The sequence below is a fragment of the Pseudomonas sp. W3I7 genome, from assembly GCF_030816095.1.
Classification (GTDB): domain Bacteria; phylum Pseudomonadota; class Gammaproteobacteria; order Pseudomonadales; family Pseudomonadaceae; genus Aquipseudomonas; species Aquipseudomonas salomonii.
In genome coordinates this window covers 3,084,465-3,141,031 of record NZ_JAUSXP010000001.1, presented here as the reverse complement: position 1 = coordinate 3,141,031, position 56,567 = coordinate 3,084,465, and the positions used below count along the sequence as shown (strand labels likewise).

The 56,567-nt window shown below is 56.6% G+C and carries 51 protein-coding genes and 4 pseudogenes (1 of these 55 only partly in view); 35 read left to right on the top strand and 20 right to left on the bottom strand.

Annotation, left to right across the window (positions count from 1 at the left end):
- From QF043_RS14695 to QF043_RS14675, 5 genes are all read left to right on the top strand, one after another.
- Positions 1 to 1,770: the 3' portion of a DUF262 domain-containing HNH endonuclease family protein gene (locus QF043_RS14695; protein ID WP_307419080.1), read on the top strand. 195 nt of this gene lie to the left of the window's left edge; 1,770 of the gene's 1,965 nt are visible here — the last part of the coding sequence; the start codon falls outside the window, past its left edge; the stop codon is at positions 1,768 to 1,770.
- Between the two features lie 102 nt (positions 1,771 to 1,872).
- A complete protein-coding gene (locus QF043_RS14690; RefSeq protein WP_307419079.1) occupies positions 1,873 to 2,796 on the top strand; it encodes a hypothetical protein in 924 nt (307 codons plus the stop codon).
- A gap of 189 nt (positions 2,797 to 2,985) precedes the next feature.
- Positions 2,986 to 3,882, top strand: a complete 897-nt coding sequence (gene gcvA, locus QF043_RS14685) for a transcriptional regulator GcvA (RefSeq protein ID WP_307419078.1) — start codon at positions 2,986 to 2,988, stop codon at positions 3,880 to 3,882.
- Between the two features lie 82 nt (positions 3,883 to 3,964).
- Positions 3,965 to 4,792 (top strand): DMT family transporter, encoded by an 828-nt coding sequence (locus tag QF043_RS14680; protein WP_307419077.1) that lies wholly within the window; start codon positions 3,965 to 3,967, stop codon positions 4,790 to 4,792.
- A gap of 29 nt (positions 4,793 to 4,821) precedes the next feature.
- Complete coding sequence (locus tag QF043_RS14675) at positions 4,822 to 5,583, top strand: SDR family oxidoreductase (RefSeq protein ID WP_307419076.1); 762 nt, start codon at positions 4,822 to 4,824, stop codon at positions 5,581 to 5,583.
- Between the two features lie 36 nt (positions 5,584 to 5,619).
- Here QF043_RS14675 and QF043_RS14670 read toward each other — a convergent pair whose 3' ends face one another.
- On the bottom strand, positions 5,620 to 6,588 hold the full coding sequence (locus QF043_RS14670) for an AraC family transcriptional regulator (RefSeq protein ID WP_307419075.1): 969 nt from the start codon (positions 6,586 to 6,588) through the stop codon (positions 5,620 to 5,622).
- Between the two features lie 102 nt (positions 6,589 to 6,690).
- Between QF043_RS14670 and QF043_RS14665 the strand changes: the two genes are divergently transcribed.
- From QF043_RS14665 to QF043_RS14655, 3 genes are read left to right on the top strand one after another with little or no spacing between them, the layout of a single operon-like run.
- The gene (locus QF043_RS14665; RefSeq protein WP_307419073.1) at positions 6,691 to 7,941 is read left to right on the top strand and encodes an MFS transporter; all 1,251 of its coding nucleotides are present in this window, start codon (positions 6,691 to 6,693) and stop codon (positions 7,939 to 7,941) included.
- Positions 7,942 to 7,990: 49 nt separating this feature from the next.
- On the top strand, positions 7,991 to 9,337 hold the full coding sequence (locus QF043_RS14660) for an MFS transporter (protein WP_307419072.1): 1,347 nt from the start codon (positions 7,991 to 7,993) through the stop codon (positions 9,335 to 9,337).
- Complete coding sequence (locus QF043_RS14655) at positions 9,334 to 10,986, top strand: N,N-dimethylformamidase beta subunit family domain-containing protein (RefSeq protein WP_307419071.1); 1,653 nt, start codon at positions 9,334 to 9,336, stop codon at positions 10,984 to 10,986. The genes QF043_RS14660 and QF043_RS14655 overlap by 4 nt, the downstream gene beginning before the upstream one ends.
- Before the next feature lie 64 nt (positions 10,987 to 11,050).
- Here QF043_RS14655 and QF043_RS14650 read toward each other — a convergent pair whose 3' ends face one another.
- The 3 genes from QF043_RS14650 to QF043_RS14640 are packed head-to-tail and all read right to left on the bottom strand — an operon-like array spanning position 11,051 to position 13,836.
- On the bottom strand, positions 11,051 to 12,052 hold the full coding sequence (locus tag QF043_RS14650) for an NAD(P)H-quinone oxidoreductase (RefSeq protein ID WP_307419070.1): 1,002 nt from the start codon (positions 12,050 to 12,052) through the stop codon (positions 11,051 to 11,053).
- 2 nt (positions 12,053 to 12,054) lie between these two features.
- The gene (locus QF043_RS14645) at positions 12,055 to 12,387 is read right to left on the bottom strand and encodes a carboxymuconolactone decarboxylase family protein (protein ID WP_307419068.1); all 333 of its coding nucleotides are present in this window, start codon (positions 12,385 to 12,387) and stop codon (positions 12,055 to 12,057) included.
- A 12-nt stretch (positions 12,388 to 12,399) separates the two neighbouring features.
- On the bottom strand, positions 12,400 to 13,836 hold the full coding sequence (locus QF043_RS14640; RefSeq protein WP_307419065.1) for an NAD-dependent succinate-semialdehyde dehydrogenase: 1,437 nt from the start codon (positions 13,834 to 13,836) through the stop codon (positions 12,400 to 12,402).
- Positions 13,837 to 14,089: 253 nt separating this feature from the next.
- Between QF043_RS14640 and QF043_RS14635 the strand changes: the two genes are divergently transcribed.
- Positions 14,090 to 15,016, top strand: a complete 927-nt coding sequence (locus tag QF043_RS14635) for a LysR family transcriptional regulator (protein ID WP_307419064.1) — start codon at positions 14,090 to 14,092, stop codon at positions 15,014 to 15,016.
- Positions 15,017 to 15,184: 168 nt separating this feature from the next.
- Here the strand turns inward: QF043_RS14635 and QF043_RS14630 are convergent, their stop codons facing one another.
- Complete coding sequence (locus tag QF043_RS14630) at positions 15,185 to 15,451, bottom strand: DUF2790 domain-containing protein (protein WP_307419063.1); 267 nt, start codon at positions 15,449 to 15,451, stop codon at positions 15,185 to 15,187.
- A gap of 460 nt (positions 15,452 to 15,911) precedes the next feature.
- Positions 15,912 to 16,175 (bottom strand): hypothetical protein, encoded by a 264-nt coding sequence (locus QF043_RS14625; protein WP_307419062.1) that lies wholly within the window; start codon positions 16,173 to 16,175, stop codon positions 15,912 to 15,914.
- 381 nt (positions 16,176 to 16,556) lie between these two features.
- Between QF043_RS14625 and QF043_RS14620 the strand changes: the two genes are divergently transcribed.
- The 3 genes from QF043_RS14620 to QF043_RS14610 all read left to right on the top strand — a co-directional run bounded on the left by QF043_RS14620 (position 16,557) and on the right by QF043_RS14610 (position 19,028).
- Positions 16,557 to 17,999 (top strand): ATPase domain-containing protein, encoded by a 1,443-nt coding sequence (locus QF043_RS14620; protein ID WP_307421397.1) that lies wholly within the window; start codon positions 16,557 to 16,559, stop codon positions 17,997 to 17,999.
- Positions 18,000 to 18,022: 23 nt separating this feature from the next.
- Positions 18,023 to 18,388: a response regulator gene (locus QF043_RS14615; RefSeq protein ID WP_138817604.1), complete on the top strand. Its 366-nt coding sequence runs from the start codon at positions 18,023 to 18,025 to the stop codon at positions 18,386 to 18,388.
- 181 nt (positions 18,389 to 18,569) lie between these two features.
- Positions 18,570 to 19,028, top strand: coding sequence for an Hsp20 family protein (locus QF043_RS14610; protein WP_236374232.1), 459 nt, complete (start codon positions 18,570 to 18,572; stop codon positions 19,026 to 19,028).
- Positions 19,029 to 19,144: 116 nt separating this feature from the next.
- Here the strand turns inward: QF043_RS14610 and QF043_RS14605 are convergent, their stop codons facing one another.
- Both QF043_RS14605 and QF043_RS14600 read right to left on the bottom strand, forming a co-directional pair.
- Entirely contained in the window at positions 19,145 to 20,551 is a 1,407-nt protein-coding gene (locus QF043_RS14605) for an amino acid permease (RefSeq protein ID WP_307419061.1), read from the bottom strand.
- 252 nt (positions 20,552 to 20,803) lie between these two features.
- A complete protein-coding gene (locus QF043_RS14600; RefSeq protein WP_307419060.1) occupies positions 20,804 to 21,838 on the bottom strand; it encodes a histone deacetylase family protein in 1,035 nt (344 codons plus the stop codon).
- A 119-nt stretch (positions 21,839 to 21,957) separates the two neighbouring features.
- Here QF043_RS14600 and QF043_RS14595 point away from each other — a divergent pair, with 119 nt between their 5' ends.
- The 3 genes and pseudogenes from QF043_RS14595 to benD all read left to right on the top strand — a co-directional run.
- A complete protein-coding gene (locus tag QF043_RS14595) occupies positions 21,958 to 22,458 on the top strand; it encodes an Lrp/AsnC family transcriptional regulator (protein ID WP_056859928.1) in 501 nt (166 codons plus the stop codon).
- 115 nt (positions 22,459 to 22,573) lie between these two features.
- Complete coding sequence (locus QF043_RS14590; RefSeq protein ID WP_307421396.1) at positions 22,574 to 24,382, top strand: ABC transporter ATP-binding protein; 1,809 nt, start codon at positions 22,574 to 22,576, stop codon at positions 24,380 to 24,382.
- A gap of 89 nt (positions 24,383 to 24,471) precedes the next feature.
- Positions 24,472 to 24,707 (top strand): annotated as a pseudogene (gene benD, locus QF043_RS14585) (1,6-dihydroxycyclohexa-2,4-diene-1-carboxylate dehydrogenase); the annotation flags it as partial.
- Positions 24,708 to 25,379: 672 nt separating this feature from the next.
- Here benD and QF043_RS14580 read toward each other — a convergent pair.
- From QF043_RS14580 to QF043_RS14570, 3 genes and pseudogenes are all read right to left on the bottom strand, one after another.
- Positions 25,380 to 25,723 (bottom strand): annotated as a pseudogene (locus QF043_RS14580) (type II toxin-antitoxin system RelE/ParE family toxin).
- Between the two features lie 2 nt (positions 25,724 to 25,725).
- Positions 25,726 to 25,854, bottom strand: a pseudogene (locus QF043_RS14575) (type II toxin-antitoxin system ParD family antitoxin); the annotation flags it as partial.
- A gap of 1,985 nt (positions 25,855 to 27,839) precedes the next feature.
- Positions 27,840 to 29,042 (bottom strand): zinc-dependent alcohol dehydrogenase, encoded by a 1,203-nt coding sequence (locus QF043_RS14570; RefSeq protein ID WP_307419059.1) that lies wholly within the window; start codon positions 29,040 to 29,042, stop codon positions 27,840 to 27,842.
- A gap of 484 nt (positions 29,043 to 29,526) precedes the next feature.
- Here QF043_RS14570 and QF043_RS14565 point away from each other — a divergent pair, with 484 nt between their 5' ends.
- The 7 genes from QF043_RS14565 to QF043_RS14535 all read left to right on the top strand — a co-directional run bounded on the left by QF043_RS14565 (position 29,527) and on the right by QF043_RS14535 (position 36,960).
- Entirely contained in the window at positions 29,527 to 29,766 is a 240-nt protein-coding gene (locus tag QF043_RS14565; RefSeq protein WP_307419057.1) for a hypothetical protein, read from the top strand.
- 111 nt (positions 29,767 to 29,877) lie between these two features.
- Positions 29,878 to 30,414, top strand: a complete 537-nt coding sequence (locus QF043_RS14560; RefSeq protein WP_307419056.1) for a hypothetical protein — start codon at positions 29,878 to 29,880, stop codon at positions 30,412 to 30,414.
- Between the two features lie 588 nt (positions 30,415 to 31,002).
- On the top strand, positions 31,003 to 31,890 hold the full coding sequence (locus tag QF043_RS14555; protein WP_307419055.1) for a manganese catalase family protein: 888 nt from the start codon (positions 31,003 to 31,005) through the stop codon (positions 31,888 to 31,890).
- Positions 31,891 to 32,106: 216 nt separating this feature from the next.
- Positions 32,107 to 33,036 (top strand): ZIP family metal transporter, encoded by a 930-nt coding sequence (locus tag QF043_RS14550; RefSeq protein ID WP_307419054.1) that lies wholly within the window; start codon positions 32,107 to 32,109, stop codon positions 33,034 to 33,036.
- Positions 33,037 to 33,184: 148 nt separating this feature from the next.
- Positions 33,185 to 33,688 (top strand): ferritin-like domain-containing protein, encoded by a 504-nt coding sequence (locus QF043_RS14545; protein ID WP_307421394.1) that lies wholly within the window; start codon positions 33,185 to 33,187, stop codon positions 33,686 to 33,688.
- An 88-nt stretch (positions 33,689 to 33,776) separates the two neighbouring features.
- The gene (locus QF043_RS14540) at positions 33,777 to 34,862 is read left to right on the top strand and encodes a M42 family peptidase (protein ID WP_307419053.1); all 1,086 of its coding nucleotides are present in this window, start codon (positions 33,777 to 33,779) and stop codon (positions 34,860 to 34,862) included.
- Between the two features lie 43 nt (positions 34,863 to 34,905).
- Positions 34,906 to 36,960 carry a PAS domain-containing sensor histidine kinase gene (locus QF043_RS14535; protein ID WP_307419052.1) on the top strand — a complete coding sequence of 685 codons (2,055 nt, stop codon included), beginning with the start codon at positions 34,906 to 34,908 and terminating at the stop codon, positions 36,958 to 36,960.
- 129 nt (positions 36,961 to 37,089) lie between these two features.
- On the opposite strand, the gene QF043_RS14530 is transcribed toward QF043_RS14535, so the two are convergent.
- Positions 37,090 to 37,467 (bottom strand): low affinity iron permease family protein, encoded by a 378-nt coding sequence (locus QF043_RS14530; protein WP_307419051.1) that lies wholly within the window; start codon positions 37,465 to 37,467, stop codon positions 37,090 to 37,092.
- A gap of 211 nt (positions 37,468 to 37,678) precedes the next feature.
- Here QF043_RS14530 and QF043_RS14525 point away from each other — a divergent pair, with 211 nt between their 5' ends.
- Positions 37,679 to 38,179: a CinA family protein gene (locus QF043_RS14525; RefSeq protein ID WP_307419050.1), complete on the top strand. Its 501-nt coding sequence runs from the start codon at positions 37,679 to 37,681 to the stop codon at positions 38,177 to 38,179.
- A gap of 421 nt (positions 38,180 to 38,600) precedes the next feature.
- Positions 38,601 to 38,831 (top strand): YgjV family protein, encoded by a 231-nt coding sequence (locus tag QF043_RS14520; RefSeq protein WP_153004025.1) that lies wholly within the window; start codon positions 38,601 to 38,603, stop codon positions 38,829 to 38,831.
- Positions 38,832 to 39,083: 252 nt separating this feature from the next.
- On the opposite strand, the gene QF043_RS14515 is transcribed toward QF043_RS14520, so the two are convergent.
- The 5 genes from QF043_RS14515 to QF043_RS14495 form a co-directional block, all read right to left on the bottom strand.
- Positions 39,084 to 39,308: a DUF2188 domain-containing protein gene (locus QF043_RS14515; RefSeq protein ID WP_307419048.1), complete on the bottom strand. Its 225-nt coding sequence runs from the start codon at positions 39,306 to 39,308 to the stop codon at positions 39,084 to 39,086.
- A gap of 22 nt (positions 39,309 to 39,330) precedes the next feature.
- Entirely contained in the window at positions 39,331 to 42,759 is a 3,429-nt protein-coding gene (gene ligD / locus QF043_RS14510) for a DNA ligase D (protein ID WP_307419047.1), read from the bottom strand.
- Positions 42,760 to 42,956: 197 nt separating this feature from the next.
- Positions 42,957 to 43,187 (bottom strand): hypothetical protein, encoded by a 231-nt coding sequence (locus QF043_RS14505; RefSeq protein ID WP_307419046.1) that lies wholly within the window; start codon positions 43,185 to 43,187, stop codon positions 42,957 to 42,959.
- On the bottom strand, positions 43,187 to 43,486 hold the full coding sequence (locus tag QF043_RS14500) for a hypothetical protein (protein ID WP_307419045.1): 300 nt from the start codon (positions 43,484 to 43,486) through the stop codon (positions 43,187 to 43,189). Before QF043_RS14500 ends, QF043_RS14505 begins: the two co-directional genes overlap by 1 nt.
- 578 nt (positions 43,487 to 44,064) lie before the next feature.
- Complete coding sequence (locus tag QF043_RS14495; RefSeq protein WP_307419044.1) at positions 44,065 to 44,616, bottom strand: ATP-dependent Clp protease proteolytic subunit; 552 nt, start codon at positions 44,614 to 44,616, stop codon at positions 44,065 to 44,067.
- 652 nt (positions 44,617 to 45,268) lie between these two features.
- Between QF043_RS14495 and QF043_RS14490 the strand changes: the two genes are divergently transcribed.
- The 10 genes and pseudogenes from QF043_RS14490 (at position 45,269) to QF043_RS14445 (ending at position 53,893) form a co-directional block, all read left to right on the top strand.
- The gene (locus tag QF043_RS14490) at positions 45,269 to 45,490 is read left to right on the top strand and encodes a PLD nuclease N-terminal domain-containing protein (protein WP_073510269.1); all 222 of its coding nucleotides are present in this window, start codon (positions 45,269 to 45,271) and stop codon (positions 45,488 to 45,490) included.
- Positions 45,491 to 45,502: 12 nt separating this feature from the next.
- The gene (locus tag QF043_RS14485) at positions 45,503 to 46,018 is read left to right on the top strand and encodes a hypothetical protein (RefSeq protein WP_073510268.1); all 516 of its coding nucleotides are present in this window, start codon (positions 45,503 to 45,505) and stop codon (positions 46,016 to 46,018) included.
- Between the two features lie 8 nt (positions 46,019 to 46,026).
- Positions 46,027 to 46,671: a DUF421 domain-containing protein gene (locus QF043_RS14480; RefSeq protein WP_290439344.1), complete on the top strand. Its 645-nt coding sequence runs from the start codon at positions 46,027 to 46,029 to the stop codon at positions 46,669 to 46,671.
- A gap of 288 nt (positions 46,672 to 46,959) precedes the next feature.
- The gene (locus QF043_RS14475) at positions 46,960 to 48,339 is read left to right on the top strand and encodes an iron-containing redox enzyme family protein (RefSeq protein WP_073510267.1); all 1,380 of its coding nucleotides are present in this window, start codon (positions 46,960 to 46,962) and stop codon (positions 48,337 to 48,339) included.
- An 18-nt stretch (positions 48,340 to 48,357) separates the two neighbouring features.
- Positions 48,358 to 49,338, top strand: coding sequence for a class I SAM-dependent methyltransferase (locus QF043_RS14470; protein WP_083602177.1), 981 nt, complete (start codon positions 48,358 to 48,360; stop codon positions 49,336 to 49,338).
- Positions 49,339 to 49,344: 6 nt separating this feature from the next.
- On the top strand, positions 49,345 to 50,457 hold the full coding sequence (locus QF043_RS14465; protein WP_073510266.1) for a carboxylate-amine ligase: 1,113 nt from the start codon (positions 49,345 to 49,347) through the stop codon (positions 50,455 to 50,457).
- A 100-nt stretch (positions 50,458 to 50,557) separates the two neighbouring features.
- A pseudogene (locus QF043_RS14460) lies at positions 50,558 to 51,327 on the top strand (gamma-glutamyl-gamma-aminobutyrate hydrolase family protein).
- Between the two features lie 124 nt (positions 51,328 to 51,451).
- The gene (locus tag QF043_RS14455) at positions 51,452 to 51,682 is read left to right on the top strand and encodes a hypothetical protein (protein WP_307419042.1); all 231 of its coding nucleotides are present in this window, start codon (positions 51,452 to 51,454) and stop codon (positions 51,680 to 51,682) included.
- 76 nt (positions 51,683 to 51,758) lie between these two features.
- A complete protein-coding gene (locus QF043_RS14450; protein ID WP_307419041.1) occupies positions 51,759 to 53,090 on the top strand; it encodes an APC family permease in 1,332 nt (443 codons plus the stop codon).
- A 293-nt stretch (positions 53,091 to 53,383) separates the two neighbouring features.
- Positions 53,384 to 53,893 (top strand): ferritin-like domain-containing protein, encoded by a 510-nt coding sequence (locus tag QF043_RS14445; RefSeq protein WP_307421392.1) that lies wholly within the window; start codon positions 53,384 to 53,386, stop codon positions 53,891 to 53,893.
- 945 nt (positions 53,894 to 54,838) lie between these two features.
- On the opposite strand, the gene QF043_RS14440 is transcribed toward QF043_RS14445, so the two are convergent.
- The 3 genes from QF043_RS14440 to QF043_RS14430 all read right to left on the bottom strand — a co-directional run bounded on the left by QF043_RS14440 (position 54,839) and on the right by QF043_RS14430 (position 56,122).
- Positions 54,839 to 55,183, bottom strand: coding sequence for a general stress protein (locus QF043_RS14440; protein ID WP_307419040.1), 345 nt, complete (start codon positions 55,181 to 55,183; stop codon positions 54,839 to 54,841).
- 280 nt (positions 55,184 to 55,463) lie between these two features.
- A complete protein-coding gene (locus tag QF043_RS14435) occupies positions 55,464 to 55,646 on the bottom strand; it encodes a general stress protein (protein WP_058821849.1) in 183 nt (60 codons plus the stop codon).
- Between the two features lie 251 nt (positions 55,647 to 55,897).
- Positions 55,898 to 56,122 carry a hypothetical protein gene (locus QF043_RS14430; RefSeq protein ID WP_307419039.1) on the bottom strand — a complete coding sequence of 75 codons (225 nt, stop codon included), beginning with the start codon at positions 56,120 to 56,122 and terminating at the stop codon, positions 55,898 to 55,900.
- A 200-nt stretch (positions 56,123 to 56,322) separates the two neighbouring features.
- On the opposite strand from QF043_RS14430, the gene QF043_RS14425 reads away from it, so the two are divergent.
- Positions 56,323 to 56,562, top strand: a complete 240-nt coding sequence (locus QF043_RS14425) for a hypothetical protein (protein WP_307419038.1) — start codon at positions 56,323 to 56,325, stop codon at positions 56,560 to 56,562.
- The last annotated feature ends 5 nt before the right edge of the window (positions 56,563 to 56,567 follow it).

Here is a 56,567-nt window from a genome sequence, read left to right as displayed (position 1 = left end):
ACGGTGCTGACCAGCGAAGTCACTTCGCCGACCTCTGATGCATTCATGACCTATGAAATTATCGACGGCCAGCAACGCATGACGACATTGATGGTGTTGGCGCTAGCGTTCTGTGCGCTGATGCCCTCATCGCTACTCCGATCGCTTGTGGTCTTGGGCAATGCGCCGAGACTCACTTTCAATATTCGTGAAGAGGTTCAGTCACGGTTGAGCGCGTGGGCAGGATTGACGGCGGACACACATTCGGACGAAAAGGAGGCTTCGAATCCCTATCTCAAACACTTGATTGCTGCCCGAAAGGTCGCATGCGACAGGTTGAAGAGATTGCAGGCAAAAGGGGGTGAGCGAGCCCTTGAACGGGTTGCAGATTATTTGTTCAACCAGGTTACCTGGGTCAACAATGTCATGCCCACGGGCATGGACCTGAACAAACTGTTTGCGACGCTGAACACCAGTGGCGTGCAGCTTGAACAGACCGATATTCTCAAAGCCCGCCTGATGAAATGTATCAAGCAGAACCGTGCCACGTATGAAGGCATTTGGCAGGCATGCGAAGATATGGGGAATTACTTCGAGAAGAACCTGCGTGATGTCTTCGCGGGTGCTCATTGGGGTGGCTTGAAATTCAACGACCTCACAGATCACTCCTTCGAGCACTTTTCCCTGGATCGCCCCGCAGCCGGTTACGCGAAAGGCCGCACGATCAGCGAAATAATGTCAATGAAAGTGACTGACGACGCCACGATTGAGGCGCTTGGGGAGAAAGATGAGGCGCGTTATCAGTCGATCGCAAGCTTCGGTTTGCTGCTCATGCATGCTTTTCGAATCTACCGATACGCTCAGAACTGGCGTGACATCGGCTCGCGGCTCAACGACAGCAACCTCAATGACTGTTTCTTCCAGTTCGCCGAAAACGCTACTGCAGCGCAAGCCAAAGGGTTTATGGAATGCCTCTGGAACGTAAGGTTTCAGTTCGACCGCTGGGTCGTCAAGTGGGTGCGCCTGGGCGAGGAGGATGAACGAACCCTGCGCTTGAGTTCCATCAACAATCGAAGCAAAGGCAATGGCCCTGATTGGCGCTCCATCACTCAGGAGACTGGCGATCTTAGCCAGCTACAGAGCATGCGCTACCTTACTGGCGAGCGCAGTGCCCAGTATTGGTTAACGCCCTTCCTTGGCAGGCTGGTCAATTCGCCAGGCATGGCGGAGCATGAGGTGCTGGCGCTGCTCGAACATATCGATAACCAACTCTCGCTCACGGCAATGACTCAGAAGGAGGCGAGTTATCGGCTCTTGTACAGTGACAACGCTGAACCTGAACCCATCGCCACGAAAATGGCTTACCTCAAGGAAGCTCACGGCACCAGCTTTGAACACTACTGGTTCCAGAAACTGGAATACATTCTTTGGCGTGAACGTCGCACGTCCAACTGGTTAGATCCTGACAAGCTGCAGCTATACAGGATTACTTCGAAGAATTCAGTCGAACATGTGCACCCTCAAAATGAAGAGTTCGGCAGGACATTATCAGACGATCTACTCCACGGATTTGGTAATTTGGTATTGCTCAGCCCGGGTGAGAACTCCTCCTACAGCAACTTGGCGGTCATCAAAAAACAAGCAGCATTTCGCACCAAACCCAAGTACGACTCGTTGAAACTGGCTCATATGTTCCATGTGCTGGGCAAAGGCGACGACTGGGGGCAGCATCAGATTAATGAACATGCGCAAGTGATGCTCTCACTCCTTGAGACGCACTACGACGCCTAAGCAGTTGCCTGTCAGGGGCGGGCTATAAAAACCAGACGGGCCGCGATAAAGATTCAGTGACGCTCGTAGCGATCCACTTCAAGTCAAAGGAAGGAACATAGTATGGCCGGTGCTTCGCATTTTGCACGTGCTGTTGAAGCGTATTACACGTGCGACCAGAATATTATTGAATTCTATTCAAATCTTTATAATGAAATGCATGAAAATAAACTGCTGGATGAAAACTTTATCTCGCAAATGAGTGACGCGGACAAGACCATGCAGCGGCTGTCGGAGCTGGTTGTTCTTAAATATTGCACCCGGCGCATCAAGGGTATTTCCAGCGAGAAAAAAGGTCCTGATATTACGTTCAGCTTTGAAAGTAAAAGAATAAATATTGAAGTGATAACACCTATTCAGGTGGTACAGAAAAAAACTCAGTACGCCCAATACTTCTTTCCTCACCGACCGGAAGACCCCGCGCCAGGAAGCTCAGTAGACGCCTACACCCCCGAAATGGACAGCTTGCATGCAAGAATAACGTCGGCACTTAAAGAAAAAGCAGGAAAGTATGAGGCTTACCTCAACAATAAAACCACCCAGTCCGACGATATAAATATCATCTGTATTAATGTTGGATTTATTCAGGGAAATGAACTTATTGACTATGCCTATTTAAAAAATCTTTTCACCCGGCAGGCGACGATCTATATAGATATTGACGAGCAGAAAAAAATCTCACCAAAAATCGTGGATGTCGACTTTCAGGTCACCAAGGAAAACGACACAATCCTCACCACAAGCTATTTTGATAACTCAGCGTACGCGCACATTGACGGTGCTTGGATTATCAGTTGCAACGAGAAAAACTTCGATAGCCTGGCGCAAGTATCTCACCCCGCTAACATGGACAGGAACGTGATGCATCAAAATATGAACTCTAGAATCCCGTCTTCTCTGCTGTCAGCTTTACACATAAATAGCCCGCAGCAAGAGGAGAGTTTTGTTCAGCATATCAGGGCGCATGGTCAACTCCCAAACGCCTAGCAGCGAGCCCCCGATGGTGAGGGTTGGGGTCGGAGTAGGGCAAGCGAACGAATACCCTGGATGCTATGGTTTTCAACCGCTACTGAGCTACTGTCCCGCCAGCGAGGCGACGTTTACAGTGAACTTCGCTACGGCATGAGCTAACGTTCATACACGTGCTTTTGCGATAACTCGCTGGATACCGCCCCTATGAGAGATTTGCCGCCCACTGCGACCTTGCGTGCTTTTGAAGTTGCGACCCGCCACCCGACGTTTACAGCCGCCGCACAGGAGTTGCACGTGACTCAAAGCGCGGTCAGTCACCAGCTCAAGCACCTGGAGGCGCTTTGGGGCGTGCAGTTGTTTGAGCGTGGCAAGGCGTTACGCCTCACGCCGGCGGGGGCTACGCTGGCGCCCATCGTGCGGGAGTTTTTCATCAGCCTGGAGGCGACGCTGGGTGACTTGCGCGAGCAAAAGGGCAGGGTGCGACTCAGCGTCAGCACCACCTATTCCTTCGCGCTCAAATGGTTGCTGCCACGCTTGCCACGTCTGGCTCGCCAGCACCCCGAGCTGTTGGTCTCGCTGGACACCACGGATAAAATTATCCACTTCTCGCACGGCCAGGCGGATGTTGCGATCAGGCTCGGCAAGGGCAATTACCCAGGTCTGCATTCGGAGTTTCTGTTTGGGGAGCAGGTATTTCCTGTGGCCAGCCCCGAGCTGTTGCGACGCGTGGGGACGCCGCAGAGCCCCGCAGACTTGTTGCACTTCCCGCTGCTGACGCGCGATGGCGCCGAGTTGGTGCCAAAGTGGGAGGTGTGGTTTCAAACCGTCGGCCTGGCCTATTTGCCGCTCAAGGAGAGCGTCAGGTTTAGCGATACCAACATGACGGTCGAGGCGGCCTTGCTCGGCCAGGGCGTTGCATTGGTGCGCAGCGGGCATGTCGAGAATGAAATCAGCGATGGCCGTTTGGTAAGGCTGTTCGACATACCGCTGCCATCACCTCTGGCTTACTACTTCGTCTGCCCCAAGGGCATCGAATCGCAGCCGCACATCGCCAGCTTTCGCCAATGGCTGGTCAGCGAGGCGCTGAAAGTACAGGCGTAGACCCGTGAGTTATGAGTATCTGCTCATGGCCCAATGAGGAGACTTCGCTTTAGCCCCGGCGGCGCATTGCCTAAAGTGGCGCATGCCTATTCATCTCGTATTCCTCGTGCTGTTTGCCGCGCTCCTGCATGCCAGTTGGAACGCGCTGCTGCGTAGCGGCGCCGATCGGCTGTGGTCGATGACGGTGATGTGCGTCGCCATCGCCATCACCAGTGTGGTTGCTGCGACATTCATGGCGCCCCCGGCGATTGAAAGCTGGGGTTACGCGGTGGTGTCGGGGTTGCTGCATGTGGGCTACAACCTGTTTCTGGTGCGCAGTTACCGGGTCGGCGACCTGGGGCAGGTCTATCCGATTTCACGTGGTTCGTCGCCGGTGCTGATCACCTTCGGTGCCGCCGTGTTTGCCGGAGAAACCATCACCCCTGGCGAGCTCGTCGGTATTGCGCTGGTGTCGGGCGGGATTATTTCGCTGGCCTTCAGAGGGCGCAGTCTGTCGGTTCCCAGCTTGCCCTATGCGCTGGGAACGGGCGGCTTTATCGCGGCCTACAGTGTGGTCGACGGCATCGGTGCGAGGCTCTCCGGTGCGCCGCTGGCCTACACGGTGTGGATGTGCGCCCTGTGGGGCGTGCTGATGCCGGTGGTCTACATCGGCCTGCGCGACAGCCGCAGCTTGTTCTGTATCCGGCCCGGAACAGTGACCGCGTTGGTCGGCGGGCTGGTCTCATTGCTCGCTTATGGAATGATCATTTACGCCATGAACGAAGCGCCCCTGGGCGCGGTATCGGCACTGCGCGAAACCAGCGTGCTGTTCGCGGCGTTGATCGGCTATGCGTTTCTCGGCGAGACGCTCACTGCACGCCGGATACTGGCGTGCGTGGTGATCGCCGGCGGTACTCTCATCATCGGCTGATACAGCCAACAGCTCAGGAGCTATGTTCAATGGTCAATGTCTCGCAGGCACCGCTGATTCTAATCACGGGTGGAAGTCGTGGCGTGGGGGCCGCCACCGCCCGGCTCGCCGCCGAAAGGGGTTATGACGTGGCTATCAGTTACGTTGCCAACGAATCCGCAGCGCTGGCCGTGGCTGCGGATGTAGAAGCATTAGGGCGCCGGGCGTTGGCGATGCGGGCCGACAGTGCGGACCCGCAACAGGTGGCCGATTTGTTTGCGGCCATCGACCGCAGGTTCGGACGTATCGACGTGCTGGTCAATAATGCCGGGATGCTGGCGCCTCAGTCTCGCCTGGAAGACCTCGGCTTCGAGCGGATGCAGCGCATCTTTGCGGTCAATGCCATTGGGCCAATACTCTGTGCTCAACAGGCGGTCAAGCGTATGGCTTACCGCCACAACGGCCCGGGCGGAGTGGTGATCAATGTTTCTTCGGCCTCGGCGCGCCTCGGCAGCCCCAATGAGTACGTCGACTATGCGGCGTCAAAGGGCGCGTTGGAGACGTTCACCATTGGGTTTGCCAAGGAGGTGGCGCGCGAAGGCATACGCGTCAACTGTATCCGCCCCGGGCATATCTATACCGACATGCACGCCAGTGGCGGTGAGCCGGGCCGGGTCGATCGGGTCAAGGATTCGATTCCCATGGGGCGCGGTGGTCAGCCCGAGGAGGTGGCGCGCGCGATTCTATGGCTGGCGAGCGCGGAGGCATCCTTCGTTACCGGTACATTCCTCGACGTGACGGGCGGTAAATGAGCCGGCGCCACGGATCATCGGTTGCTTGCGCTCGGTTCAAGTCAGCGCGGGCTGCCTGACCTTGCGACTCAATCCCGGTGTCTGCCCCGTAATGCGCTTGAATGCACGACTGAAGGCGGCCTGGGAGGTATAGCCCAAGCGCTGCGCCACCTCTTCAATCGGCAGCCTTTCGAGGGTCAGCCACTGGCTTGCAAGCCGCATTCGCAGTTCGGTGACGTAGCGCAGCGGGGTCATGCCGATAGTCACTTGAAAGCGGTCCGCGAACACCGAGCGCGAGGTATTGCAGTGCTCTGCCAGCTGCGCAACGGTCCACTCGCGACCCGGTTGTTGGTGGAGCGCAAGCAGCGCACCGGCCAGGCGTGGATCGCGCAAGGCGGCGACCAGCCCAGAGGCATTGCCGCAGGCGCACTCCACCCAGCCGCGAACGACCATGGCCGCCACCACGTCGGCCAGCCGCGCGAGGATACCGGCGAAGCCCACACGGGCGGCGCTGACCTCGCGTTCCATGGTGGTCAGGATCGGTACCAGTCCGGGGTAACGCTGGCCACCGGCATCAATCAGCATCAGGCCCGGCATCAGCCGACCAAGCCCATGGATGCTGCCCAGTTCAAACTCCATGCAACCACTGAACACAATAGTGCTAGGCGTGGGGCTGCCGTCCGTTCCGGTGTCCACCGCGCTGACGGTGTCGCCGAGAGGGGCGCCGTCTAAACGGTCGATGTCTTGAACCGGCACGTCCGTATGGGAATACAGTTGATGGGCCGCGCCATGGGAAATAAACACGGCGTTGCCGGCTGACAGCGCGTAGGTGGTTCCGTCCTCCATTTTCAACACCGCAGTGCCGACGGCCATGAAGTGGAACCAGGCGTGCCCGGGTTTTTCCGCGAAGCCCAAACCAAAGGTCGGGCCCGTTTGGATACGCCGGTATTCGACCCCACGCAGGCGCATGCCGCGTAACAGCTCGTTGATGAGATCCGAGGAAAGCGCAAACTGATCTGTAGGCATCGTTCAGGTGTTTTAGTCAAAAAGTAGAGACTTTAGATCATAGATCATCCGGATTCCCGCGCCTAGACTGCGGCTCGCAATGAAGATTGGGAGATCCGTGCAATGACTAACTGTGTGTGTAATGCCGTTTCCGACCGCCATGTTGGCGCCGACTCGGACGTAGAACCTGCAACCCCCGCGTGGATGGCAGTATTTTCCTTGGCCATGGGGGTGTTCGGATTACTGACCGCTGAGTACCTTCCGGCCAGTTTGTTGACGCTGATGGCGACTGACCTGGGCGTGTCCGAAGCGCTGGCTGGCCAGGCAGTCACCGTGACGGCGGTGGTGGCGCTGTTTGCCGGCTTGTTGGTGCCAGGCCTGACCCGTGGCATCGACCGACGTTGGGTGTTGCTGGGTTTTTCCACGTTGATGGTCGCCTCCAATCTGTTGGTCGCCGTTTCCGCAAGCTTCACGGTGCTGTTGTTGATGCGTATCTTGCTGGGCATTGCCCTTGGCGGGTTCTGGAGCATGGCGGCGGCGGTAGCGATGCGCCTGGTGCCGAATGCCTTGTTGCCCAGGGCGCTGTCGATCATTTTCAGCGGCATCGCCATCGGCACGGTCGTTGCGGTACCGCTGGGCAGCTATCTGGGTGGGCTGTATGGCTGGCGCAGCGCGTTTTTTGCGGCGGCGGCGGTAGGCATGGTCACTCTGGCTTTCCAGTCGTTCACTCTGCCGCGCCTTGCGCCGCGCCGGCCGGCACGCCTGCGCACCGTTCTTGAAGTGTTGCTGCGCCCAGGCATCGCCATGGGGATGTTCGGTTGTGTGCTGGTGCACAGCGGGCACTTCGCGATGTTCACCTATGTTCGGCCATTCCTCGAGGGGACTACGGGTATCGGCGCCCAAGGGCTGTCACTGATGCTGCTGGGGTTCGGTGTCGCAAACTTCGTCGGCACGCTGTTGGCCGGGAGGCTGCTGGAGCGCCACCCGCTGGCCACGCTGGTGTTGATGCCCGCACTGGTCGGCGTCGCCGCGCTGGCGTTGGTGCTGTTGCCGCCCTCGGTGCCGGGGCAGGCGGTTCTGCTGGCGATCTGGGGCCTGGCCTTTGGTGGCGTGCCGGTGGCGTGGTCGAACTGGGTCGCCAGCTCGGTCCCCGACCAGGCGGAAAGCGCCGGGGGCATGGTGGTGGCCTCGGTGCAGTCCGCCATCGCAACGGGCGCCGCCGCTGGCGGTGCGGTGTTCAGCCTCGGCGGCAGCGCAGGTGTATTCGTCGCCGCGGCCGTGCTGATGCTGCTGGCCGCGTTGCTGATAGCGCTGCGTGTGCGCGTCCCTTCCGCCCATGACCTCCGCCAGTCCAAGCCCGCGTTGCACCTTTGATCCGGTTTGCCAAACCGTTTCGAACCCGTCCGTAACCAGGAGATACACCATGAACAATACGACGTCTCACCAAGGACGCCTCAAATCGTTGCGCGCGGCAGGTATCGGCAATGCGCTCGAATGGTTCGACTGGACCCTGTACGCAACCTTTTCGGTGTACCTGGCAAGCAACCTGTTCGACAAGACCGATGCGCGCTCGGCGATGCTCGCGACCCTTGCCGTGTTTGCGGTTGGCTTTGTCGCTCGCCCTGTCGGTGGATGGTTGTTTGGCCGGCTGAGCGACCGACTGGGGCGCCGGACCATCATGGTGATGACCATGCTGCTGCTTGCGATCAGCAGTCTTGGCATCGCGGTTATCCCTGACTACCAAAGCATTGGCCTGTATGCCTCGGTCGCGCTGTTGTTTTTTCGCCTGATGCAGGGGCTCGCCCATGGCGGCGAGACAGGGGTTTCCTATACCTATGTCGCCGAGATCGCCCCCAGCAAGCACCGTGGCTTATGGTCGAGTTCGGTTTATGTGGGCGTGACGCTCGGGGTGATGGCGGCGACGGCCGTGGCGGCGGCGCTGACCTGGCTGCTGGGCGCCCAGGCCATGGGTGACTACGGCTGGCGGATCGGTTTTGCCATTGGTGGAGTACTCGGTATTTACGCGCTGTTTTTGCGCCGTGGTGCGCAGGAGTCTCATGTGTTCGTAGCGCAGCAGGGGGTGGCGCGGCCGCGCAAGCTGTCGACGGGGGAGATGCTGCGAGTCGCGCGTAACATCGTCATGCTTGCAGCGGCCGCCAATGTCACTTACTACGCGTGGGTCACGTTCGGCGCGTCGACGGCGATCGCCCAAGGCATGGACGCCACGGGGGCCTATGTGGCCAGTCTCCTCGCGCAGATCCTCTGTGTGTGCTGGTTGCCGGTCTGCGGGATGTTGTCCGATCGGGTAGGGCGCCGGCCCATGGTCATCGCCTGGGGCCTGGGTGTGATTGTGCTGACCTACCCCCTCTCGATAATGGTGACAACCGAGCCCTATACGCTGTTCCTGGCCCAGGTGCTGGGGCTTGGCGCCTGGTCGCTGATCGCGGCGATTTTCCCTGCCGTGCTCTCCGAGCAGGTGCCGACCCAGGCGCGGGCTCAGGGTGTGGGCCTGGTGTCTTCCGTTTCGGTGGCGATCTTTGGCGGCACCGCCCCCTATCTGCACAACTATCTGGGCGGCGCCGACCTTGGCTACCTGTACGTCAGCTATGTCATCGGCTTGGGCGTCGTCACCGTCCTGGCCGGGTTTCTTATCGACGAAACGGCGGGCATCGACCTTGCGCACATCGAGGCGCCTGGCGTTCGAGCCAGCGTCAATCAACCGCCTTTGCGATCCGCAGACTCAGCCGATCAAAGGAGTACGACGCTATGAATGCCCCACACCTCAAAACCGCCGCTGCACGAGGCGAACGGCCGGGCACCAACGTGACCGTCAGCCACGCTTCGGGGCCGCGTCAGGGCGCCCGCGAGACCTGGGTCGAAGTCCCTTCCGAGTCGGGCCCGGCGGCCGCCTGGTGCTATTCGGATCGCCGCGCCTATCGCCCGGGTGATTCGGTTTGCCTGTATCTGTCGTCGAACCGCCCGCAGGTGAAAATCCGCATCTACCGTGATGGCGCCATCGCCCGCACGCTGCATACCACCGACAACCTTGATGCTCGCTTCCATCCGATACCCGAACGCGCCTACGAGCATGGCTGCCAATGGCCCGCCTTCATGTACTGGTCAATCCCGGCGGATGCCGAGCCGGGTGGCTATATCGTGGAGGTACGGGACGGCGACGACAGCGTCCTGGGGCATCATCTGTTTATCGTCAAGGCGCTGAGCAAGCGTGCCGATGCCTTGGTGCTCGTCGCGGCCACCTCAACGTGGGCGGCTTATAACGACTGGGGCGGTGCCAATCATTACTTTGGCCTTCACCCCGGCACGCCGCGTGGTCGTTCGCCGTTGCTGTCGACACAGCGCCCCTGGGCGCGAGGGCAGGTGTGGCTGCCGGAGGATGCACCCCGTTGCGTCAACGCGACCCGGCCGCGCAAGCCAGGGCCGGCGCGCTATGAGTTCATCGAATGGGCCAGCCTTAACGGCTACGCCAAGTACTACGCGCTGGCGGGCTGGGCCTCCTATGAAAGACCTTTCGTGGTCTGGGCCGAACAACAGGGTTACACAGTGCATATGCTGACCCAGGATGATTTGCATCACGACCCGCACGCGCTTGAGGGCTACGCTTGCGCCGTCTTCGTCGGGCACGACGAGTACTGGACGCGGGAAATGCGTGACCATGTCGACGCGTTTGTCGAGGAGGGCGGCAAGGTCGCGCGTTTCGCCGGCAATTTCATGTGGCAGATCCGCCTGGAGGATGAGGGGCGGCGGCAGGTGGCCTACAAGTACGATGCCGCTGCGCTCGATCCTGTGGCCGCTACCGCGCCTCATCGGCTAACGGGGGCCTGGGAAGATCCGCGGGTCAATCACCCAGGGGCAAAGACGTTCGGGGTCAACGCTTTGCGCGGGATATACGCAAGCTTCGGGGGAATGGCGCCGCGCAGCCCTCGCGGGTACACCGTCTTCAGGCCTGAGCACTGGGCGTTCATGGGGACGGGCCTGGGTTACGCGGACATGTTCGCAGACGAAGCCAACATCTTTGGCTATGAGGTCGATGGCCTGGACTACACGTTCGTCGATGGCCTCCCGGAACCGCTCTACACCGACGGTGCGCCCGGCGGACTGCAAATCCTCGCAATGGGCTGGGCGACCAATGCCGAGCATGGCCGGTCCGAGGATGCCTATTCATTCATGCTCGGCGATGGCGATGCGCGGTTTCGTGCCTCCATCCTGGCGCCCGATCCTGGTGACGCCAGTGTCGATGTGCATAGCCGCGGGGCCGGTATGGTGGTGCACTTCCACAAAGGTCGAGGCGAGGTCTTTACTGCGGCCACGTGCGAATGGGTGCATGGGCTCATGCAAGCAGACATTTACACCGTGATGATCACCCAAAATGTGCTTGAGCGTTTCTTGCGCAATACGTAGGTGGATGGCGCCAAGGTGCACACGAAGAGCACCTTGTCCGCGTAGTAGCAATCTACAGCCGAACTTAAACAATATCCTCCGGCTGCATCGTTAAAATGATTTTCCCAACGTTTTCGGACGATTCCATTCGGCGATGGGCATCGGCAGCTCGTGAAAGCGGGAACGTGCTGTCAACCACCGGCTCCAGGCGTGCGGCGCCCTCAAACCGATCAAGCCAATGCTCGCGGAAGCGCTTGATCATGCTGTGCTTCTCTGGTTGTGTGCGTGACTTCATGACAGTACCGATGATCTGCAAGTGACGGTAAAGGATATGCTCCAGCTCTACGTTCACCTTACCGCCTCCGCCCAAGATGCCGACCTGAATAAGCCGGCCTCCCTTGGCCAGGCAGGCGATATTGCGGGCAAAGTAGGGTTCGCCAACGAAATCAATGACGATATCCACACCTGTACCCTTGGTTTTGTCTGCGATTACTTCGGCAAAATCCTGCGTCTTGTAGTCAATGGCGATATCCGCGCCTAAATGCTCGACACGCGCCAGCTTGCTGGCGTCGGTGGTCGCGTACACCGTGGCACCGCTGGCGTAAGCCAACTGGACTGCAGCAGAACCCACACCACCCGCAGCGGCATGGATTAATACCGAGTCGCCGGACTTGAGCCGAGCCAGATGCATCATTGCTTCATGGGCGGTGACGAAGACTTCAGGAATCGCTGCTGCGCGCACATAGTCCAACTGCGCGGGGATAGGCATGGCCATGCGGTAGTCGATGCGTGCCAATTCGGCATAGGCCCCGCCTCCGACAACGCCCATTACTCGATCTCCGACCTCGAAACCCTCTACCCAATCACCTTTGCCAATGACCTCGCCGGCGATCTCCAGCCCGATGATGAGGGAATCGCCAAAATTAGGCTGACCATAACCGCCGGTTCGGTGAGTCAGATCTGCACGGTTCACACCCGCGGCATAAACCCGTACCAGCAGGTCAGTCGGGCGCACTTCGGGATCGGGAACATCTGCCAGCTCGAGTACGTGCGCCGCGCCGAATTCCCTAATATTGATGGCTTTCATGATCAGTGTTTCTCCGGTTCGGTAAAGGTGGCATTGGCGATAGCGGATGCGGTAATGGCGCCTGGAAAGCCTACGTAGAAAGCCAAGTGAGTGATCGCGGCGGCGATTTCGTCATGGGTCACCCCATTGCTGACCGCCCGCCGCAGATGCGCAGGCAGCTCTTCAGAGTGTCCGCCGGCAATCAACGCGGCCAGTGTGATCAGGCTACGGTCGCGTGGGGACAATGTTGGATCGCTCCAGATTTGCGGGTACAGCGTCGAATCAACGAACTGCGACAGTTTTGGGGTAAAAGCCCGGGCCGCTTCACGAGGGCTGCTGAAATTGAGCGTGGACATGATGATGTTTCCTTAAACCTGGCTGATGAATTTATGGGTGAGGTAATGCTCGATGCCTTCAATGCCACCTTCCGAACCATGGCCACTTTCTTTCATGCCGCCGAAAGGAAGTTCTGTGGCGACGATGCGGTATTGGTTGATACCGATCATCCCGGCCTCTAACCCGTCAGCGACGTCAATGGCAGTTCGAGCGCTAGCAGTGAATGCATAGGCTGACAGCCCGTAGGGCAGGCGATTAGCCTCCTTCAAACCATCCACCAAGTGATCGAATGGCATCAGCACGGCGATAGGTCCGAAGGGTTCTTCATGCATGACTCGGGCGTTCATCGGCACATCTGCCAACACCGTCGGCTCAAAAAAGTAGCCGCTGCATTCCAGGCGCTTACCACCGGCCAAAACCCTTGCACCTTTGGCGACGGCATCAGCCACCAGCTCTTGCATCTTGGCGAGCTGCCTTGGATTGGCTAGCGGCCCGACCTGGGTGCCAGGCGTGCGGCCATCGCCTATTTTCAGCGCAAGGGTGGCCGCCACGAAGTGATCGACAAACCGGTCATAGACGCCACGCTGAATCAGAAACCGCGTTGACGAGATGCAGACCTGGCCCGTCCCGCGAAACCGATTGGCAACGCCTTCGACGGCTGCTTTTTCGATGTCTGCGTCATCGAATACCAGCACCGGCCCGTGTCCTCCTAGTTCAAGGGTGATGGGTTTGACGCCCTCGGCAGCGCGGGCTGAAAGCAGCCGACCGATAGGTACCGAACCCGTAAAGGTCACCTTGCGAATGATGGAGGAAGCGATCAGGTGCCTGGACACTTGATCCGGTACGCCAAAAACCACCTGCAACACGCCTTTGGGCAACCCCGCATCGTCGAGCGCTCGCGCCAGGGCCAGCGCTGTGGAGGGGCTTTCTTCCCCGGGTTTGAGAATGACACTGCAACCGGCGGCCAGTGCCGCCGAGAGTTTGCGAGCTGGGGTAATGGCCGGGAAATTCCAGGGCGTGAACGCAGCCACTGGGCCGATGGCTTGGCGTTTGACCATTTGCAGCACACCGGGGCGGTTGGCCGGGACTACACGGCCATCGATACGGCGTGCGCTTTCGGCAAACCACTCGAAGTATTCAGCTGCACGCGTTACTTCATCCAGGCTTTCTCCAAGCGGTTTGCCTTCTTCAAGCGTCATTTGCTCGGCAATGTGTGGCGCCCGTTCGAGGATGAGATCGGCAGCTCGTTTGAGAATTTTTGCGCGCTGGTCAGGGACAGTCTGGCGCCATTGTTCAAAGCTCACTTGAGCCACTTCGAGTGCGTGATCAAGGTCGCCTGCGGTGGCGAGTGGCACGCGGCCTATCTCTAGCGCGGTTGCGGGGTTGACGACAGCGGCGGTTGCGCGACCGTCGGCACTGATCCATTCACCACCGATAAAAAGATAAAGCGGGTCGTAAGACGTGTTCATGGGTTGCCCTTCGGTTGGTTTATCAAAAGTTCGTACAAAGCTCGGCGCCTGCAGTGCCTGTGTAAGTGCCTGGGGAACTGCTTGGGGAACTGCTTGGGTAGTTCAGGCGCCCTGTGCAACCGAGTCTATGGAGTACAAGCTGTTTGATTTAGCCGGCCAGGAGGGAATCATTGTTGTGCTGGGAGGTAATATCGAGGACAGGCAGGAGCGTGTAGCATCGAACGCTTGGAATCAGATCGACAGGTAGCGTTGGATGGATAAACTTACGAACATGTCCGTGTACGTCAAAGTTGTCGAGATGGGCAGTTTTACTGCGGTGGCGAACCATCTGGACTCAACGGTCGGCAATGTTTCGCGTGCGGTTTCCGCGCTTGAAAACGTGCTCGATGCCCGCCTGTTGCAGCGCTCCACCCGGCGCCTTTCAGTGACAGACGCTGGCCGGCGTTTTTATGAGCGCTGTACCAAAATTCTGGCAGACCTTGAAAATGCCGAAGCCGAAGCGAGCAATGCGGCGTTGAGACCCAGAGGGACATTGCGGGTGCATTGTGTGCCGGGGCTGGCGCGGCAGTTGGTCACCTCAGCCGTGCTGGAGTACCGCAGGGAATTCCCCGATGTTACCGTGGATTTAATGCTTTCTCAGCGAATGCCCAACCTCCTGGAAGACCAATTGGATGTCTCGATTCTGATTGCCCGAACGCTGCCGGATTCAGCGTATGTCAGCCAAAAGATCGGCGTTAGCCATTGTGTGCTGGTTGCTTCTCCTGAGTATCTGGAGCTGCACGCGGCCCCGGTGACGCCAGAAGATCTCCATGATCATCAGTGTTTGCTGTTGGGCACTGTCGATTATGTGCGGGATGAATGGCAATTGAAGAGCAAGACTGGGGATGCCACGTTTGCCCCGAAAGGCCCGAGTTTCAGCGTCAATGATATGGAAGCAATGGCGGTCGCCGTTCGAGAGGGAGCAGGCATAGGTTTGCTGGCCGGTTTTTCAGCCATAGAGGACTTACGATCAGGCAAGCTCGTCCGAGTTCTGCCCGAGTATCATACCTACGAGCGCAACGTTTACGCGGTCTACACATCGCGCCAGTTTATCGATGCAAAAATTACTCGCTTCATCGATACGCTGAAAAATCGGGTAGGTACTGAGCTTATGATGACCGCTGAGGAACTCATCGCTTGAAGGACGCCGAGTAACGCTTTGCCGGGGGATAGACGCAGGCTCGGTAGAAGTTGAAGGATGCCAGGAATGAATCGTTTCGCCGGAGCCGGCGCAAACGTTACAAGTATCTCATGTAATTAGCGCCTCAGTTTAACCCGCTGAGGCGCAATTATTTTTAGGGACCATTACTCAACCATTGCTGCAACCGGTGCCCATCACTTCGTATGCCAGGATATGCCGCTTGCCTTGGGAGTCTTCATAAGTCATGCGCATCGCTACAACACCGCACACATCGGCGACTTCAGTTTGAGAAATCATCTTGGCAACATCAAGATGCGTGGAGTAGGTGTATTGCTCAACAGGCACATGTTGATCTTGAACTGGAGCAGTGCCTTCCTGCGCCATTGCCACTGTACTAAAGCCGAAGAGTGCGAGTAGTGCGATTGGCGTTTTCATGGGGGCTATCCTTTAATTGAATTTCAATTTTTTCAAATCAATAGTTTGGTTTGCCAGGCGCACAGAATCACCGATCGCTATAAGCAAAGTGCGTTGCTTACTGAAGATTTCGAGCGACTTGCCTGCTATCTGAATAGCCGCTGGCTATAGGTGGTTTGCTGCGCTGACAGGACAAACTTTATGCCCGTCGCCCCCAGGGAAATAGGCGCGAATCTGGTAAAGACTGTTTTGCATTCAGGCGATAATCGCGGGATGCGCCAATACAGGCTATGAAATGGCGGTCGCCCGCAGAGGCCCTGACTTTCTCTGGGGCGATGGCATCAGTACGTCAGACTCGCTGCCTGGGGGTAGCAACAAGGGATTGGCTGCGCGCAATCGTTCAGCCGCAGGCTGCCGGGATTTTTGCTCTCGCGGGTTCTATTGAGCTCAAGACGTGATGCCCAGACGGATATTCGGCTGGTTACTTACCCAGGTTTTGATTCATCAAGTTATCAAGAACAGGTGATTTGTTGGCAGCCTGCCATTCGTGTAAATGCTTGCAGCCTGCCTCATTAAATTCGGCGAGATTGCTACGTAAGTCGCATGCCGTGAACCAGTGCTGTCGAAGAGAAGGGTATTTTGAAAAGTCTTCGCGTGTAGGCGGTTGGAGGGTGGATAAGCGCGATGCTGCCAGCACTAAAAGAACAGATGCCCCAATGCCAATAGAGTAGTCTTTATAATTCATTTGGATTTCCATGAATGAGGATTTATAACACTTTGGCTGAGTGAATAGACCCTGGTGCTGCCCAGGATAGGGGCTTACGATAGTTGATAAATGGTTCGATAAAAGATCCACTTTCGAGGTGTTTCATAGTGCCATTGAGTACGATGTGCCCTAACTGGCGCACCTCGGTAAACTCGGGAGGCTGTAGGGCCGTGCTTTTCGCGACTCCAGCCGCCTTTCTGCATAAGGTGCTGGCTAAGGTCGCGCACGGGAGACACGATCCGGGACTCCATCGCCGCTGATTAACCCACCGGGCTCCAGGTCTGAATGGCTCTAAAGCGTAAATGGCGTTAGCATTCCCATCATTGGGCTTAAACAGCCTGTTTTTCAGATCAGGGTCGCATTGTGGAAAAGCTAAAACGCCTCCAAAGTGGAATCGAAGGGCTCGACGCTCTGCTCAAGGGAGGGCTGGTCGCGGGCGCCTCCTACATAATCCAGGGGCGGCCAGGGTCTGGCAAAACCATCCTGGCCAACCAACTTGGGTTCCATCATGCGAACAATGGAGGCCGGGTTCTGGTCGCCACACTGCTGGCCGAGTCACACGACCGTCTGTTTCAGTTTCTTTCTACTCTGAGCTTTTTCGACGCGTCCAAAGTGGGCGCCGACATTCAGTTTGTCAGCGCGTTTGACACGTTGGAAAACGAAGGGCTGGACGAGGTGGTGAAACTGCTTCGGCGCGAGATAAGTCGCCAAAAAGCTACGGTGATGGTGGTGGATGGCTTGCTCAATGCTCGCTCAAAAGCCGACTCGCACATCGACACCAAGAAATTCATTTCCGAGTTGCAAGGGCACGCTGCTTTCGCCGGTTGCACGGTGCTATTTCTGACCAGTTCCCGTCTCGACGACGGCAGCCCTGAGCACACCATGGTTGATGGCGTCATTGAAATGGGCGAAGAGCTATTTGGCACGCGCTCGGTACGTCGTATTCAACTGCGTAAAACTCGCGGCAGTGGAGCCATGACAGGCCTTCATGAATGTGAGATTACCGACAATGGATTGGTGGTTTACCCTCGTCTAGAAAGCCTTTATAGCCACCCGTCCGCCCCCGACAGCGCCGACATGACGCGTATTCCCAGTGGCATTGGTTCGTTGGACGGCGTATTGGGTGGCGGCCTTTACAGTTCCAGCGTGTCTCTGGTCATGGGCCCCTCCGGCATTGGTAAAACGACGCTGGGTCTGAAGTTCCTGGCCGAGTCGACGGTGGCGGCTCCAGGACTGCATTTTGGCTTTTATGAAAGCCCGCAACGGTTACGACTCAAAGGCCAATCACTGGGTATCGATATCAAAGGCATGGAGGACAGCGGCGCCCTGAGCATTGCCTGGCAGCCGACGACTGAGGGGTTACTGGATGGGTTGGGCGCACGCCTGTTGAGCCTTGTAGAAGAAAAGGGCATCAAGCGCCTGTTCATCGATAGCCTCAGTGGTATGACCCGAGTCTCTACAAACCCGGCGCGAACTACTGACTTCTTCAGTGCGCTGATGAATGAGCTTCGATCCAGGGGCGTAACCGTATTCGCATCCTGGGAAATGCGTGATCTATTTGGCTCGGAGGTCAGCGCGCCAAACTCTGACCTGTCCAGCATCGTCGATAACTTGATGCTGATGCGTTTCTCTGAGAATCACTCTGAACTTAGCAGGACGCTTTCCATTCTTAAGGTACGAGATAGCGCTTATGACCCCTCCAGATTTGAGGTTGTCATTCAAGATCGCGATGTTTTCCTGAAAAAGGCTTCGAGACATGAACCTTCAGCCCCCACTGAGACATCGCCCGGTTCACTTTCTTAAGCTTTTGAGTGGGTTGAATTAACATGACCACCATCCTGGTCGTCGACGACGAGTATTTGATCGCTGACATTCTCAGCTTCGCACTGGAGGATGAGGGGTTCATGGTGGTGACTGCCAGCAATGGTCGAAAAGGACTGGAAGTGCTGGATAGAGAAAGGCCTGCCTTGATCATCACCGATTTTATGATGCCCGTGATGGACGGCCTGGAATTCGCCACGGCCGTTCGAGCCCTCCCGTGCGCTAATCAATTGCCGATCATCTTGATGAGCGGTGCTCAGGCACACATCGGCATGCAGAGATCGGATCTGTTTGATGCGGTAGTGGCGAAACCATTCAACATCGACTTGATCATTGCCGAAGTTAAAAAGCTGCTCGCCTCTGATCAGTGAGTACTGCATCTACCTACCCGGAGCCATGGGGGATCGGGCTCCGCCTGCCCGAACAATCGAGTTGAAAAAATTTTTTCGAGAGGCTCTTGAAAACGTTTGGGTAGCACCTATTTTCGGTTCTACGCGATGCCGCAATCGGGTCGCGTCTTAAATCACTTGGAGAACACTCAGGAGATTTACTATGGCTACTACTCTTTCTCTGGCCCCTCTGTTTCGTCAGTCTGTGGGTTTTGATCGCTTCAACGACCTGTTTGAATCAGCGCTTCGTAGTGAGGCTGGTAATACCTATCCACCGCATAACGTGGAGAAGCATGGTGAGGATCAATACCGCATTGTGATTGCAGTGGCAGGTCTTACTGAGGAGGACATAGACATTCAGGTTGAAAATGGCGTATTGAGCGTTTCTGGTGGAAAACGTGAAAACGACGAGAAGGTGACTTACCTGCACCAAGGGATAGCGCAACGCGCGTTCCGCTTGTCCTTCCGGCTGGCTGACCATATCGAAGTGCAAGGTGCATCGCTCACCCATGGTCTGTTAGCCATCGAGCTGCTTCGGGTCATACCCGAAGAAGCCAAGCCAAAGCGTATCGAGATCGGTACTGCCGGCAAGCCAGACCAGCGTCAAGTAAGCCTGCAATAAGTGTGTTCAAGGCGCTCTGCGGAGCGCCTTTCTTTATTCTGTTTTAATCAACTTCTGAGGCGTGCACGCGTGGCGTTTGCGCCGTGGTCATTGCCGGTTGAAACACGCCTTTTGACTCAACCGAATTGGCCTGCCGATTCAACGGCGGTTTTTGGTTTCCTGCTACGTGTCAGCTGATAGGCAATTGCCAGCCATATGAACCACCCCGGCATGACCATCAACGCAACGCGTGTGTCCGGTCTCAATGCCAGCAGGCAGAGCACGAAGCCCATAAAAGCCAGTGACAACCACGCCATTGGCACGCCGCCTGGCATCTTGTAAGCAGATTTGGCGTGAAGCTCAGGACGTTTTTTGCGATAGGCAATGTAAGACGCGAGGATGGTCGACCACGTGAAGATCACCAGAATCGCCGACACGGTGGACACGATGGTGAATGCCGTCATGACTTCCGGAACGATGAACAGCACGAGCACACCTGACAGCATCAACAGTGTGGTGAAGGCCAGGCTCAACAGAGGCACGCTGTTGCCCGATAGACGCCGAAAGATACCCGGAGCGTTGTCTTGATTGGCCAGCCCGAACAGCATGCGGCTGGAGGAGAATACGCCACTGTTGGCCGATGACGCGGCGGATGTCAGGACCACGAAGTTAACGATGCCGGCTGCTGCGGGAAAACCTGCGACGAGGAAAAGTTCGACAAAAGGGCTTTTTACCGGTGAAACCTGTTGCCAGGACGTCACGGCGATAATGCAGGCCAATGCCAACACGTAGAACAGGATGATTCGCAGCGGAATCGAGTTGATTGCCTTGGGTAACGTCTTCTCCGGAGCACGGGTTTCTGCTGCAGCGGTGCCGATCAACTCGGTTCCGGCAAATGAGAATATCGCCATCTGAAAACCGGCAAAAAAACCAAGCAAGCCATGAGGGAATGCAGCCTGCTTATCCACCAGATGGCCCAGGGATGCGGTGACGCCATTGGGGGAAACGAACGCGCTGGCAATCAGCACGATGCTGACCCCGATAAGCGTCACGACGGCGATGATCTTAATGATCGCGAACCAGAATTCGACTTCACCGAAAAGCCTGACCGTCAGCACGTTCAAGGCAAACAGTGTCGCCAGCATCCCGATAGCCGGTATCCAGGCCGGCAGATGGGGGAACCAGTACTGGAAAAAGCCGCCGACAACGACGGCATCGCCAATCACTGCAACGCTCCAGCTCAGCCAATAGGACCAGCCGAGAAAAAACGCAGCGCGAGGCCCCAGGTAGGCGCCGGCAAAATCCGCAAAGGTCTTGAAATTCAAATTGGACAGCAGCATTTCGCCCATGGCACGCATGACGAAGTAAACGAACAGGCCAATGATCATGTAGATAAGGATGATCGAGGTGCCGGAGAGGGCGATGATCTTGCCGGAGCCCATGAACAAACCTGTACCAATGGCTCCGCCCATTGACATTAACTGGATGTGACGATTGCTGAGCGTGCGCTGCAGTGCAGGCTGCTCTGATACATTCGATTTCATTTCAAAACCTCTTGATCTTATGTTTTTGAGTTTTGGCAGAAAAGTGCATAGCCAGCGCCATCGTCAGGATGCAATGGCGGTTGACGGTGTTGGTTCAGGGTGGACAGCGCCGGCCCCTTGCACATGGCTGGGGGCGGCACTCGCAGGTCAACGGGCCGTGCGCAGAGGGGCGGCTTTGGTCGGCTGCTGATCAAGCCTCTGGAACAGGTTTTTTATATTTTCAGGTCAAACACACCGTCTTCGGGCGGATGCTCAAGCGCGCTTGCTCTCGAAGCCATGCAGTACGTTCACCGCATTGATTCCGATTTCATCGACCATATAGCCGCCCTCCATCACAAAGAGGGTGGGGCAACCCACACTCGCTATCAGCTCGCCGATCCCGATGAAATCCTCGCTTTCCAGCAGGAAGTGACTGATCGGGTCGTCCTTGAAGGTGTCGACCCCCAGTGAGATCACCAATACCTGCGGCGAGAATTGCTGGAGTTTTCTGCAGGCGTGCAGCAGGGCGTCGCGGTAGGTGTCCCAGGCGGTGTTTTTCGGCAGCGGGTAGTTGAGGTTGAACCCTTCGCCAACACCTGCGCCGACTTCATCGCTGAACCCCGAATAGTAGGGATAGGACACGGCCGGCTCGCCGTGCAGCGATATGAACATCACGTCATTGCGCGGGTAGAAAATGTTCTGGGTGCCGTTACCGTGATGAAAATCGACGTCGAGTACCGCGACGCGTTTGGCGCCCTGGGTGATTGCCTGCTGTGCAGCAATGGCCGCGTTGTTGAGATAGCAGTAACCGCCCATGTATTCACGCGCCGCGTGATGGCCCGGCGGACGACAAAGGGCAAAGGCACTGTCATGGCCCTCATCGATAAGCGCCAGCCCTGTCAGGGCGATATCGGCACTGGTCTTGACCGCCTGCCAGGTGGTGGCAGTGATCGGCGAGCCGGCATCCATCGCATAGAAGCCGAGTTTGCCGTCAATGAACGTTGGCACCTGATCGTTGGCCAAGTCACGTACAGGCCATACCAGTGGCAGCGCGTCATGGGTGCGCCCTGTGGCGCACCATTGCGACCAGGCGCTTTCCAGGAAGCTCACGTAGCGCTCGCTGTGCGCGTTGACGTAACACGAGCGGTCGAACACGCGCGGTTCGACTATCTGGCCAAGGCCTACTTGCTTGACGCGGTTGTGAACGGTGTCGGCCCGACTGGGCTGCTCGAACGACGGCTTGAGCACGCCATCCTTCAACTCGGTGCCATGGTGCAGACGGTGGGAATCACTGAAAACTGTAAACATTCTGCGCATCCGTTAATGTGGTCCAGTGCAAATATTCTGTTCTGGTCAGGAGGCGATTTCTTTGCTTTGTTTCTGTGCTTCTCTATATTTATCGGGCGATTTAACTCAGGAATGGCGTAATGAAGAAAAATATATCCAGACGCATCAGCCTCGATGAGACCGATCTGGCCATTCTTGAGCTATTGCAGGAGGACGCGAGCATTTCCAATGCCGAACTCAGTGAGCGGCTTTCATTGAGCCTCACGCCTTGCTGGCGACGGCGCAAGAGAATGGAGGAGGCGGGGGTGATAAAGGGCTATCAGGCAACGCTTGATCGAAGAATGCTGGGGCTGGATATCATGGCATTCGTGCACATCCGCTTTTCCACGCATGCCGACCACGCTCCGGACGCCTTTGAGGCAGTGATTGCGCAATTGCCAGAGGTATTGGCCTGCCACAAGATCACCGGAGACGCCGACTACGTGCTCCAAGTGTTGGCGGAGGACCTTGATAGCTACAGCGACTTTATCGAGCAAGTGCTGAGGCGCCAGGTGGGTATCGCATCTATTCAGTCGAGTCTGGCGTTGCGTGAAATCAAAGCGGGCAGCCGTATGGCCATACCCAAGTTGAGCAAGGATTGAATGTCGGACGTTCTGGGCTGCGCCCCTGTTGCCTCACCGTTGGATGTGCGCAACGCCATCGCCTGCCATAATCCACCCGTCTCACCCCAGCCCCCACACGGAGTCCATGCCATTCATGGTGTTGTTCAATCGATTGAGCGCGTTTTCCATCCAGGCGCGCAGGGCACTGAAGCTGGTGTGGGGGACGTCGCGTCCCTTATTCATAGGCTTGCTGCTGGCCACCATCGTTGCCGGTCTGTTGCCTGCGCTGGCTGCTTGGATCGGCCAGCGCATTGTCGATGGCGTGGTGCACGCGATGCAGATTCATGCAGCCGGCAGCCAGGCGCCCGTGTGGCCAGTGATGCAGTACGTGCTGGCCGAGGCGGGCGTGTTGGCGCTGCTGGCGGCTGCCCAGCGTGCGTTGTCCATGCAGCAATCGTTGTTGCGAGTGCAGTTGGGGGTGAAGGTCAACCTGATGATTTTGGAGAAAGCCCAGACCCTCTCACTCCTGCAATTTGAAGACGCCGAGTTCCACGACAAGCTGGTGCGCGTGCGCCAGGGCGCGTCGACACGGCCGCTGAGCCTGGTCACCAAAGGCCTGGGGCTGGTGCAGAACCTGATCTCGTTGATCAGCTTTGCCGTGCTGTTGGTGCACTTTTCGCCGTGGGCGCTGGTGATTCTGGTGGTCGGCGCGTTACCGGTGTTCTTCGCCGAGACGCATTTCTCGGGCAATGCGTTTCGCCTGTTCCACCGGCGCGCGCCCGAGACCCGGCAGCAGAATTACCTGGAATCGCTGCTGTCCCACGAAACCCATGCCAAAGAGGTCAAGCTGTTCGGCCTGGCGCCGCTGTTCCTCAAGCGCTACCGCGACAACGCCCGGCGCTTGTACACCGAAGACCGCCAGTTGACGGTGCGCCGGGATGCGTGGGGCTTTGCCCTGGGCCTGCTGGGCACCGCGGCGTTTTATGTGGCTTACGCCTGGGTGGTGCTGGACACCGTGCGCGGCCAGACCAGCCTGGGGCAGATGACCATGTACATCGTGCTGTTCAAGCAGGGGCAAAGCGCGATCACCGCCAGCCTCAGCGCGATTGCCGGCCTGTATGACGACAGCCTGTTTCTGTCGGACCTTTATGAGTACCTGCTAACCCCCGTGGTCGTGCCGCGTGGCCGGCTTACCCAGGGCGCGCGTCCCGGCGACGGTCTGCGCTGCGAGCACGTGGGGTTCAGTTACCCCGGCGCTGAGCGGCCGGCATTGACTGACATCAACCTGCACTTGGCGCCGGGGCAAAGCCTGGCCCTGGTGGGCGAGAATGGCTCGGGCAAAACCAGCCTGATCAAACTGCTCACGCGTCTGTACACCCCGCACGCGGGGCGCATTCTGCTGGATGGCAGCGACTTGCAAGACTGGGATGAACAGACACTGCGCCAGCGCATCGGGGTGATTTTCCAGGATTACATCCGCTACCAGATGACCGTTGGCGAGAACCTTGGCGTGGGTGACGTCGATGCGCTGAACGACGAGGCGCGCTGGCGCACTGCCGCAACCCAGGGGGTGGCCGCCGAATTCATCGAGCGCCTGAGCAGGGCCTACGACACCCAGTTAGGGCGCTGGCTGGGCGGCCAGGAGTTGTCGGGTGGGCAATGGCAGAAAGTCGCCTTGTCACGCGCGTATATGCGCCAGGAGGCGGACCTGCTGATTCTTGATGAGCCGACGGCTGCGCTGGACGCCGGCGCCGAGGCGGCGGTGTTCGAGCACTTTCGCGAACACGCCAAGGGCCGCATGACATTGTTGATTTCCCATCGATTTTCCAGCGTGCGTAATGCCGACCACATCATCGTGCTGGACGGCGGGCGAATCCTGGAGGAGGGCAGCCATCACCAACTGATGGCGGCGGGTGGGCGCTATGCCGAGTTGTTCGATGTTCAGGCGCGGGGGTATCGATAGATCCCCGACGCACCGCTGAAACCCTGGCGCAGAACGCCCGACAATACCTCCAGGGCGCCGATGCCTGCGCGGTGTCGGGCTACAACGACGGGACGCTCTGGGCCAAGCCTTTCGAGCATTACGCCGAGGCTGAAATCGAGGCCGAAGTGCGCCGCTCGCTGTTCCCTACGTTGTGGTGGTGCCATTACGTAATGCCCACATGCTGGAGCTGGGCGCGGCCAAGGGCGGCGTGAATGCCTTGACGGCCTACCTGGCCCTGGAGACTGTCGGCAGCGGGATTCGCGTCGACGCCACCGAGGCACCGCCACGGCGCATTCCGCGCAACAATGAAAAAGGCAAAATGATCAGCCGAACAGCCTGCCAGACGACACCTAAAGACTCTCAGGATCGCCAAAGAACATTTCGACTGGGCTCTAGCACGGTGTTTACAGCCCGAAAAAAATAATTTTGCCCCCAATTTTGCCCCCATTCGCACCGGATGTGGGAGCGATCGCGAATGGCGATTTCTGACGCGGGCCGGGGTGGCCATGACTGGCATTCAGTGCGCCTTCATGTACTGGATGAGCAACCCGTATCTGACAAATCTTTGGTCGTTCGGAAGAGGACATAGGTAGAGTCGATACCTTTAGGCGGTGTTGTCGGGGCTGCTTCTCGGCACCTATCCTGAAATTGACTCGCGAAGTATTCGTGCTCTGCGTGATGTTACCAAGGCGCAGGTCGTCATGGGCATTGATCTGGGTGCCTATCGAGAGCTTGAAGGTAAGGTTAGGCACTTGGTCACGAAAACGCCTTAGAAACGGTTGTTCAGTATTGAAGCAGTACGCAAAGTCGAACATGTTGTTCTGTTCGTGGGTCTCGATAGCTCGGTTGGACCCAGAACCACCCGCCTCAATTGGCCGCCAAGTCGGCTGACAGCGAGGGCGCTCAGGTTGAGATACGGAGGGGGCACCTTACCTTCACTATTCCTGGTCGGTTAAGCCGTTGGGCCGGTCGCTGATCAGTCGTTAGGCAAGTGCAACTGCACTTCCATGGCATCATGAAGGAGTCGGACGACCTCGATCACGTCGTCGTTTGCCACACGATAAATCACGATATGGCGTGGGCTTTTGATCCTCCCATGCGGGTGTTTGCCCTGCTGGCAGGAATAGACGAGGTGATAGCTGCGAAGGCCCGGAGCGAGCTCATCGCGGTCTTGGAGGCATGTCGGCAAACGCTCGCAGAGCCGTGAGGATCAGCGCCTGGTAGCGCCGGCGTGTTTGATCGCCGAACTGCGTCTGGGAGAGCCTGAGGATTGTCGACAATGTCGGCGCGCGCCGCGTTGGAAATCCGATACTGCGGCATGCTCAGTGTTTCTCGCGTGCGGGGAGGGTTGCCTCCAGGCTCAAACCGTCGAGGTAGTGCTCCAGATCCCCTTCATTCAACTGAGTAAAGCGCCCGTGCTCAAGCTCCATGATGCCGATTGAGGATGAGCGAGGATTAGAAAGCTAAGGCGATAGCTGGTTATCGCAGGCTGTTGGAAGAACCGGAGATTTTTGTGGTATCGAAGCCGCGTCCGTAAAAGTGCACAACGAAAATGGCTCTTTCCAAGAGTTGAGATTCTAGAGCGTCAGAAAGTTACGGATTTAGCGGTGCATTCATTCTCACCTGAGCGAATAAATGCGCCGCATATGAGCCTAGGCGCCGCCATACGAATTATCAAGATTGGCTTAAACCATAAATGCGCGACCCATCAGAATCATGTGACGAGCACAATGCACGCATTGATGTCCGTCACCCTGTACGCCTTAAGTCATTGCGCCGAGAAAATCGCCTCGAAAACACCATTTCTTCAAGGATTTCTCTGGCGAGCCTATTGATGCCTGCGTCGCCGTGGTATGTAGCTCGGTCGATATTAACGGCTGTGAATTGATCCCCTTCCGGTCCTGTCACATCTATCGAAAGCGTGTTGTCGGCGCTGATCGAACAGAAAATTTTACAGTTTGGCAGACGACTAGCGAGGACCGTCTCAATCTCGTTCCGGGTTAACGTATCCATACGTCCTCCGAATTCCAGTGCATGAACTCCGAAGCTTAGACACTCTAGTGGAGTTGTAAATGGTGTCAATGTGGTCTGTTTTGTGACGGACGTTCGTTCGAGAACCGCAAGGCTGGCGGCGATCTGATCGTAAGTCTTTGAGCCGCTCTGATATTTTAGACGGAGGTTGCCCAATCGGTAGGGCGCTTGATGGCAGCGAAGTTGCTGGAGCTTTCAATTTATGACTTGGCCGTCGTACTGCTGCTGCTCGATCGGAAGATCCACACAGACCATCGGGCCTGGCCAAACATTTCACTGCAAACGGCATCAGCGTTAGGCAGGTGATCGTGGCAAAGTTGCCGGGGTATGGCGGTGGGGGTGTGGGGTGGCGCTGGTTTCGGCTCAAGCCCGGGCTGAATACTCGCTTGTGATTGTATGACTCCCCGACTAATCCTGTTGGGGATTAACCGTCGAAGACGACTAAAGGGTAGCGCTAGCCAGGCGTAGGCATACCTTGCTCCAGAAGCGCTGATTTCGTCATGACGTCATTTGGTCCATTCCCTGTCTGCATATTCGGCTTGTCTTAGCTTCCTTGATGATGTGGTGAGGCAGGTTGGCGCCTGCAATGTAGAAGCCTCTGCTGGATTCTACGATGCAGCCCTGTCTCCACTTCACTATGTGAATGAGCTTTCTGAGGGGTATTATTGTTTTTCGATTCCTGACACGGTGGACAAATCCAATGGGCCGGGGAGCATCCCTATTGCGCGGCCCTTGTTCCTCGAAAAGCAATCCGAATAAAATCGCGAAAAGGGACTCGAGAGTAATCTGTCGTCCCGAAAGTACCATGGGTAAATTCCGAGTCGCTTTATTCCACGCCCATGTTCCTAATACGGACGACATAATTGCAAATAGAAATGCACAAACATAAAGACTTCCAGCGTCTGCAAAGCTGGCGCCTTGAGAGGGCATTGCAAAAAGGTCATGCGCATCTCCAAGGGCATTACAAGAAGCATGCCTAGCGCTCCCGACCATCATGAGCCCTGTCCACGCGCTTGTTGAATGTGCTGGGATTTTGGTCATAGTAGAAGTCTAGGGTTAAATCTATGTGCTGAAGGAAACCCCTCGTCTCCGTCGCGATTTTTTGAGGGACCGCTTTGATGAGTGTTGTTCACTACAACTTCATGGACGGCAGTTGACCGGGCCACCTGCTGAAAATCGATGATTTGATCCGGGCCGGTCACGGTTGCCAGGCTTCTCCTCGCCTAGCGCGTTGTACTGAACTCAAAAGTCTCCAATGTATATTTCCCTAGGTACAAGGATGAATATCAACCGTCAGTGAAAGGTGGGCCTGAGCCACCATAGCGAACACGTAACGTCGCTTCTGGCAGCTCAGCCATATCCACTGAAAATTTCGAGCATGAGTGTCCATGTCGGGTCGACCGAACTACTCGATGCGCTCAGCTGACGCGGTGTGCACGGCTCCAGGCGTCAGGATGACTTTTCTGCAGTCCTCTTCCTTCTTGTCAAAGATCTTGTAGCCCTCGGCTGCCTGCTCTAACGACATCCGGTGACTAATAATGACATCAGGGGCAAGGCGCCCAGTCTCTATATGTTCGAGAAGCTCAGGTAGAAATCGCTGAACATGGGTTTGTCCCATTTTGAAGGTCAAGCCCTTGTCGAACGCGTCGCCGAAGAGGAAGCCATGGATAAATCCTGAATAAACACCGGGCACGCTCACCACGCCGCCGCGTCTTACTGCTGCGATGCATTGGCGTAACGCTTTGCCGCTACTGCCTTCAAGCTTAAGCGTGGCGAGTACGGTTTCGGTAGTGCTGCCTTTGGCTTCGAAGCCAACAGCATCGACCACGCCGTCAACGCCGCGCATGCCTTTAGTCTGGCGGATGATTGTGTCGGCAGGATCATCATCTTCATCGAAATTTATCGGAATGGCACCGTAGGTCTCCTGCGCGTAAGCCAGACGATAGGGGTGGTGATCTACCATGAAAATTTGATCGGCACCGAGCATTCTGGCGCAGGCAGCGCTTAACAGCCCGACCGGCCCTGCGCCATAGATGGCGATACTCGAGCCGGTGCCAATTCCAGTGTTAGTGACGGCTTGAAAGGCTGTGGGCAAAATATCCGATAGGAAAAGCACCTTCTCATCTGACAGTGTGCCGGGCACCTTGAAAGGCCCCGTGTTGGCTTTGGGAACACGCACATACTCTGCTTGCCCTCCCGGTATGCCGCCATACATATGGCTGAAACCGAAAAGGGCGGCACCTGGTGGAATAGCCTTTTTATTGAGAATGGCACCGCGTCCTGTATTGGTCGTTTCACACGCGGCGAACAAATCCAGTTGGCAGAAAAAGCAGCTACCGCAGGCGATCACAAAAGGTATCACCACCCGGTCACCAGCCTGCACCGCGGTGACAGCTGAGCCTGTTTCCTCCACAACGCCCATAAACTCGTGACCGAAGATATCGCCGTGTTCGACGGTTGGGATCTTGCCCCGGTAAAGGTGCAGGTCGGATCCGCAAATGGCGGTGGCTGTTACTCGAAGAATGATGTCGTCGCTATCCTCAATAACTGGATCAGGGACAGTATCGACTTTGACGCTGTGCGCGCCGTGATAGGTGAGTGCTCTCATGACTTCCTGCCCCTCTCGATAGCTTGGTGGTAATCGGGGGAGCTGCAACGGAGGAGCTTAGTTCAGAGAAATAGCAGGAGACGTGACTAGCGGTCTGTTTTGCGCCGTTGGTCTGTCTATCCTCTATTAAATTAAACGTTATGCGGTGGGTTTAAATCGAATCAATTCGAGCAGGATTGCTCACGTGAGTGACCTAGTTAGCCCGCAGAGTATGCGGGTTTTTTTTCGGAAAAAGGCCCGGCGTTAAGATCCGTATCTTCAGTTCTGTCCCCCCCGCCAAGCTTGAGATTGAAAAGCGACTGTTCGTATTTCGCTTTCATTCCTTGGGTCTGCTGTCCGAGTTCCGAGGTTCGATTGAGTCGGTCTTCCTGTTTGGTGAGGTAGAAAAATTTCAGTCAGATACCGCTACTTTTCGTCGTTTCCCTGGAACTCATGGAGATGAAAACTGCTCAAGATTTGGTACCTAAACGATAGGTTAAATAGCATGCGTGCATCTGAACATTACGCTGCACAGGAAGAAAGGGCTCGTGCCTTAGATCGGTGGCATCGCACCTTAGAAAATCGCTCTTTACGACTGGACTCACCAGACAGCTATCACGAAGAGCTGCTTAGACAAGCGGATGAGATGGACAGAGTCGGCGTGATTGATTGGCGTGAGTGGAGAGACCTACGAGTGAGAGCCGATCAGGCCTATCTCCGATCAATAGCCGGTGAAGATCGTTGACCGTTGCCAACAACGGAGCAGGCGGTGGGTAGACTCATACAGGTGCGTCTCACGCCGCGCGTGACCTTACAGAATTTCCCGGCACTGAAAGCGAGAAAAAGGAGTCTGATTATGATCATCGCGTGCCTGGGCTGGGGATCTTTGATATGGAAACCCGGTGCACTCGAGTTAGCTAGTGAGTGGTTCAAGGATGGGCCGCAGTTGCCCATTGAGTTTGCGCGTGTGGGTGACAGCGGAGAACTTGCAACTACAATATGCGCAAATTCGCGACCCTGCCAAGTGTTGTGGGCTGTATTGCAAACAGCTTCCCTTGCTGATGCCTATGAAGCGTTGCGTCTGCGCGAGCAGATACCTGAGGGTCGTGATGACGGTATCGGAATCTTCAAGGTTGGAGGGACGCCGAATGGTGTGATCTCTGAATGGGCGTCAACTCGACAGGTGGATGCAGTGATATGGACTGCGTTGCCCCCAAGATTCGAAGGTATGGAAGGGCGCATTCCTTCTTTAGATGAGGCGGCCTCCTACCTTAGCGGCCTTACAGGCCCTACGCGAGACCATGCATTCCAATACATCAGCATGGTGCCAGCTCAGGTTGACACCTCTTATCGAAGAGAAATTTCAAAAAGGTTGGGACAAATTGAGCGATGATCACTTGGGGCAAATTGTCATTGTTTTTGATGAGTTACGCGCTCTTCGATCCAGTTTGCTTCTGCTTCAACGGATGGAAGAAAAACGATTAAATTCGCTTCGAGGCCACCAAACGGTAGACAACAAGGGGGCTTTAACGCTCTCTTTCGAGAGGCTCCAGAGTAACCTAGCTGCTATGGAGGATGTACTCGCAACAATTGCAGAGGCCATGGGCGCTGTTCCAAAGCTTTGATAAATATGCGCTGCGCAGTACCTCGCGTCTTATCTGTCAAAGCGTGCTTGTATTCGCGCTACCAGGAAGCGCTCCCGCATTTCGTCACGGCATTTTGCCAGTGCGTATGGCGAGCCATGTAACACTATCAACCTGGCGCTCTCAGATATTTTCGTAACACGCAAGTTCCTCCACAGAGCTATAACGCCAGGACGGACGGTTAGCCTATCTCCAAAACCCGGCTGTTTATCGCCGCTCATCGGGACACCTTCAATTTTTCTAAATTTCAAAGCGACGTGCCTTTCTGATGAGTGTGGGGGCACATTGGTCGACTATCCAAACAGCGCCGTTATCGTTAGACCTGAGGAGATTTCGTCATGTTTCTACATAACAAACGACTTCAATACACCGTGCGTGTCGCTCAACCCAACCCTGGCTTGGCAAACCTTCTGCTTGAACAATTTGGAGGAGCGCAAGGCGAGTTGGCTGCAGCCTCCAGGTACTTCACTCAAGCCTTGGCTGAAGACGATCCGGGACGTAAAGACCTGCTCATGGATATCGCGACCGAAGAGCTGAGTCACCTTGAAATCGTCGGTTCAATTATCGTGATGCTGAACAAAGGTGCTAAAGGACGCATGGCCGAAGGCGTCGAAGAGGAAGGAGAGTTGTACCGCGCCATTAACGGTGCTGGTAATGACTCCCACATCACCAGCCTGCTTTACGGAGCGGGCGCACCGCTTACGAACTCTGCAGGCGTACCTTGGTCTGCCGCCTACATCGATACTATCGGAGAGCCCACTGCAGATTTTAGATCCAATATTGCTGCTGAGGCGCGAGCGAAAATCGTATATGAGCGTCTGATGAACGTGACTGATGATCCGGGAGTTAAGGAAGCTTTAGGGTTTTTAATGACTCGCGAAATAGCCCACCAGCTTTCATTTGAGAAAGCTTTGCATGCCATCCAACCCAACTTCCCCCAAGGCAAACTTCCTGGAATGCCTGAATTTACAAACGTTTATTTCAATATGTCCCAAGGCCCTGAAAGCATGCGTGGCCCGTGGAACCAAGGCGAAGATTGGGAGTATGTGGAAGCGCCGGGGCCAGCGCTAGACGGTGGAGATGGTTTCGCCAGTGTTCAACTAAGTGCGGATGAAGAGTCTGCATTGAATGATATGAAAGCTAGGACTTTGTCCGATCCATCATCTAATCCAATTACGGGCGCAGATCTGGGGGCAGGCCTTCAAGGAAAGCCGGAAAAGGAATAAGAATAACCGCCGTCCCGATAGTCGGGGCGGCAATTTTGAATTTCATCATTGAGGTGATGTTATGACAATCGGAACAACGGTAGGCATTTTTACATTGAGACGGAGGATGGATAACGTCTTCGGATCTATCGTATCGTCTTTTGAAAGGGATGCTGCGCTATTTGCCAGGCAGCTATCAAACACTGCGCCAACAGCATCTAAGCGGCGGAGTGGTTGATGTCAGTACCTACATCATCGGTAAGGGCTGCGCTGCGCTATCAAGTTGAGCGAGCTTTAAATCAAGGATGGGCAGGCTATTTGTTCTGGTCGTCCTTGGTTGCCATAACATTGTTGTTGTTGATGAGCGGTTACAGCGCGATAGTTGAAGCAGATGAAGCTAACCTTCGCTTTGCCATGATGGGCGGGCTTTGTGGGTTTGGCGCCACAGGTCTAGGTGCGATTTCTGCGGTTGTACTGCGCAATATTTCTGCCAAGGCGCAAGACACGATGCTGGGTTTTGCCGCAGGAATGATGCTAGCTGCGAGCTCCTTTTCTCTTATCCTCCCGGGCATTGAAGCGGCACAAATGATAAGTGGGAATAAGCTGCTGTCCGCCTGCATCGTCGTGCTGGGACTCGGCCTTGGAGTAGCGCTTATGGTCGGCCTTGAGCGTTTTGTTCCGCATGAGCACTCTCAGAGCGGTCGTAAGGGGCCAAATACTCAGCGCTTTAATCGCGTCTGGCTATTTGTCCTTGCTATCACCCTGCATAATTTGCCTGAAGGCATGGCAATAGGTGTCAGCTTTGCGCACGGCGATTTAACTGTGGGTATGCCTTTAACGGCGGCTATTGCCATTCAGGACTTCCCTGAGGGACTTGCTGTGGCTTTGGCCCTGCGAGTCACCGGTCTGTCATCACTCAAAGCTGCGCTGATCGGAGTGGGCTCGGGCCTTATGGAACCGATAGGCGCGGTGGTGGGACTGGGCATATCCAGCGGGTTCGCTTTGGGCTATCCCATTTCCCTCGGACTCGCTGCTGGCGCGATGATTTTTGTGGTTTCGCATGAAGTCATTCCAGAGACTCATCGAAACGGACATGAAACGCCTGCCACCTTGGGTTTGATGCTTGGGTTTGCCGTAATGATGTTCCTCGATACGGCACTTGGATAGAGAACCGTCATCTCATCAGGAGAGCTTGAATTTATTGGAACACTCACCTGAAGGCTGGGTCACTTTACTAGACGCCACGCACATCGCGATGTCGAAAATGCGTGTGACGTTCAGCGACTCTTGTTCATTTGAAAGTGAGGATTCTGAAATGGCTAGAAAAACTGTCAAAGACCTATTTATCCATGAGCTTTCCGACGTCTACAGCGCAGAAAAGCAAATCACTCGAGCGTTGCCGCGTATGGCTCGCGCTGCTACCAACCCGCTATTAGCGGAAGCGTTCACTGCTCACCTCGAGGAAACCCAAGGGCAAATTGAAAGAATTGATCAGCTCGTCGAGTTGACCGGTTTCAAACTCAAGCGCATGAAGTGCGTGGCGATGGAGGGGCTTGTTGAGGAGTCCAAAGAGCTACTGGAAGAAATTGAAAAAGGTGCGGTGCTGGATGCCGGCTTGATTGGTGCTGCTCAGAAAGTTGAGCACTACGAGATCGCCAGCTACGGCACTTTAATTGCCATGGCCAAGCACTTGAATTTGCCTGAAGCGGCAGATTTGCTGGCGGCCACTCTCGCCGAAGAAAAGGCTACCGACGAAAAGCTCTCCAAAATTGCGGAGCAGGGCGGCAACCAGGCAGCCACCCTGGAATCGAAAAAGTAAGCTCCCGTTGCCCCAGGAGATACGGACGGCTCGCCTTAGCGCCGTCCGTCTTTTAGACCGTTAACATTGAAGATACGATACGGAAAGCATGCGAAAAAATAACATGGCGAGCGACAACGCTTCGACACCCGAAAACGAGCTTCTAACGAAGTTGCTCCTTGCCAGAGGGCCCGGCGGGCAGGAGGATGAAGTTCGAGCAGTCTGCGTAGGAGAGCTAAGTTCGCGATGCGATGAGCAATGGGTCGATCCTGCTGGAAACGTAATAGGGTTGATTCGCGGCCACCAGGACGAAACTGAACCGAGACGCGCAATAAAAGTCATGGTGCACATGGATGAAATCGCCATGATCATCAAGCGCATCGATCAAGATGGCACGTTGAGAGTCACTGCTCTGGGCGGTGTCAACCCCGTAAATTTCGGTATGTGCCCTGTGGACATTCTAGGGGATCTGGAAACCATCCCGGGCGTTCTGTCTTTCGGTTCGATGCATGCCACTACCAACGCCCCTCAGGGCGCTGACGTGTTGTCAGGCAACGTGCATTGGAATGATGTGCACGTCATCACACGTTGCTCTGTTGAGGCGTTGCGCGCCTACGGTGTAAGGCCTGGAAACCGAGTGACCTTAAGTCGTCATTGGCGTAAACCGTTTCGCGTACAGGATGCTATTGCAGCACATTTCCTCGACGACAGAGCGCTTATAGTTGCCGCCCTGCAAGCAATGCAGGCGGTACACAAGCGCAGAGAGGAACTGTGCTGTGACGTCTATTTCGTGTTCACGACGCTTGAGGAGGAGAGCAATGCTGGCGCTGTGTACGCTGCAGCGTCTTTACCTGGTGACACCACGATTGCCTTAGAGGTCGGGCCGGTAATGGACGAGTATGCAACCTGTCTCAGCGTGGATCCGATCATCAATACAGGCGATCAGAAGGGCTACTACACGCGCGCCGTCGTAACAGCATTGAGCGAAGCGGCCAAGCGCTGCGGGTACGATCCTCAACTCGCTCTGCTGGTGGATTTCGCATCGGACGCCAGCGCTGTGATGAGTAACGGCACCTCAGCGCGGGCAGGTTGCCTGGCCATTCCTACGGAAAACACCCACGGATACGAGTTGATCTTGGAGGGTGCGATACAGGCCTGCGCGGCGACATTAACTGAATACCTTGTATCGGCTTGAGCAATAACCAGTCGGTGGCGGGGTTGTAGACACGGCAAAAAAAATGGCAGATATCGACGTACATTCTCCACTCGATCACCAGGCTCAGGAGGCGTCTGAAAGACTTCAGCTGGCTCTGGAGGCCGGAGCGATTGTGGGGACTTGGGTCTGGGATATTCCTGGCGATAGATTCACTGCGGATGAGCGATTTGCGCGCACGTTCGGTCTGTCCCCTCAACAATGCAGGGAGGGGCTGCCTCTGAAGGCGGTGACTGGCTCAATCCACCCGGACGACGTTTTTAGAGTCGAAGCTGCCATTGAAGAAGCGTTGTCGAGAGGCGGTCCTTACCGTTGTGAATACCGAGTTCTGCCAGCCAGCGGGACTTATCGGTGGATCGAAGCCAATGGTCGCGCTGAACTGGACGCGAGCGCCGCGCCCCGGCGCTTTCTGGGTGTGTTGCTTGATATCGAAGCGCGTCGTGTCGCTGAAACCGAACGGGACAAGATAGCGGCGCTGTTGCGTACATTTGCAGAGGCCGTACCTGGCGTGGTCTATGCGAAAGACCGCCTTGGCAGAATGTTGGTCGCCAATCACGGCACTACACAGCTGATTGGCAGACCCCCGGATTTTTATCTGGGAAAGACCGACCTGGATTATTTGGAGGACAAAACTCAGGCTCAGGTTGTCATGGAGACTGATCGTCGGATCATGGAGTCTGGCATCGCCGAGCAAATTGAAGAAAACGTCAGTCATGCTGACGGTTCGCCAGCAACGTGGCTCTCTGTTAAAACACCGCTGTTAAACGAGCATGGAGAGGTGATTGGACTGATAGGGTCTTCCATCGACGTCACCGCCAGGAAAGAAGCCGAGTCAGCGGTGAAAGAGCTCAACCAGACCTTGGAAGAACGCGTTCGAGCTGCGGTACAGGATCGCGAAGTGGCTGAGCGTGCGTTGCACCATTCGCAAAAAATGGAAGCGGTAGGGCAGCTTACCGGAGGCATCGCTCACGACTTCAATAACCTATTGGCGGGTATTTCGGGAAGCCTTGAGCTGGTGCAGATACGAATGGCCCAGGGCCGTTTGGCGGAGGTGGACAAATACATTACGGTGGCACAGGGCGCCGTAACACGCGCGGCTTCCTTGACACACAGGTTACTGGCGTTTTCACGACGTCAGACATTGTCGCCCAGCCCCACCGATGTAAACGCGCTTGTGAGAGGCATGGAAGAGCTGGTTACCAGGTCCGTGGGCCCCGCGATACGACTGCGGATCAGCACTGCTTCGGACTTGTGGCCGGCGCTGATTGATCCGGCCCAGCTTGAAAATGCACTGTTGAATGTATGCATAAACGCCCGCGACGCCATTCTAGCGTGCGGTGAAATCCATATCCACACCAGCAATCTGGTAAACGATGGATCGGTGGACCTTGACCATCATTTGAAGCCAGGCGGGTATCTGAATATCTGCGTTTCGGACAATGGCAGCGGAATGAGTCCGGAAACAGCGGCGAAAGCCATTGAGCCGTTCTTTACCACCAAGCCTGCGGGTACAGGCACGGGGCTGGGCTTATCGATGGTCTATGGCTTCGCTCGACAGTCTGGAGGTGATCTTCATATCAAATCCGAAGAGGGTGCAGGTACGACGATCTGTCTCTATCTGCCGCGGTACGAAGGTGAGGTTGCTACGGAAAGTACGCATACCGCGCACAGCGTTATTTCGCCTGCCAATGGCGAGACGGTGCTCGTGGTAGACGACGAGCCTTCAATACGTATGCTGGTGACCGAATTGTTGAGCAGCCTGGGTTACAACGTGATGGAGGCAGCAGATGGCATTTCCGGGTTGCAGCTGTTGCAATCTGACCTGCGTATTGATGTGCTGGTTTCAGACATTGGTTTACCCGGCGGAATGAATGGACGGGAGATGGCTGGGATTGCGCGCAAGAGTCGGCCAGGACTGCCTGTACTGTTCATCACGGGGTACGCCGAAAGCGCAGTGATAGAGAAGGCCCATTTGGAACCCCGTACCCAGGTTCTTACTAAGCCATTTGTATTGGATGCACTGAGCGCCCGAGTAGCGACGCTGGTCAAGCTATCCAACATTCGTTCTACCCGCCAATAACCCGACGGGTTTGACACATAGCGGACAGGCTCCGTTGGCTTCCCGCGAGTCTTTTGTCTCAGGGAAGCCCTTTAACGTCGCGACCGTCTGAAATCGTTATTTTTGAGGACTTAATGCAGAGACATGAGGTCAAGTTTTGTCGTCCGCAGCGTGGGATTGGCTGCCCTGACCCAGCGCACTGTATTCATCGCGTAACTGTCTCAATTCTCGGGATCCCAATTTATCCAACGCTAAAGTGGCATTTTGGGCTTCCTGGTTGGCTCTGATCAGCTCATCAAGCTTCAAGTGCAGGATGTCGTTATCCCGGTTCTGAGTGTTTTGGATAAGGAAAACCATTAAAAACGTGACGATTGTCGTGGATGTATTAACGATCAGCTGCCAGGTGTCGTTGTAGTGAAAAAGCGGCCCGGTGAGAGCCCAGGCGACAATCAGCGCGACTGCCACCAGAAAGGTTTTAGGGCTACCTGCACGGTTCGAAAGCGACTGGCAGAATTCAGCAAATTTCATGATGACGGACTCTAATTGTGGTTATTCAATAGACCACAATGGGGCCGTGAAATTCTTTTTTACAATTTGCCAGGCCCGACGCTTGCCGGCGTTCTGCGTCACGCATAAGTCAGTCCAGGCGCGACGGCGCAAGGGTAGAGAGCATGGTCTGCAAAACTGGAAATAATCGCCTGATTAGAGGTCCAAAGGGCAGTATCCAGAGGAAATGGCCATGAGCATTCCTGTCATCACAATGGAATATTTGAAGGCGAATGGTCTTCGAATCACCACCGCTGAATCCTGTACCGCAGGGAAAATAATTTCGCTTCTTTCGGAGATTCAAGGCGCAGGTGCATGCATCGAAAGCGGGTACGTCGTGTATTCACCGGAAGCGAAGCAACGGCTTTTGTCTGTACGCGCCTATACCATCGAGACCTTTAATCTGACCAGCTGTGAGGTAGCCCTTGAGATGGCGCAGGGGGCGCTGCGGGACAGTAAAGCTGACCTCGCGTTGGCAACGACCGGGATCCTGGGCCCTGACGATGTCGATGGCATTCCCGCAGGGACTGTCTGTTTTGCGTGGGCTTTCCTTACCCCGTCAGGCCTGAGTGTATTCAGCCGCAGGGAGTGGTTCCCGGGTTCGCGTGATCAGGTGCAGCTGTCTGCTGCCCTGCACGCATTGAAGCATTTGCCAGGCTTTCATCAAAAAGCACTAAGGGGTGAAAAAGGCTGAATCATGACGTTATTCGTTTTGGTTGGCATACGTTCGCTGAAAGAATGAAAGGTCTCTCGGTTTAAACCTTTGCCGTTGGCCGAATGTCGATAGCTGAAGAGACTTAGCAAGGTTGAGGAACGCAATGATAGGCATCGTGATACCTGCCCATAACGGAGAAAGGCTTATCCGTGAATGCCCGGACTCCGTGCTGCCTTCGGAAGGCGGGCGGGTTTCAGCTTCTGACTGCCCGCGAGGACTTTCACTGGTTGCAGACCTCGAAAGACCGGCGCATGCACCGTCGGGACGGCCACCAACCCGGTGGTCATCAACGCACGCCGGGACTACATGTGTCGTGCGACTACCTGGCTTCCCTAATGCCGCCTGATGCCCACGGCGGAGTGGAGCCTTCCATGCCCCAGCCCCGTAACAGGTTGACGTTTTGGACCTGATTGATTGGCTGCAGTGGCCTGCCATGGTCGTCACGGTCATTTCGGCCTGGTTTATCGGGTCTCAACAGCGACGCCGACGCAGGGTTGCCTTTTGGGGGTTCATCCTGAGCAATGCGTTATGGGTTGTCTGGGGATGGCACGCGAATGCATTTGGGCTGATCGTACTCGAGTGCATTTTGCTGGGGATGAACGTTCGAGGCTTCAGGAAGAATCGGGCGTAAACATCAGGTTTGGTTGAGCCTTGGGTTCTGCTCCGGCCGTTACGCACCGATTGTCTGAACGTCGGCGAAGCGTTTGATAATCAGCGGGCTTTCTCAGTTGATCATGGGAGAGGGGCGCACACGCATACACCCCCTGCAAGGTTCTGAATGCTAAGGTTCACAGCCTTTAAACCCATGCAGTGCTTTTTGAACGATCGAGCACCTGCTGAAAACTCACGGGATCATGCTTGAATTGAAAAAATATTCGTGGCACTAGCCTTTGGTCTTCGTCGGGTCAGCACGCCGAGGGTACGTGCGCTCTTCCTGAATCGAACCGTCTTCCTTATGAATCTTCAGCGAGGCTGTTTTTCCATCAAGGAATTCACTGGCGAGCTCTATTATTTCAGCCTTCGTGGTTGCCGTTTTCGACGCGCGCCCCGCGCCCTCTTTCTTTAAGGCCCAACCGTTTTCAGCCGGCGTGATGTGGTAGTTGTCCATTTCATCTCTCCTGATGTGGGGGCTACTTGAGACCTATGCGTTTACGCATTTGGGCCGTGATGGTTTGCTTTGTTCCAGGCATGTCAGCCCACGGATCAACGTCCAGCGCTCCCAGGCGTTGATGGATGTTTTGAATGTTCCAGACGTTGGCGCCTTTGATCTCTTTCAGCTCATCCCGGAAAATCGGCACTGATACTGGTAGCCCCTCGCGCGTACGCGCCGAGTAAGCGCAAATGGTGGTTGCGCCCAAGCCATTGCGCAGGTAATCGATGAAGATTCGGCCTACCCGATTTTTAGGTCCGGAAACGGCCGAGAATCGATCTGGAAGCAGATTGGCGATGTGTTTGACAACCGCGTGGCTGAAGCTTTTTACCGCGTCCCAATCGGCCTTCGGCGTCAACGGTACGACAATGTGAATACCCTTGCCGCCGCTGGTTTTCAGGAATGATGTGAGCCCTAACTCATCCAGCACCGTGAGTGTCAGTTGGGTTGCCTCCACCATGCTCTTCCAGGGCAGTGCAGGATCGGGGTCGAGGTCGAGAATAAATCGATCAGGGCGATGCAGGTCCTTGGAGACGGCGTTCCAGGTGTGCAGCTCAATGGTGCTCATCTGTACCGCGCCTATCAGCGTCTCGATAGTATTGATTAACATCACCGGGTGGCCCGTCTCTTCTTTACCGATGATCTCGATTCCGGGGATTGTCAAGCGCTCGGCGTTTTTCTGGAAAAACAGTTCCCCGCCGATACCGTCTGGCGCACGCACCAACGCGACCGGGCGGTTGAGCAACTGTGGCAAGAGCCATTCAGAAACACCGATGTAATAGTCCGCCAAGTCACGCTTGGTTGCGCTGCTCGTAGGGTCAATCACGCGTTGGGGGTGCGTGAGCCGGATCCTGGTGGCGGCCTCTTCGCCGTCTTTACCCTTGGCCGCCGCCGCAGGTGGTTTTTTCCGGACGGGCTTTTTCTCGACCTGCGGGGTTTCCGCCGGGCGCTCTTCGGTGATCGATTTCGCGGGTTTATCGTTGCGCAACCCCTGGAACACGGCGTGCCTGACCGAACCCTCTTGGGTTATTTCGGCAAAAGCGATTTCTGCCAGCAGCGATGGCTTGAGCCAATGAACGTCCTTGGCGTCGGCGCCCGTCGGCGGGTTTACGACGGCAGGCTTTTTGGCCTCAAGGGGCGTCAGTTGTGCGTAGATCGTCGTCAGTGTCGCCTGGTTGAATCCGGTGCCGACTTTGCCTGCGTATTTAAGCTCGCCGCTGTCAGCGTCATGCAGGCCCAATAACAGCGCGCCGAATTTGCTGCGTGAACCCTTCGGCTCGGTATAGCCGACGATGACAAATTCCTGCCGCCGTTTACATTTGAGTTTGATCCAGTCGCCGCTGCGACGTGAGACGTACGGGCTGCCCACGCGTTTGCCGATGAGGCCTTCCATTTGCATTTGGCAAGCGCTGTTCAGCAGCGCTTCCGGGGTTTCGGCGAAGTCGTCCGAGAATTTGAGTACCTCGTCCTCACTGCGCTCCAGCACCTCGGATAACGCTTCGCGGCGCTGCTCTACCGGGACTTCCCGTAGATCCATGCCGTTGAGAAAAGGCAGGTCAAAAAGGTAATAAACAATGTTGCCGCTACGGCCCTGCTCAAATGCATTTTGGAGTGCCTGGAAATCGGGGACGCCCTGCGCATTGGCAACAACCATTTCGCCATCGAGCCAGGCGGACTCCAGGGCGAGGCTGGCAATCGCTTCGGCCTGACGAGGAAGTTTGTGCGTCCAGTCGTGACCGTTGCGGGTAAACAACTGCACCTTGCCGTCATCGACTTTGGCCATGATGCGGTAACCGTCGAATTTGATCTCGTAGCGCCAATCGCCCTCCGGCGCGGAATCCACCAGCGTGGCCAGTTCAGGCTTTAGACTGTCGGGGAGTGTCGAGGGTCGGGCATTGACCAATTGCGCGTGCCCAGGCTTCGTCCGCGTAGCGGGGGCCTTCTCGATAGGCTTGGGATCAGCCGATTTTCCCGGGCGCTTCTTCTGCACGATAGTGCGTTCGCTCAGCACGCTATGGGGTTCGGTGTTGACGATGTCGTAGTCGCTTTCCGGCCGGGCGAATTCGTCCTGATGCTTGATCAAAAACCATTGTTCCTGCTTGCCAGGGATATGCGTCTTGACCAGGTTCCAGACGCCGCCGAGCTTTTCTCCCTGCAACTCGAATTTCAGCCGGCCTTTGGCATAGGCCTCAGCAGGATCGGATAAGGGTTTCCAGATACCGCGATCCCACACAATGACGTCACCGGCACCGTAATGGCCCTCCGGGATCGTGCCTTCAAATGTTGCGTAATCGAGCGGATGGTCTTCGACATGCACGGCCAGGCGTTTGGATTTCGGGTCCAGCGAAGGGCCCTTGGGCACCGCCCAACTCTTCAGTGTGCCGTCGAGCTCCAGGCGAAAGTCGTAATGCAGGCGCGTCGCATCGTGCTTCTGGATGCAGAACTGGAGCGCAGCCGGTTCACGGGCCTCTTTCGGGGCAGATTTATGCGGTTTTGCGCTGCCCGACGGTTCCGAGGTCGCATTTAAATCACGCTTTCGGTTGTATTCATCGAGCGTGTCGGAGGGCTTTACCGTTGAGTGTGAGTCGTCCGCGTTGCGCTTCGTGTTCCTCTTGGATCGAGTCTTTCGCGATGAGATTTCAATCCATGTCGGCGCATGATCACTGGCATGCGCTTCGCCCCGCACCCAGGCATCCACGCCCGCGTTTTTAAGGTAAGGGGCGAGCACCGTGTTCAGCAGGAGATGGTCAATGCGCAGGCCGGAATTCTTCTGCCAGTGCTGACGGAAATAATCCCAGAACGTATACACGCGCTCCTCCGGGTACAGGTGCCTCACCGAGTCGATCCAGCCTTGGGCCAGGAGTCTTTGGTAGCACTCGCGGCTTTGCGGTTGAAGAAGCGCATCCTTTAGCCAGGAACGCGTGTTGTAGATATCAATGTCGGTGGGCACCACGTTGTAATCGCCCGCGAGGACCATAGGGTGTTCGCTGGCTTGCAGTGTGTCGGCGTGCGCGATCAGTTGCTCAAACCACTTGAGCTTGTATTCAAACTTGGGCCCTGGCTGCGGGTTTCCGTTGGGCAGGTATAGGCAGCCGACGACGACGCCATGTACCGCCGCTTCCAGGTACCGAGACTGCGAATCGTCTTCGGCCCCGGGCAGGCCTTTATGGATCAACAGGGGTTCGGAATCTCGCGCAAGAATCGCCACGCCGTTCCATGAGGCTTGGCCATGGTGCAATGAGCCGTAACCCGCCGCTTCAAGGTCGCCTGCAGGGAACGCGTGATCCTGTGCCTTCAACTCTTGCAGGCAGACGATGTCCGGGCGCTCCTTCCCAAGCCATTGCAGCAGATTGGGAAGACGCGCCCCGATGCCGTTGACATTGAATGTAGCGATCTTGAGATTCTGCATTGCCTCGGTCCTTGAATGTGCTCGGAACGCTCTTATCCGAGTGCAAAGGCGCCGCCCAAGTTCTATTTATTGGCGCGTCGAGCGGATGGCGCAGACAGCACGAGAGTGATGGGAGAGGGTCTGGGCCACCCTGACATTTCGGCGCAAGTGGGCATGCCGAAACACTTTCCTCAACCACGCGCAGGCCGGTCCAGCGGTCAATCAACGCGCGCCAGTGCCGGCCTGCGGTGGGCGGGCTTGGCCACACGTTCCGCGCTCGGGTAAGAATTTGGGTTGAATAACGGCTGCTCCTGCAAGGCTGCCTCCATGGCTTGCAGGTGTTTTGCCAGGATCTCCACCGACCCCTCCGGGTTGGCGGGGTCGAATGAGATTTTGCCGTTGGCAATCAACACCATTGCCAGTTCCCACGCACGCTGCGAGTTGTCCATCACGCTGTCTCCTTCTCAGCCGTTACGATTGTCGCCCCCTCAGACGTTGAAAAAGCACACGGTGGTGGGAATTCCCTGTTGAGCACACTGAGGTGTTCTATCGCTTCGCGAAAAAGTGATTCGGCCTTGCGACGCAGCTGCAGGTACTCATCAAAGCGTTCACTGTCGAAATCCGGATGATCCAGGAGGTCGAACGCGTCGCGGCTGAGTGTATTGGCCTGGGCGAAGAGTTTCTGGTTTTGCTCCATTGCGAGACGGCGGCAGGCGGTTAGTTGTGCGGGTGTAGGGTTGAATTGCATGACGGGCGTCCTTCATCGAGTAGCTCCTTTTGATAGGCAATGCCGCAGGGGAGCCGAACCTGGTACACACCTTGGTAACGCGTACCAATAGTTGTGTGACCCGCCGAAAAAGCGTTGGTATCAAACGGTTTATCTTTGAAATATCGATGACTTAATCGATCCAGCTGGGCGAAATGATCTTCTTTTTAGATCGAGAGAGCGGAGGGTGGATTGTGGGCGTTAGTGCGGTTCAATGGGGTGTACCTGAAGGACCGAGTAGTTTGCATCCCAGGCAAGCCAGCTCCCACAGTTGACCGATTAATACTTGAGTGACCGGTCACATCTGATCGTTCCCACGCCGCGAGGGAACGATCAATCAGGTGTCGCTTGTGATCCGTTTTTGCTCGGACCACTCAGGTAGGCTGTCAGGCCTCCGTGCTGTGCTTTTGACCTGCTTGATCTTGATCTCAGGCGTCCCGTTAAACCACGCTCGCCCAACGCAGGCTTTGAACGTAGCTAGCCCGGCAGGACGCTGGGTTAGCCGGGTTAGGTCACAAGGCCAAACCCCGAGACCAACCACTAAAACGCGACGTCACCGACTAGGAATGATTAAAGGTGCACACCTGTTCCGCCTGGATCACAGGCAACTCAATCGCATGGATAAGCCCGCTAGCCAGTGCCTGATGCGGATCAAGAATGCGCGGGGCGGCGATCAAGTACCGTTCGGTGTCGAGCTTTTCCGCGGCTTGCGATGTTCGCTGCGCAACGATGCGTGCGTACAGCTGCAAATCATAGTCGAGGCTCATGGCGTATTCGGACATTCGTGAATGGTCGACGGCGCCCTGCACATGCCAATGAAACGGGTGGAACAAAAACTTGCTGTGTTCGCACGCCGTTCGGCGCTCGCCCGCCAGGAAGATGATGTTGCCCATCGATTCCACCGTCCCCAGGTTGTGGGTATGCACCGGAATTGGCAGAGCGAGCAGAAAGTTGTACATCGTAAAACCGTAACTGCATTCGCCGCCCATGGTTGCGATGTTAACAAGCAAGCCGGTCGCATTCTGCTGAACAGCCAAGGAGGCCTTTTCGATGAGCTGGCTACAGGTCGACGCGTTGACCGGGCCGGTGAAGTTGATGACATGTAAAGGCATAAGCACCTCTGAGACAGTAGGAACGAATGTCCAGGGTTAGGGCGTTGTATGAATGCCTTATTGGAATAACACGTTTTTGGAAAGTGCGCGGTGGTTAGCTAACGCGCTCACAGACGGGTGGTGACTGTGTAGCGCGGACAGTTGCTTCCGCGTGCTCGGTGGTTTCCACACGCTCATAACAATTCGGCGTTTTCGGCGACGTCCTTGCACCGCCAGCTGGCTGGGGTTCACTGACGACGGTGCGGGGGGCGTGTCGTTGCGGTTCAATGGCAGCTCGCATGGTGTCTTCCTTTGGCTTAAACGAAGGGGCCGCGGGGCCACCCTTTGTATCAGTTACGACTGGCGACCGCCGCTATGTTTTGCGTAGTTGGCGTTTCGCTAGTTGCTCATTAATACAGCGGTTATCTGTTCCGATCAGCGCGTTTTGGAAATCGTTTTGAGAGATTTGCGAAATGCCGATGAACGGCATAAAGCGCAATAGAACTTATACATCGAGTCAGAAAAAATACCGTTTCGTATAACTGTTGGGAGTAAACGATATTGAAATAATGGCACTGTTGCCGCTTTGCTTAGTATGGCCGTCGACGCTTAAAAAATAATGAACCCTGCTGGTGTAAGCCCTACCTAAAGGTTCATAACCTGGAGGTGCACCATGCAAACCACGTATTTTTGGATCGGCCTGGCCGTCGTGCTCATCCTGATCGATTTGTGGATCCTCAACAGCGTCTGGCGAAGCGATAACGCGTCAGGGAGTAAGGCCGGCTGGACGGCGGTCGTCGTGTTGTTGCCGTTTTTAGGCGCAGCCATATGGGCCATTGCCGGCCCGCGCGGCGTCACCAAGGGGCCGTCTTCGCCCGAGCACAGCAAGGGTTGAGCAAAGACCGACATGAACACCCCAAAATCTGACGACCTGAAGAACCGCCACTACCCGGTGAAAGAAGACATGGCCTTGCAGCGCAAGGTCTGGCGCTTCGAGCGGTTGGGCTGGTATGCGCTCGTCGTGTTGATGGGGCTGACGTTGGCCGGGTTGTTCTCCAAGGGGCCGCTGAGTACCGCCGATGTGCGCAGTGCCGATGGGCAGTTGCGTGTGGAGTACCAGCGGTTCCTGCGCAACGGTTCCTCCGACGGGCTGGTGGTTCACCTGCAGGGCCAGGCGCGCGAAACCCTTGAGGTCGAGATCAAGGGCGAGCTGCTGCGCGGTTTCAATATTGAAATGCTGCAGCCTCAGCCGCTCAAGGCCAGCGCCGCCGGCGAGGGCGTGAAGCTGTGGGTGCTGAGCGATAACGACGGCCAAGCGACGTTGCACCTGACCCTGCGCAGTGACGGCGTAGGCAGCTTTGCGACCCAAGTGTCGCGAACGGGTGGGGCTTCTGTGCGCTTCTCTCAATTCATTTATCCCTAGGGGCGCCCATGGATTCGGTCTTGCGTGCAGCCGCGATTTATCTGGTGCTGATGGTGCTGTTCAAGATCGCCGGCCGGCGCTCCCTGGCGGAACTCACCACCTTCGACCTGGTGTTGTTGATGGTGATTGGCGAGGCCACACAACAGGCATTGCTGGGTGATGATTTCTCGTTGGTCAATGCGGTGCTGGTGATTGTCACGCTGATCGCGATCGACATCGGTTTCTCATTGGTCAAGCAGCGTTCGCCGTGGTTTTCGCGCCTGCTCGACGGTGGAGCGACCATTTTGGTTGAGCAGGGCCGCGTGCTCCACCAACGCTTGAAGCACGCGCGACTGGACGAAGAAGACATCCTTGAAGCGTCGCGATCCGCGCAGGGCATTGTTGATATAAGCCAGATCAAATTCGCGATTCTGGAGCGCAACGGAAAAATTTCAATCATCCCCTATGAGTCAGCCGAGGAGGCTATGCCGATGAACACGCCATCCACAACTCCCCAACCCGACGCGCCTGAACAGCTTCTGGAAAAAGACCTTGGCCCAGGGCTCAGCGACGATGAGCGCGTCTCCAGGGAAGGCGAGCGCAACCCGGATTCCAACGGTAATGGCGCGCGGGTTACCCCGGGGCCTGAAGACGAGAAACGCTTGAAGCCTTGATGCTGTTGGACGCGTTGCGGGCCAACCCATCACTTGGTCAGGCGCGGGCGAACGCCGATGGAATTTTTGCCCAGCGTGCAGCTCTTTCGTAATAGAGGCGCAAAAAAAGCGCACCGTAACAGGCCTTCGCAGTCGCGCAGGCCCGAATAAAAATTTGCGGATGGAGCCTGCCATGCCTGCATTCCCCGGTTGCATAGCCTTCCTGTTTTGTCCCGTTGCACTCGGCGTGTACTTGCCTGCCGGTGGCCACTGGAGGATGTGCCTGGTCCGCCACCCAAGGAGCCGTTTATGACTGTCTTTCAAACCCTGAAAAATGCGTCCAGCCAGTGGCAGCATGAGGGTACTTTGCGCAGCCAGTATCACAATCTGCTTACCGATTGGGATGCCGAAACTTCACAGCAGGCGGCAGATTTCCTGGAGGCGCAGCTGGAGCTCGTCGGACCCGCTGAAGATGCGCCGTTGCCATCATCGCCTGACCAACTGATGGAGTGGGTTGAACACAATTGCACGGCGGTTGCCGAGGCATACGCGCAGTACCTGCAAGGTCGACAGCAAGGCGACGACCGCCGCTATTTTCAAAATAAAGCTCACGCCCTGTACTTCCTGCAATGCGTGGCGCCGACCAAACATGTCGACGGTGCCTGGCTCTACGGGGTGCTTGCGCACTGGCCGGATTATCGCTACGACGGGCTTTTGACCACCTACCTGGAAGAGCTCGGCGACGGCGAGTCGGCACAGAACCATGTCGCGATTTACCAGCGCCTGTTGGCCGAGCAAGGTTGCGACGGCGATTTCGACTGGCAAGATCAACACTTTCACCAAGGCGCCATCCAGTTGGCGCTGGGCCACAGCGCCCAAGGGCACATGCCGGAAATCGTCGGCTATAACCTGGGCTATGAACAACTGCCGCTGCACCTGCTCATCTGCGCCTACGAACTCACGGAACTGGGTATCGACCCCTATTATTTCAGCCTTCATGTGACCATCGACAACGCCAGCAGCGGCCACGCCCGCCGCGCGGTGCAAGCGGTTCTGGCGTTGATGCCCCAAGGTATGGACGCGACCGAGTATTGGCAACGGGTGCGCCGCGGTTACCAGCTGAACGACCTTGGCGTGGGCTCCACGGCAGTCATTCAGGCGTTTGACCTGGAGCACGAACTGATCGCGATGCTTGAGCGCAAGCGCCCGTTCGGCCAGCACATGCATTCCGATTACTGCCGCTTTGAAGGCAAGACTGTCAATCAATGGCTGGCGCAGCCGGGGCAGGTTCGCGGTTTCCTGCAAGCCCTGCAGGACAAGGGCTGGATCAAGCGACACCAGACCCCTGAAGACAGCCGTTTCTGGCAATTGATCGACGGCGCAGGGGCCGCCATGTTCGGCGTGTTCAGTGGGTATGAAAAACAATTGCTGCGCGACTGGATCGCCGGGGATTGGTGTGATGCAAAACGTATTGCGCGCCGACGCCCAGCGCTGCCCGTGTCGCCAGACGCGAACGCAAACACGCCCGACGACCCCGAAACGCATGCGCTCCAAGAGGCACTGGCGTCGCACAACGGCGAGCAGCCGTTAGCCCTGTTGTTACCGTGGCTGCGCCCTGGCCGTCATCATCGCCCCGCTGGCTTGTTCGCCACTCGGCGTTTTATTGAACTGCGCGCACGCCTGCGCTGATTGACAAGGAATGCGCCCATGGCCGATCCGCTGCTGTATTCGTCTCCGCCCATTTCATCGGCCCAGTCCCGTGCCGACCGGGCGCTGCTGCACTTGGGCCGCCGCTTGCAGGCGGATGACTATCGCTTTATCACGCCCACGCCGCTGACCCACCAACGGGTCATTGGTCGTTTGGATAATGCGCCGGCCAGTGACATGCGCGGGATTTTCGGCTGGTCGCGACCCTTTGATGCGCAGGTGTTCGAGCCCGCCGAATGGCGGGAGCTGCAAGAGACCGGCATTGTCGTCAAGGCGCATGGGCGCTGGCACAGCACGGTACGCTGGTCGACCTTGGGCCCGTTGCTGTTGGCACATTCGGCGTTTCCAACCGAGGACGCGGACTCGGTGTTTTTCGGCCCCGACACCTACCGTTTTGCCGGCGTCATTGACGACTGCCTGCGCGAGCGCTTTGCGCCGATCCACCGCGCCGTGGACATCGGCTGCGGCTCGGGCGCCGGTGCCTTGCTGGTGGCGCGTGCGCGCCATGACGCTGAAGTGCTGGCGGTGGACATCAACCCCAGGGCGCTACGCCTGAGCGCGGTCAACGCCGAATTGGCCGAGACGCCGAACGTCAGCGTGTACCACAGCGACGTGCTCGACAGCGTCGACGGCTGCTTTGACCTGATCCTCGCCAACCCGCCCTACATGAAGGACGGTCAACAGCGCGCCTACCGCCATGGCGGCGGCGAACTGGGTGAAGCGCTGTCGTTGCGCATCCTGCGTGAAGCGCTGCCGCGCCTGGCGCGCGACGGCACCTTGTTGCTCTACACCGGCGTGGCGATGGTCGACGGGCGCGATGCGTTCCTTGAGGCCGCCCGTGCCATGTTGACCAGCGACGCCTTTGGCTGGACCTACCGCGAACTGGACCCCGACGTGTTCGGCGAAGAGTTGGAAAAACCCGGCTACGAGCGGGTCGAGCGCATCGCTGCAGTGGCGCTGACCGTTACGCGCCTGAGCTGACGGGCCATGGACCCTATACAGCGCTTTGGCATTGAAGAAGAGTATTTCATCATTGATCTGCGCAGCCGACGCCTGCTCGCCGAGCCGTCGGCGCGGGTGTTGGCGACGTGTCGCGAGGCCATTGGCGAGGGCTTTTCCTATGAGATGTTCCAGGGCCAGGTCGAAGTGGCATCGCCGGTGTTCGACGATGCCATACACGCTGCCACCTACCTTGGCCGCGTGCGCCGGGAACTGAACCAGGCATTGGCCGAACACGGGCTGGGGTTTATCAGCAGCGGCGCGCACCCAATGGCCGATTGGCAGGCGCAACGGGCGACCCCGCAGGCGCATTTTCAACGCTTGTTCGATGAGTTTCAGATCGTTGCGCAGCGTAGCGTACTTAGCGGTCTGCACGTTCACGCAGAGATCCCGGCGGTCGTAGACCGCATCGCGGTGATGAACGAGGTATTGCCCTGGTTGCCGATGCTGCTGGCTCTGAGCGTTTCATCGCCCTTGTGGCAGGGTCAACCCAGTGGCTATTGCAGTTACCGGCAAGTGGTGTGTGACGAGTGGCCGCGCATGGGTATCCCCGAATACTTGCCGGATGAGCAAAGTTTTGAGCACTACCTGGGCTTATTGAAGCGTATCGGCGCGGTAGCCAGCGATGCGAATGTCTGGTGGGGCTGCCGACCCTCCTTAAATTTCCCGACGCTGGAGTTGCGCATGACCGACGCGTGCCCACGGTTGAGCGACGCACTGGTCTTGGCCGGGCTGTTCAGGGTGATGGTCAAACATGCCTGCCTGTTACCGGCACCCGGTAGCCTATATAGCCTCGAACGTCACTGGTTACTCAAAGAAAACCGCATCCAGGCTCGGCGCTGGGGCGCCCAGGGGCGCTTTGTGCTGGCGCCGGATACTGAGGCGATATCCCTCGAGCGCTGGCTGATGATCGCGGAACAGCAATTTGGAGTCGCCGCCCACGCGCTGGGCGAACAAGGTGTTTTCGCCCAGGCACGGCAGCTGCTGCGAGACGGCACCAGCGCCGAGCGCCAGCTGCGGACCTTCAATGACCAATCGTCGATGCTGCGCGGCGAACACGCCGTTGTTGACCTTTTGCTCAAAGAAAGTTGCGGGGCCTAGACAGCCTCACGCGTTGCCCATGTCGGTTGCACACAGCACTACAGGCCGCAAATGAATGCCGATTCGTTCGGCACAACGCTAGCGATAACAGGAGGTTGATATGTCGCACCTGCCTATCATCGGCGTCACCGCCTGCTCATGGCAAATCGGTCAGCACGCGGTCCAGATTAACGACACGAAGTATTCGCAGGCGGTCTGCACCGCAGCCAAGGGGCTGCCCGTGATTTTGCCAGTCCTCGCGGACAGGCTTGACCCGCCGAGATCATTCACCATCTGGATGGATTGCTGTTTACCGGCGCACCGTCAGATATCGAACCGCATCTTTACGGCGGGCCGCCCAGTCCGCCGGGAATGCCGTGCGACCCCGCCCGCGATCAACTGGCGCTGCCGCTCTGGCGTGCGGCCGTTAAGGCTGGTTTGCCTGTATTGGGAATTTGCCGCGGTCTGCAGGAAATGAACGTTGCCTTTGGCGGCACACTGCATCAGCGGCTCGATCCGCCCGGCGCCGAGCACGAGCCGCCGAGCAATGAACCGATTGAACAGCAATATGATCGAGCGCATGCCATTACTGTGCAGCCGGGTGGCTTACTCGCCCGGTTGGGACTGGCCGGTGTGATCGACGTCAATTCCGTTCACAGCCAAGGCATTGCCAGTGTGGGAGGTGGCCTGCGCATCGAGGCGGTCGCGGAAGATGGATTGGTGGAAGGGCTTTCCGTTGAGGACAGCGTAGCTTTTGCACTAGGGATCCAGTGGCATCCGGAATGGCAGGTCACGTCCAACCCTGACTACTTGGCCATTTTCGAGGCGTTCGGCGATGCCTGCCGATTACGCGCAGCGCAACGTGCATGCGCGTCGGAACAGGCGCAGTGATCCGGGCCTGTTGCAAAAAGTGAGCAGGCAAAGAAATCGAACTCTTTGCGCGCTGTCGGCATCCATTTTCAAACAACGCACATACTGTGAAGTGCCATCACGCATACAATGAGGAGGCGGGTCGATGGAAAGCTACCCAATGGACGACAACGACAGCGGCAAACGTAATCGTCAGGTCGGCAATGCGTTAGGTCTAGCGGCCGACGAGGTCGAACTGTGGGTGAAGGCAATAGAGGAGGACGGTAGCGGCATGGGCTACGTGGTGCGTTTTTTAAAGCGCACACCTGCCGAAGTGTTGGCCAAGGTTGCTGGGCTCGGCGCTGATCGTACGATCAATATCGGCCCAATCGACTGATAGGTCAGACCGCCGTTGAATCTTATCCGGTGCCGCGCCGGGTGATTGCTCATTGTTTGCGCCCTAAGAGTCGTCCATGAACGAACCCACTTCAGTGCCCCAAGCTCAATCCAAACCCAGGTTGCGCCGTGCCATTACCGGGCCGATGCTGTTCCTCTTCATTCTTGGCGATGTACTCGGCGCGGGCGTTTATGCACTCGCCGGCACCATTGCAGGCGAGGTCGGCGGTGCCATCTGGGTCCCGCTGCTGGTGGCGCTGTTCTTCGCCATGCTCACCGCCGGCTCCTACGCCGAACTGGTGACAAAATACCCACATGCCGGCGCTGCATCGGTATTCGCGGAGAAGGCTTTTAAATCGCCCCTGATCTCCTTTCTGGTGGGCTTCAGCATGCTCGCCGCTGCGGTGACCAGCGCGGCGGGGCTTTCCCTGGCCTTTGCCGGGGATTACCTGGCGGCATTCATTGACGTCTCACCCTCTGTCGCTGCGCTGGTGTTCCTGGTGATGATTGCGTTGTTGAATGCACGTGGTGTCAAGGAGTCGCTGGGCGCGAACGTTGTCATGACGGTCATCGAAGTGTCCGGGTTACTGTTGGTGATCGTCGCCGCTGGCTGGTTCTTGCGGTCAGGTGAAGCCCACCTCGGCCGCGCCCTCGAGTTCAAGGCCGGCGTCAATCCCGTGCTTGGAGTGCTCAGCGCAGCATTGCTGGCGTTCTACTCATTCGTCGGCTTCGAGACGTCGGCCAATCTGGCAGAGGAAATTCAACGCGTGCGTACGGTTTACCCACGTGCACTGTTTGCAGCGCTGATCACGGCGGGAATTGTGTACATGGGGGTTGGAGTCGCCGCGTCCGTTGTGCTGCCGATGGAAAAACTGGCGGGGTCTTCAGCGCCGCTGCTTGAAGTTGTACGCGCGTCAGGCCTGAATATTCCGCCCAAGGTCTTCGCATTCATTGCGCTGGTTGCGGTCGCCAACGGTGCACTGTTGACCATGATCATGGCCAGTCGGTTAATGTTTGGGATGGCGCGTCTGGGGCTGCTACCCACGCCTCTTTCAAAGGTGCTCCCAAAGCGCCGCACGCCATGGGCCGCGATTGTCGCGAGCACGCTCGTGGCAATCGGTCTTACCCTGACCGGCACGCTCGCCGCGTTGGCGCAGACAGTCGTGCTGTTGCTGCTGTTTGTGTTCTTGAGCACCAACGTTGCGGTGCTGGTGTTGCGCGGCGACACAGTCGCAGAACAGCACTTTCGTGTGCCGACCTGGGTGCCAGTACTGGCGATTATTTCTTGCGTGCTCCTGCTCAGCCAGCAGGGGCTCGACACCTGGTTGCGCGGCGCCGCATTGCTCATGGTCGGAATGCTGCTGTACGGCTGCAACCGTCTGGTAGCACCCGTCGCAAAGGCGAGTTGATTGTCAATGGGGAGCGTTTCTGTAACCGCTCCATCAAGCTGACGGTCGCTTACGGGCGTCCCGCCACCCCCGGCCTTCTGACCATCCGCTTGCCCTGCGCGGTCTGACCGCTGGTCGCGCTGCGAGTATTCTTTTGAAATTTTCCAACTGCCGGTTATTTCTCATAAATAGGGGCGCGCCGACTACCGGAGCTGACTTGGACTCGAGCCCGCTGGCCAAGCCTAAACCCTGACGTAAGAAATGGCGCGCTCCAGGCGCGTGTGGAGTTTTTTCAGCTTAAAGAGGATGACCAAATGGCGACTCCCCAAGAAAACCTGCTCGACTGGCTACGTGACGCGCATGCCATGGAACAGCAAGCGGAAAAGATGCTTAAAGCGCAATCCGAGCGACTGGAACACTACCCGGCGCTTAAGGCGCGGATTGAACAACACATCCAGGAAACCCTCGACCAGCAAACCCTCATCAATGAATGCCTGACACGCTTGGGTGGTAGCTCTTCGACCCTCAAAGACTTGGGTGGCAAGTTGATGGCTTTTGGACAGGCAGTGGGGGGCTCGCTGATGAGTGATGAGGTCATCAAAGGCGCCATGGCGGGTTATGTGTTCGAGAACATGGAGGTTGCCACTTACACGGTGCTCATCGCCGCGGCGCAAGTGGCGGGCGATGCTCAGACCCAAGAGGCGTGCGAGAAAATCCTTCCGCAAGAGATCGCGATGGCCGAATGGTTGCTTGAGCATTTGCCTCAGCTCACCCAAGCGTTCATGGAGCGATCAGCCGATCCCGATAAGGAAGCCAAAAAGTAACGCTGCAAAGGCGTCCGCCGGTTGCACGGCGGGCGCGCATGAAAAAGTGTCGTACGCACGTCAAGTGGCGGTCGACAAAATTTTATTTTCCCGAAGACAAACATTGGCAAACCTGGAAAAGCTTACAAACGCCTAAGTTAGCGTGCGATCGTGTCCGACACGTTGAGTAATCCGGAAGGGGGCCTGCGCCGGCGTTCGAAAGTTTCCCAGTCTCTGGACCTGCGCTGTTCTCCACAGCTCATGCATATGTATATATCCGGACTCAAACCTAGATAGTAGCCCTTTCGGATATACGGATGGTTGCAGTGGCTGGATAGACATCCACCGTTAACTTCATACGATTCATTTATCATATTAAAGCCTAAAAAAAGCCCGCGCTTAGTACGGGCAAAACAGGAGTAATACCTTGAGACTGCTTGAGCGAACAGGCTCAGTATTGAGAGGGAAAAAATGGACAGTCAGTTTCGTTTATATCGACCTGTTCCGACGAATGGAAACTAACAGGCGAAGCGAAAAGTTGTACAAACTGAGTCGGCCGGTACTGCTTAAAATTACCAAGCCTTCAAGTTATCAAGCCTTTGATCTCATCGAGCAACAAAAAACCTGAAGAAGCTAATAATTAGTTATACGTTATCCACTACGAACTACCTGATCTCATTCCTGGATTTTCAAAACGAACCGATAAAACGGATCAGCAAGCCGTTGGGCGAGTGCTATGGCCTTACATCCGTTAGATGGCGTCCATCGGGTAGTTGCCGCACACACTGCCACTTACTTGGGCCGCGCGTGCCAGTAACTACCAGGCGTTGGCAGACTAAGGGCTTGAGTTTATCTGCAGCGGCGCGCAAACCATGGCGGATCGGCAGGCGCAGAGGATTGTCCCGCAGGCGCATTTCCAGCCATGCAGCAACAGGGGGGCATAACCCCCCTGTTCGAACGTATCAATTATTTACGCCCGCCACTGTGGCTGTTTTCGCCACCTTTGCGCCCAGCCTCAGACGCTTTTTCCCGATCGTTGGCAAAGTTGCCGCCGCTGTTCTGGCCGCCTTTACTGCCAGCTTCGGAGGCACGTTCCGGGTCGTTTTTGAAATTGCCGCCGCTATTTTGGCCGCCTTTACTGCCAGCTTCGGCAGCGCGTTCCGGGTCATTTTTAAAATTCCCGCCGCTATTTTGCCCCCCTTGGCTGCCAATTTCCTGGTAGAACTCTTTGTCGTGGGTGGCCGAAGTGGCTTCGCCACCTTTTTTGCCGGCTTCGTTTACTGACATACCACTTTGTTTATCCTGAGACATTTTCAATTACCTCATTATTTATTAACAACAGTAGGCAGATCACTACAAGACGTTACCCATGGCACAGTTTATAGTCTGCCGTTACAGGACGCATGACCGAGCAGCCGGTATGAAAAGTTAAAGCTTATACGGGCAACTGCTTATAACTTCTGCCCCGTCCACCGTAAACGTTCATTCCCATTTGGGCGCGGATCGTATTCAATACAGGCAATCGCTCGCGCAGGGTAGCTGCTCATTATCAAGTGTGGAAGGGCAGCAAGGCTGCCCCCCACGCGATCAATCAAGACTCTGACTTGCGGCCGCCGCCGTGGCTGTTCTGCCCGCCTTTGCGGCCCGCTTCAGAGGCCTTCTCACGATCGTTGGCGAAGTTTCCACCTGACGATTGGCCGCCCTTTTTGCCGGCTTCGGATGCTTTCTCACGATCATTGGCAAAGTTGCCCGGATTTTTATTACCTGCAGTCATGGTCGTTCTCCCATACTAAGTGAGCGCTTCGTTAGTTACCCGTTTGCACAACGGACACCTATTCTGATATCGCTCGGATGAAAAACGTTTGGCGAATTTTATGTTCTGGCGACGAACGGCATATTGTTAGTAAAACTTATACGAGCGTGCGATTTAATCACCGCTTCGTATAAGTTTTTCAACGGTGTCAGTGCCGGCGATATTAAATTGATAGCAACTATTCAGCGCTTCGCTTAGTTGTAAGCATTATCTTACGGTTGCTGGTAGTGCCCCGGTATGTTGTCGCCTTCATCGGGCTTCGTGCGCTTTTGCACCTGCACGTCGGTCAGCCGAGCGTCGCGCAGTTCGGGAAATGTCTGCTTGAGCAGCGCTTGCGCGTCGTCGGGTGAAAGGTTGTCGCGGCCGCAGTCAAGGGTGCGGCTCTCTGGCTGGTTATCGACGATGAAACTGATGATGTAGCGTTCGTTATCAGACATGAGGGTCATCCTCTTTTCGGCTTCAGCCGGTCATGGGCTCGGTCGTCGAGCACCTATCTGCAGTGACGTGCAAAAGGCAGGCGTTGTTCCGGCGAGTGGTTCCGGCGAGTTGACCGCGTGCCATTCGTCCTTTGCATTGCACTCGAACGTCACAGGCGATTCCAAACAGTTCCATACCCTGCTGACTGGAGATTTTCACCATGAAACACGACCCCTCCAACGCCGAAACAATCCCCGTAAAAAACCCTCAAAACCCGAATGATGACGGATGCGTTGTCGGCACTGCCGGACGTGACGAAGACCCGAATGCGACAACCGATTGGGATCACCCGGATGACCCGCAACGGCGGCAAGACAGGGTCGAAGGCACGCAGCCTCCGCCCAACGGCACGCCCGGCATCGACGTCGTACCAGGGCCCGATAATGACGGCGCGGATTGAGCGCC

Excerpts from the sequence above, each read along its gene's own strand:
- QF043_RS14455 (WP_307419042.1), top strand. The coding sequence starts at position 51,452 with ATGGAAAGCTACCCAATGGACGACAACGACAGCGGCAAACGTAATCGT.
- QF043_RS14680 (WP_307419077.1), top strand. The coding sequence starts at position 3,965 with ATGCCTATTCATCTCGTATTCCTCGTGCTGTTTGCCGCGCTCCTGCAT.
- QF043_RS14490 (WP_073510269.1), top strand. The coding sequence starts at position 45,269 with ATGCAAACCACGTATTTTTGGATCGGCCTGGCCGTCGTGCTCATCCTG.
- QF043_RS14535 (WP_307419052.1), top strand. The coding sequence starts at position 34,906 with ATGGCAGATATCGACGTACATTCTCCACTCGATCACCAGGCTCAGGAG.
- QF043_RS14600 (WP_307419060.1), bottom strand. The coding sequence starts at position 21,838 with ATGTTTACAGTTTTCAGTGATTCCCACCGTCTGCACCATGGCACCGAG.
- QF043_RS14570 (WP_307419059.1), bottom strand. The coding sequence starts at position 29,042 with ATGAGAGCACTCACCTATCACGGCGCGCACAGCGTCAAAGTCGATACT.
- QF043_RS14655 (WP_307419071.1), top strand. The coding sequence starts at position 9,334 with ATGAATGCCCCACACCTCAAAACCGCCGCTGCACGAGGCGAACGGCCG.
- QF043_RS14440 (WP_307419040.1), bottom strand. The coding sequence starts at position 55,183 with ATGTCTCAGGATAAACAAAGTGGTATGTCAGTAAACGAAGCCGGCAAA.
- QF043_RS14660 (WP_307419072.1), top strand. The coding sequence starts at position 7,991 with ATGAACAATACGACGTCTCACCAAGGACGCCTCAAATCGTTGCGCGCG.
- QF043_RS14495 (WP_307419044.1), bottom strand. The coding sequence starts at position 44,616 with ATGCCTTTACATGTCATCAACTTCACCGGCCCGGTCAACGCGTCGACC.
- QF043_RS14615 (WP_138817604.1), top strand. The coding sequence starts at position 18,023 with ATGACCACCATCCTGGTCGTCGACGACGAGTATTTGATCGCTGACATT.
- QF043_RS14545 (WP_307421394.1), top strand. The coding sequence starts at position 33,185 with ATGGCTAGAAAAACTGTCAAAGACCTATTTATCCATGAGCTTTCCGAC.
- QF043_RS14670 (WP_307419075.1), bottom strand. The coding sequence starts at position 6,588 with ATGCCTACAGATCAGTTTGCGCTTTCCTCGGATCTCATCAACGAGCTG.
- QF043_RS14445 (WP_307421392.1), top strand. The coding sequence starts at position 53,384 with ATGGCGACTCCCCAAGAAAACCTGCTCGACTGGCTACGTGACGCGCAT.
- QF043_RS14560 (WP_307419056.1), top strand. The coding sequence starts at position 29,878 with ATGATCATCGCGTGCCTGGGCTGGGGATCTTTGATATGGAAACCCGGT.
- QF043_RS14540 (WP_307419053.1), top strand. The coding sequence starts at position 33,777 with ATGCGAAAAAATAACATGGCGAGCGACAACGCTTCGACACCCGAAAAC.
- QF043_RS14630 (WP_307419063.1), bottom strand. The coding sequence starts at position 15,451 with ATGAAAACGCCAATCGCACTACTCGCACTCTTCGGCTTTAGTACAGTG.
- QF043_RS14470 (WP_083602177.1), top strand. The coding sequence starts at position 48,358 with ATGGCCGATCCGCTGCTGTATTCGTCTCCGCCCATTTCATCGGCCCAG.
- QF043_RS14650 (WP_307419070.1), bottom strand. The coding sequence starts at position 12,052 with ATGAAAGCCATCAATATTAGGGAATTCGGCGCGGCGCACGTACTCGAG.
- QF043_RS14555 (WP_307419055.1), top strand. The coding sequence starts at position 31,003 with ATGTTTCTACATAACAAACGACTTCAATACACCGTGCGTGTCGCTCAA.
- QF043_RS14640 (WP_307419065.1), bottom strand. The coding sequence starts at position 13,836 with ATGAACACGTCTTACGACCCGCTTTATCTTTTTATCGGTGGTGAATGG.
- QF043_RS14450 (WP_307419041.1), top strand. The coding sequence starts at position 51,759 with ATGAACGAACCCACTTCAGTGCCCCAAGCTCAATCCAAACCCAGGTTG.
- QF043_RS14590 (WP_307421396.1), top strand. The coding sequence starts at position 22,574 with ATGGTGTTGTTCAATCGATTGAGCGCGTTTTCCATCCAGGCGCGCAGG.
- QF043_RS14665 (WP_307419073.1), top strand. The coding sequence starts at position 6,691 with ATGACTAACTGTGTGTGTAATGCCGTTTCCGACCGCCATGTTGGCGCC.
- QF043_RS14675 (WP_307419076.1), top strand. The coding sequence starts at position 4,822 with ATGGTCAATGTCTCGCAGGCACCGCTGATTCTAATCACGGGTGGAAGT.
- QF043_RS14430 (WP_307419039.1), bottom strand. The coding sequence starts at position 56,122 with ATGTCTGATAACGAACGCTACATCATCAGTTTCATCGTCGATAACCAG.
- gcvA (WP_307419078.1), top strand. The coding sequence starts at position 2,986 with ATGAGAGATTTGCCGCCCACTGCGACCTTGCGTGCTTTTGAAGTTGCG.
- QF043_RS14635 (WP_307419064.1), top strand. The coding sequence starts at position 14,090 with ATGGATAAACTTACGAACATGTCCGTGTACGTCAAAGTTGTCGAGATG.
- QF043_RS14645 (WP_307419068.1), bottom strand. The coding sequence starts at position 12,387 with ATGTCCACGCTCAATTTCAGCAGCCCTCGTGAAGCGGCCCGGGCTTTT.
- QF043_RS14465 (WP_073510266.1), top strand. The coding sequence starts at position 49,345 with ATGGACCCTATACAGCGCTTTGGCATTGAAGAAGAGTATTTCATCATT.
- QF043_RS14625 (WP_307419062.1), bottom strand. The coding sequence starts at position 16,175 with ATGAATTATAAAGACTACTCTATTGGCATTGGGGCATCTGTTCTTTTA.
- QF043_RS14480 (WP_290439344.1), top strand. The coding sequence starts at position 46,027 with ATGGATTCGGTCTTGCGTGCAGCCGCGATTTATCTGGTGCTGATGGTG.
- QF043_RS14550 (WP_307419054.1), top strand. The coding sequence starts at position 32,107 with ATGTCAGTACCTACATCATCGGTAAGGGCTGCGCTGCGCTATCAAGTT.
- QF043_RS14425 (WP_307419038.1), top strand. The coding sequence starts at position 56,323 with ATGAAACACGACCCCTCCAACGCCGAAACAATCCCCGTAAAAAACCCT.
- QF043_RS14505 (WP_307419046.1), bottom strand. The coding sequence starts at position 43,187 with ATGGACAACTCGCAGCGTGCGTGGGAACTGGCAATGGTGTTGATTGCC.
- QF043_RS14595 (WP_056859928.1), top strand. The coding sequence starts at position 21,958 with ATGAAGAAAAATATATCCAGACGCATCAGCCTCGATGAGACCGATCTG.
- QF043_RS14610 (WP_236374232.1), top strand. The coding sequence starts at position 18,570 with ATGGCTACTACTCTTTCTCTGGCCCCTCTGTTTCGTCAGTCTGTGGGT.
- QF043_RS14485 (WP_073510268.1), top strand. The coding sequence starts at position 45,503 with ATGAACACCCCAAAATCTGACGACCTGAAGAACCGCCACTACCCGGTG.
- QF043_RS14515 (WP_307419048.1), bottom strand. The coding sequence starts at position 39,308 with ATGGACAACTACCACATCACGCCGGCTGAAAACGGTTGGGCCTTAAAG.
- QF043_RS14475 (WP_073510267.1), top strand. The coding sequence starts at position 46,960 with ATGACTGTCTTTCAAACCCTGAAAAATGCGTCCAGCCAGTGGCAGCAT.
- QF043_RS14525 (WP_307419050.1), top strand. The coding sequence starts at position 37,679 with ATGAGCATTCCTGTCATCACAATGGAATATTTGAAGGCGAATGGTCTT.
- QF043_RS14690 (WP_307419079.1), top strand. The coding sequence starts at position 1,873 with ATGGCCGGTGCTTCGCATTTTGCACGTGCTGTTGAAGCGTATTACACG.
- QF043_RS14565 (WP_307419057.1), top strand. The coding sequence starts at position 29,527 with ATGCGTGCATCTGAACATTACGCTGCACAGGAAGAAAGGGCTCGTGCC.
- QF043_RS14530 (WP_307419051.1), bottom strand. The coding sequence starts at position 37,467 with ATGAAATTTGCTGAATTCTGCCAGTCGCTTTCGAACCGTGCAGGTAGC.
- QF043_RS14500 (WP_307419045.1), bottom strand. The coding sequence starts at position 43,486 with ATGCAATTCAACCCTACACCCGCACAACTAACCGCCTGCCGCCGTCTC.
- QF043_RS14605 (WP_307419061.1), bottom strand. The coding sequence starts at position 20,551 with ATGAAATCGAATGTATCAGAGCAGCCTGCACTGCAGCGCACGCTCAGC.
- ligD (WP_307419047.1), bottom strand. The coding sequence starts at position 42,759 with ATGCAGAATCTCAAGATCGCTACATTCAATGTCAACGGCATCGGGGCG.
- QF043_RS14435 (WP_058821849.1), bottom strand. The coding sequence starts at position 55,646 with ATGACTGCAGGTAATAAAAATCCGGGCAACTTTGCCAATGATCGTGAG.